At 69.6% G+C, this 57,671-nt stretch carries 52 protein-coding genes and 1 pseudogene (1 of these 53 running past the window's edge); 35 read left to right on the forward strand and 18 right to left on the reverse strand.

Features of this window, described 5'->3' with window-relative positions; genetic code table 11:
- Positions 1–573 carry the 5' portion of an alpha/beta fold hydrolase gene (locus ACNJ7K_RS15130; protein ID WP_159418223.1) on the reverse strand. Its footprint begins 228 nt before the window's first position, so 573 of the gene's 801 nt are visible here — the first part of the coding sequence; the start codon lies at positions 571–573; the stop codon falls past the left edge of the window.
- A 79-nt stretch (positions 574–652) separates the two neighbouring features.
- Here ACNJ7K_RS15130 and ACNJ7K_RS15135 point away from each other — a divergent pair, with 79 nt between their 5' ends.
- The 3 genes and pseudogenes from ACNJ7K_RS15135 (at position 653) to ACNJ7K_RS15145 (ending at position 2,615) form a co-directional block, all read left to right on the forward strand.
- Entirely contained in the window at positions 653–1,249 is a 597-nt protein-coding gene (locus ACNJ7K_RS15135) for a hypothetical protein (RefSeq protein WP_159418222.1), read from the forward strand.
- 120 nt (positions 1,250–1,369) lie between these two features.
- Positions 1,370–1,810, forward strand: a complete 441-nt coding sequence (locus ACNJ7K_RS15140; protein WP_159418221.1) for a VOC family protein — start codon at positions 1,370–1,372, stop codon at positions 1,808–1,810.
- 72 nt (positions 1,811–1,882) lie between these two features.
- Positions 1,883–2,615: pseudogene (locus tag ACNJ7K_RS15145) on the forward strand (DJ-1/PfpI family protein).
- Positions 2,616–2,628: 13 nt separating this feature from the next.
- On the opposite strand, the gene ACNJ7K_RS15150 reads toward ACNJ7K_RS15145, so the two are convergent.
- Complete coding sequence (locus tag ACNJ7K_RS15150) at positions 2,629–3,696, reverse strand: coiled-coil domain-containing protein (protein WP_192378462.1); 1,068 nt, start codon at positions 3,694–3,696, stop codon at positions 2,629–2,631.
- Positions 3,697–4,314: 618 nt separating this feature from the next.
- On the opposite strand from ACNJ7K_RS15150, the gene ACNJ7K_RS15155 reads away from it, so the two are divergent.
- The 3 genes from ACNJ7K_RS15155 to ACNJ7K_RS15165 all read left to right on the forward strand — a co-directional run bounded on the left by ACNJ7K_RS15155 (position 4,315) and on the right by ACNJ7K_RS15165 (position 6,556).
- Positions 4,315–5,040, forward strand: a complete 726-nt coding sequence (locus ACNJ7K_RS15155; protein ID WP_268653701.1) for an aspartate/glutamate racemase family protein — start codon at positions 4,315–4,317, stop codon at positions 5,038–5,040.
- Between the two features lie 290 nt (positions 5,041–5,330).
- Positions 5,331–5,786: a nitroreductase family deazaflavin-dependent oxidoreductase gene (locus tag ACNJ7K_RS15160; RefSeq protein ID WP_487041859.1), complete on the forward strand. Its 456-nt coding sequence runs from the start codon at positions 5,331–5,333 to the stop codon at positions 5,784–5,786.
- 125 nt (positions 5,787–5,911) lie between these two features.
- A complete protein-coding gene (locus ACNJ7K_RS15165) occupies positions 5,912–6,556 on the forward strand; it encodes a LysM peptidoglycan-binding domain-containing protein (RefSeq protein WP_487041860.1) in 645 nt (214 codons plus the stop codon).
- A 28-nt stretch (positions 6,557–6,584) separates the two neighbouring features.
- Here the strand turns inward: ACNJ7K_RS15165 and ACNJ7K_RS15170 are convergent, their stop codons facing one another.
- On the reverse strand, positions 6,585–7,022 hold the full coding sequence (locus ACNJ7K_RS15170) for a carboxymuconolactone decarboxylase family protein (protein WP_258261163.1): 438 nt from the start codon (positions 7,020–7,022) through the stop codon (positions 6,585–6,587).
- A 98-nt stretch (positions 7,023–7,120) separates the two neighbouring features.
- Positions 7,121–7,495 (reverse strand): winged helix-turn-helix transcriptional regulator, encoded by a 375-nt coding sequence (locus ACNJ7K_RS15175; RefSeq protein WP_258261162.1) that lies wholly within the window; start codon positions 7,493–7,495, stop codon positions 7,121–7,123.
- A 121-nt stretch (positions 7,496–7,616) separates the two neighbouring features.
- Here ACNJ7K_RS15175 and ACNJ7K_RS15180 point away from each other — a divergent pair, with 121 nt between their 5' ends.
- The 5 genes from ACNJ7K_RS15180 (at position 7,617) to ACNJ7K_RS15200 (ending at position 15,416) form a co-directional block, all read left to right on the forward strand.
- Positions 7,617–8,462 (forward strand): NmrA family NAD(P)-binding protein, encoded by an 846-nt coding sequence (locus tag ACNJ7K_RS15180; RefSeq protein WP_268653706.1) that lies wholly within the window; start codon positions 7,617–7,619, stop codon positions 8,460–8,462.
- A gap of 50 nt (positions 8,463–8,512) precedes the next feature.
- The gene (gene pepN / locus ACNJ7K_RS15185; RefSeq protein WP_192378463.1) at positions 8,513–11,005 is read left to right on the forward strand and encodes an aminopeptidase N; all 2,493 of its coding nucleotides are present in this window, start codon (positions 8,513–8,515) and stop codon (positions 11,003–11,005) included.
- Positions 11,002–12,132, forward strand: coding sequence for a tyrosine-type recombinase/integrase (locus ACNJ7K_RS15190; RefSeq protein ID WP_258261160.1), 1,131 nt, complete (start codon positions 11,002–11,004; stop codon positions 12,130–12,132). The genes pepN and ACNJ7K_RS15190 overlap by 4 nt, the downstream gene beginning before the upstream one ends.
- Positions 12,133–12,262: 130 nt before the next feature.
- Entirely contained in the window at positions 12,263–12,946 is a 684-nt protein-coding gene (locus tag ACNJ7K_RS15195; RefSeq protein ID WP_268653709.1) for a DNA alkylation repair protein, read from the forward strand.
- A gap of 61 nt (positions 12,947–13,007) precedes the next feature.
- On the forward strand, positions 13,008–15,416 hold the full coding sequence (locus ACNJ7K_RS15200) for a phosphoketolase family protein (protein WP_487041861.1): 2,409 nt from the start codon (positions 13,008–13,010) through the stop codon (positions 15,414–15,416).
- A 3-nt stretch (positions 15,417–15,419) separates the two neighbouring features.
- Here the strand turns inward: ACNJ7K_RS15200 and ACNJ7K_RS15205 are convergent, their stop codons facing one another.
- The 4 genes from ACNJ7K_RS15205 to ACNJ7K_RS15220 form a co-directional block, all read right to left on the reverse strand.
- Positions 15,420–16,184: an HAD family hydrolase gene (locus tag ACNJ7K_RS15205; RefSeq protein ID WP_192378465.1), complete on the reverse strand. Its 765-nt coding sequence runs from the start codon at positions 16,182–16,184 to the stop codon at positions 15,420–15,422.
- A gap of 16 nt (positions 16,185–16,200) precedes the next feature.
- Positions 16,201–18,618: a glycoside hydrolase family 65 protein gene (locus ACNJ7K_RS15210; RefSeq protein ID WP_192378880.1), complete on the reverse strand. Its 2,418-nt coding sequence runs from the start codon at positions 18,616–18,618 to the stop codon at positions 16,201–16,203.
- Between the two features lie 65 nt (positions 18,619–18,683).
- Positions 18,684–19,535 (reverse strand): trehalose-phosphatase, encoded by an 852-nt coding sequence (gene otsB, locus ACNJ7K_RS15215; RefSeq protein ID WP_225623565.1) that lies wholly within the window; start codon positions 19,533–19,535, stop codon positions 18,684–18,686.
- A gap of 72 nt (positions 19,536–19,607) precedes the next feature.
- Positions 19,608–20,696, reverse strand: a complete 1,089-nt coding sequence (locus ACNJ7K_RS15220; protein ID WP_192378466.1) for a helix-turn-helix domain-containing protein — start codon at positions 20,694–20,696, stop codon at positions 19,608–19,610.
- Between the two features lie 93 nt (positions 20,697–20,789).
- Here ACNJ7K_RS15220 and ACNJ7K_RS15225 point away from each other — a divergent pair, with 93 nt between their 5' ends.
- Positions 20,790–21,251 (forward strand): 6,7-dimethyl-8-ribityllumazine synthase, encoded by a 462-nt coding sequence (locus tag ACNJ7K_RS15225; protein ID WP_059384465.1) that lies wholly within the window; start codon positions 20,790–20,792, stop codon positions 21,249–21,251.
- Positions 21,252–21,275: 24 nt separating this feature from the next.
- On the opposite strand, the gene ACNJ7K_RS15230 is transcribed toward ACNJ7K_RS15225, so the two are convergent.
- Positions 21,276–22,184 (reverse strand): SDR family NAD(P)-dependent oxidoreductase, encoded by a 909-nt coding sequence (locus tag ACNJ7K_RS15230; protein ID WP_268653713.1) that lies wholly within the window; start codon positions 22,182–22,184, stop codon positions 21,276–21,278.
- Between the two features lie 122 nt (positions 22,185–22,306).
- On the opposite strand from ACNJ7K_RS15230, the gene ACNJ7K_RS15235 reads away from it, so the two are divergent.
- Entirely contained in the window at positions 22,307–23,323 is a 1,017-nt protein-coding gene (locus ACNJ7K_RS15235) for an AraC family transcriptional regulator (RefSeq protein ID WP_192378468.1), read from the forward strand.
- Positions 23,324–23,478: 155 nt separating this feature from the next.
- On the opposite strand, the gene ACNJ7K_RS15240 is transcribed toward ACNJ7K_RS15235, so the two are convergent.
- Both ACNJ7K_RS15240 and ACNJ7K_RS15245 read right to left on the reverse strand, forming a co-directional pair.
- Positions 23,479–24,624: an MFS transporter gene (locus ACNJ7K_RS15240; RefSeq protein ID WP_192378469.1), complete on the reverse strand. Its 1,146-nt coding sequence runs from the start codon at positions 24,622–24,624 to the stop codon at positions 23,479–23,481.
- On the reverse strand, positions 24,621–25,520 hold the full coding sequence (locus tag ACNJ7K_RS15245) for a PAC2 family protein (protein ID WP_016690813.1): 900 nt from the start codon (positions 25,518–25,520) through the stop codon (positions 24,621–24,623). Before ACNJ7K_RS15245 ends, ACNJ7K_RS15240 begins: the two co-directional genes overlap by 4 nt.
- A 51-nt stretch (positions 25,521–25,571) precedes the next feature.
- Here ACNJ7K_RS15245 and metH point away from each other — a divergent pair, with 51 nt between their 5' ends.
- The 6 genes from metH (at position 25,572) to hisG (ending at position 32,872) form a co-directional block, all read left to right on the forward strand.
- Positions 25,572–29,141, forward strand: a complete 3,570-nt coding sequence (gene metH / locus ACNJ7K_RS15250; RefSeq protein WP_120282813.1) for a methionine synthase — start codon at positions 25,572–25,574, stop codon at positions 29,139–29,141.
- The gene (locus ACNJ7K_RS15255; protein ID WP_174247032.1) at positions 29,134–29,841 is read left to right on the forward strand and encodes an HAD family hydrolase; all 708 of its coding nucleotides are present in this window, start codon (positions 29,134–29,136) and stop codon (positions 29,839–29,841) included. Before metH ends, ACNJ7K_RS15255 begins: the two co-directional genes overlap by 8 nt.
- 1 nt (position 29,842) lies before the next feature.
- Complete coding sequence (gene trhO / locus ACNJ7K_RS15260) at positions 29,843–30,703, forward strand: oxygen-dependent tRNA uridine(34) hydroxylase TrhO (RefSeq protein WP_159418201.1); 861 nt, start codon at positions 29,843–29,845, stop codon at positions 30,701–30,703.
- Between the two features lie 4 nt (positions 30,704–30,707).
- Complete coding sequence (locus ACNJ7K_RS15265) at positions 30,708–31,595, forward strand: pseudouridine synthase (RefSeq protein WP_159418200.1); 888 nt, start codon at positions 30,708–30,710, stop codon at positions 31,593–31,595.
- 40 nt (positions 31,596–31,635) lie between these two features.
- A complete protein-coding gene (locus tag ACNJ7K_RS15270; protein WP_170318512.1) occupies positions 31,636–31,917 on the forward strand; it encodes a phosphoribosyl-ATP diphosphatase in 282 nt (93 codons plus the stop codon).
- A gap of 91 nt (positions 31,918–32,008) precedes the next feature.
- Positions 32,009–32,872, forward strand: coding sequence for an ATP phosphoribosyltransferase (gene hisG / locus ACNJ7K_RS15275; protein ID WP_159418199.1), 864 nt, complete (start codon positions 32,009–32,011; stop codon positions 32,870–32,872).
- Positions 32,873–32,913: 41 nt separating this feature from the next.
- Here hisG and ACNJ7K_RS15280 read toward each other — a convergent pair whose 3' ends face one another.
- Entirely contained in the window at positions 32,914–33,753 is an 840-nt protein-coding gene (locus tag ACNJ7K_RS15280) for a thioesterase family protein (protein WP_120282823.1), read from the reverse strand.
- A complete protein-coding gene (locus tag ACNJ7K_RS15285) occupies positions 33,750–34,625 on the reverse strand; it encodes a RecB family exonuclease (RefSeq protein ID WP_487041862.1) in 876 nt (291 codons plus the stop codon). The genes ACNJ7K_RS15280 and ACNJ7K_RS15285 overlap by 4 nt, the downstream gene beginning before the upstream one ends.
- A gap of 126 nt (positions 34,626–34,751) precedes the next feature.
- On the opposite strand from ACNJ7K_RS15285, the gene ACNJ7K_RS15290 reads away from it, so the two are divergent.
- Positions 34,752–35,603, forward strand: coding sequence for a tRNA (adenine-N1)-methyltransferase (locus tag ACNJ7K_RS15290; protein ID WP_159418197.1), 852 nt, complete (start codon positions 34,752–34,754; stop codon positions 35,601–35,603).
- Positions 35,604–35,624: 21 nt separating this feature from the next.
- Here ACNJ7K_RS15290 and ACNJ7K_RS15295 read toward each other — a convergent pair whose 3' ends face one another.
- Positions 35,625–36,104, reverse strand: coding sequence for an MTB12 C-terminal domain-containing protein (locus ACNJ7K_RS15295; protein ID WP_159418196.1), 480 nt, complete (start codon positions 36,102–36,104; stop codon positions 35,625–35,627).
- Positions 36,105–36,291: 187 nt separating this feature from the next.
- Between ACNJ7K_RS15295 and arc the strand changes: the two genes are divergently transcribed.
- From arc to prcA, 6 genes are all read left to right on the forward strand, one after another.
- Positions 36,292–38,061 (forward strand): proteasome ATPase, encoded by a 1,770-nt coding sequence (arc, locus tag ACNJ7K_RS15300; protein WP_120282828.1) that lies wholly within the window; start codon positions 36,292–36,294, stop codon positions 38,059–38,061.
- Between the two features lie 91 nt (positions 38,062–38,152).
- On the forward strand, positions 38,153–38,539 hold the full coding sequence (locus ACNJ7K_RS15305) for a nitroreductase family deazaflavin-dependent oxidoreductase (protein WP_159418195.1): 387 nt from the start codon (positions 38,153–38,155) through the stop codon (positions 38,537–38,539).
- 55 nt (positions 38,540–38,594) lie between these two features.
- The gene (dop, locus tag ACNJ7K_RS15310) at positions 38,595–40,088 is read left to right on the forward strand and encodes a depupylase/deamidase Dop (RefSeq protein WP_006552172.1); all 1,494 of its coding nucleotides are present in this window, start codon (positions 38,595–38,597) and stop codon (positions 40,086–40,088) included.
- A 164-nt stretch (positions 40,089–40,252) separates the two neighbouring features.
- Positions 40,253–40,444 carry a ubiquitin-like protein Pup gene (locus ACNJ7K_RS15315; RefSeq protein ID WP_006552173.1) on the forward strand — a complete coding sequence of 64 codons (192 nt, stop codon included), beginning with the start codon at positions 40,253–40,255 and terminating at the stop codon, positions 40,442–40,444.
- Positions 40,445–40,533: 89 nt separating this feature from the next.
- Complete coding sequence (prcB, locus tag ACNJ7K_RS15320; protein WP_225623829.1) at positions 40,534–41,295, forward strand: proteasome subunit beta; 762 nt, start codon at positions 40,534–40,536, stop codon at positions 41,293–41,295.
- Positions 41,292–42,104, forward strand: a complete 813-nt coding sequence (gene prcA / locus ACNJ7K_RS15325; protein WP_159418194.1) for a proteasome subunit alpha — start codon at positions 41,292–41,294, stop codon at positions 42,102–42,104. The genes prcB and prcA overlap by 4 nt, the downstream gene beginning before the upstream one ends.
- Here the strand turns inward: prcA and ACNJ7K_RS15330 are convergent.
- Positions 42,005–43,603: a bifunctional phosphatase PAP2/diacylglycerol kinase family protein gene (locus tag ACNJ7K_RS15330; protein WP_230791794.1), complete on the reverse strand. Its 1,599-nt coding sequence runs from the start codon at positions 43,601–43,603 to the stop codon at positions 42,005–42,007. The genes prcA and ACNJ7K_RS15330 overlap by 100 nt on opposite strands.
- Before the next feature lie 31 nt (positions 43,604–43,634).
- Here ACNJ7K_RS15330 and pafA point away from each other — a divergent pair, with 31 nt between their 5' ends.
- The 7 genes from pafA (at position 43,635) to ACNJ7K_RS15365 (ending at position 52,314) form a co-directional block, all read left to right on the forward strand.
- Positions 43,635–44,993: a Pup--protein ligase gene (gene pafA / locus ACNJ7K_RS15335; protein ID WP_026061779.1), complete on the forward strand. Its 1,359-nt coding sequence runs from the start codon at positions 43,635–43,637 to the stop codon at positions 44,991–44,993.
- Between the two features lie 88 nt (positions 44,994–45,081).
- Complete coding sequence (locus tag ACNJ7K_RS15340; protein WP_120282837.1) at positions 45,082–46,077, forward strand: helix-turn-helix transcriptional regulator; 996 nt, start codon at positions 45,082–45,084, stop codon at positions 46,075–46,077.
- Positions 46,074–47,123 carry a helix-turn-helix transcriptional regulator gene (locus ACNJ7K_RS15345; RefSeq protein ID WP_230791791.1) on the forward strand — a complete coding sequence of 350 codons (1,050 nt, stop codon included), beginning with the start codon at positions 46,074–46,076 and terminating at the stop codon, positions 47,121–47,123. The genes ACNJ7K_RS15340 and ACNJ7K_RS15345 overlap by 4 nt, the downstream gene beginning before the upstream one ends.
- Positions 47,124–47,250: 127 nt before the next feature.
- Positions 47,251–47,508: a Sec-independent protein translocase subunit TatA gene (tatA, locus tag ACNJ7K_RS15350; RefSeq protein WP_120282841.1), complete on the forward strand. Its 258-nt coding sequence runs from the start codon at positions 47,251–47,253 to the stop codon at positions 47,506–47,508.
- A gap of 104 nt (positions 47,509–47,612) precedes the next feature.
- Entirely contained in the window at positions 47,613–48,575 is a 963-nt protein-coding gene (tatC, locus tag ACNJ7K_RS15355; RefSeq protein WP_033098353.1) for a twin-arginine translocase subunit TatC, read from the forward strand.
- The gene (locus tag ACNJ7K_RS15360) at positions 48,572–51,325 is read left to right on the forward strand and encodes a DEAD/DEAH box helicase (RefSeq protein WP_487041863.1); all 2,754 of its coding nucleotides are present in this window, start codon (positions 48,572–48,574) and stop codon (positions 51,323–51,325) included. Before tatC ends, ACNJ7K_RS15360 begins: the two co-directional genes overlap by 4 nt.
- 107 nt (positions 51,326–51,432) lie before the next feature.
- Complete coding sequence (locus ACNJ7K_RS15365) at positions 51,433–52,314, forward strand: DUF4333 domain-containing protein (protein WP_487041864.1); 882 nt, start codon at positions 51,433–51,435, stop codon at positions 52,312–52,314.
- A 10-nt stretch (positions 52,315–52,324) separates the two neighbouring features.
- Here ACNJ7K_RS15365 and ACNJ7K_RS15370 read toward each other — a convergent pair whose 3' ends face one another.
- Positions 52,325–53,302, reverse strand: a complete 978-nt coding sequence (locus tag ACNJ7K_RS15370) for a 5'-3' exonuclease (RefSeq protein WP_487041865.1) — start codon at positions 53,300–53,302, stop codon at positions 52,325–52,327.
- A gap of 35 nt (positions 53,303–53,337) precedes the next feature.
- Between ACNJ7K_RS15370 and ACNJ7K_RS15375 the strand changes: the two genes are divergently transcribed.
- A complete protein-coding gene (locus ACNJ7K_RS15375; protein ID WP_159418188.1) occupies positions 53,338–54,468 on the forward strand; it encodes a M24 family metallopeptidase in 1,131 nt (376 codons plus the stop codon).
- A gap of 45 nt (positions 54,469–54,513) precedes the next feature.
- Positions 54,514–55,260 (forward strand): decaprenylphospho-beta-D-erythro-pentofuranosid-2-ulose 2-reductase, encoded by a 747-nt coding sequence (gene dprE2, locus ACNJ7K_RS15380; RefSeq protein ID WP_268653727.1) that lies wholly within the window; start codon positions 54,514–54,516, stop codon positions 55,258–55,260.
- 69 nt (positions 55,261–55,329) lie between these two features.
- Here the strand turns inward: dprE2 and ACNJ7K_RS15385 are convergent, their stop codons facing one another.
- Both ACNJ7K_RS15385 and ACNJ7K_RS15390 read right to left on the reverse strand, forming a co-directional pair.
- Positions 55,330–56,793, reverse strand: coding sequence for a dihydrolipoyl dehydrogenase family protein (locus tag ACNJ7K_RS15385; RefSeq protein WP_487041866.1), 1,464 nt, complete (start codon positions 56,791–56,793; stop codon positions 55,330–55,332).
- A gap of 96 nt (positions 56,794–56,889) precedes the next feature.
- Positions 56,890–57,654, reverse strand: coding sequence for a precorrin-3B synthase (locus tag ACNJ7K_RS15390; RefSeq protein ID WP_120282848.1), 765 nt, complete (start codon positions 57,652–57,654; stop codon positions 56,890–56,892).
- Positions 57,655–57,671 lie beyond the last annotated feature (17 nt).

Genomic DNA, 57,671 nt, shown 5'->3' on the forward strand with positions numbered 1-57,671 from the left:
GGCGTAGCTGGCGCGCGCCATCGCCCGGAAGCCGTCGGGATGGAACGCGCGGACGCTGTCGAGGAACGGCGCCACGAGTCGACTGTCTGCGGAGTCGGAGAACATCGACGGCGCCATCGTGGCAACGAACTCGTCGGGATGCAACCGTGATGCCTCCAGCGATCGGGTCAGCCTCTGCTCCGAGTCCTCGACGCCGAGCGATCCGAGCCATCCGGCATATCCGCTCACCAGGGTGAGCGACGAGATGAGCCTGCGGTGCCGGTGGAACACCGCGAGCGCCAGAGCCGCACCGAACGAGAGCCCGACGAGGTGTGCTCGCTCGATCCGCAATGCCCGGAGGAGTTCTGCCAGGCAATCGGCGTAGGCGTTCATGTCGAAGCCGGCCGGAGGTTCGGATGACCCACCTGCTCCGGGTGCGTCCCAGGCGATCACGGTGTACTCGCTCGAGAGGGCTTCGATCTGGTGACCCCACGTCGAGCGGGCATCACCGACGAAGCCGTGCGCCAGGACGACGGCAGGCCCGGTCCCGGTGCGTTCGAAAGCGATGTCGAGCCCACACACGTCGACGTGCACGGTCCGATCGTAGGCCTGGCACCGTAGGCCGATCACGACCGTGCGTCGGACTTTCTCTCCACTCACATACTGTCTGCCTATGGCCACCGGTTTCGATTTCTCCTGGGCTCAATTCCTGTGGATCGTGCTCATCCTCGTGGGCGTGCCGACCCTGATCGGCGTGAGCATGGTGTGGGTTGCCTGGCAGCGGGAGCGTGCCGGTGGCCGGAGTCCGTCGAGCGACTACGAGCAGACCGGTGATCGACCCGTGGGTCTCGGCCGGCGCGGCCTGTGGGCGACCGGTGCAACCGCATTCACACTCGGATTCTTGTCCTGCGCGGGATGGTTGAGTTGGTCGGCCGAGTACGACGGCGAGTTCCGAGGCCCCGGCCTGCCCGCACCGAACGAGTTCCCCACCTGGCAGGTGATCGCCTGCGGAGTGACCGTCGTGCTGGCATGCTTCCTTTCCGCTCGTCGATCCCGCTGGGTGGTGAGCGGCGGACTGGCCGCCGCAATCGGCACGGCGGCAGGGTTCACCACCGCATTCAGCGTGGTTGCCAGTACCGACGAAACCGGTCAGGCGGGAGTGGGTGTGATGCTGTCGGAGATCGGATGGGGCACCGGGCTGTGCCTGCTGATGCTTGTCAGGGCTGCTCGGATCAGAGGGGTGCGTCGCAGAGCGGTGGGCGCGTCGTAGCTCATCGATGCGGTGGTGGGGAACGATCCGGTGTCCCGGCGAGTCCGCGGAATGTCGAGATCCGAGCACCGGCTCCGTCCCAGAGGTAAACGGACGAGACGATATCGAAGGATGGATCCCATGGCACACGTACGGCGTTTCGATCATGTCGGCCTGACCGTCTCCGACCTCGACGTCGCGACGGCGTTCTTCGTCGGCCTCGGCTTCGAGGTCGAAGGCACCGGCTCTGTGCAGGGCGACTTTCCCGCGACCGTCTGCGGCCTTCCCGGCACGCACTGCGACATCGTGATGCTCCGCCCCCCGGACGGAGGAGCCCGGCTCGAACTCTCGAGGTTCATCACACCCGACCACTTTCCCGGCTCGCCGACGGCGATGCCCAACGAGCTCGGGATCCGCAATGTGTCCTTCGAGGTCGGCGACCTCCACGCTGCCGTCGATGCTGTCGCCGAGCAGGGATACGGCCTCGTCGGGGGCATCGGTGAGTACGAGAACAGTGTGCGAATGGCCTACGTACGGGGACCCGACGGGATTATCGTGTCGCTGTTCGAACAGCTCGGTTGACGCTGGTCCCCACCGCGGAGATCGGCACCGAAAGTCTGAGTACATGCGTGCGCAGACTGCTAGGGTGCCGGGGTGCAGATCGCCATCGTCGTCTTCCCGGGTCTGACCGCACTGGATGTCGTCGGACCGTACGAAGTGCTCCGATATCTCCCCGACGCGGACGTGCGCTTCGTCTGGCACGAGACCGGACCGGTCGTCACCGACAGCGGAATGCTCGCCCTCGGCGCGACACACACTTTGGACGAGACACCGTCCCCGGACATCGTGCTCGTACCCGGATCGGGGACAGCCATCGCCGTCGCCGCCGAGGACAAGCGTCTCCGCGAATGGCTGCGCAGCGCACACCGGACATCGACGTGGACCGTCTCCGTCTGCGGCGGGGCGCTGGTTCTCGCCGCGGCAGGACTTCTCGAGGGCCGGCGCGCGGCGTCGCACTGGCAGGCGCTGACGCCGCTGCGTGCGTTCGGTGCCGTGCCGTGCGGTGACGAACGGGTGGTCTTCGACGGCAAACTCGCCACCTGCGCCGGCGTCTCCGCCGGTATCGACCTGGCACTGTCGCTCGCGGCCCGGATCGCGGGGGGAGGAACGCGCGAAGGCGATCCAGCTGATGATCGAGTACGACCCCGACCCGCCGTTCGACAGCGGTCACACCAGTTCCGCGTCGCGGCATACGAAAGTGCTGGCCAACGCACTTATCACCCGCGACGCCGTTGGCGTTTCCCATATGACTGCGGCAAGTCGCTTGGCGTGGTCGACGGTGATCGACAGAGTGCGCGCTCGCCGATCGCGGACACGCGCTCGATGATCGGCCGACCTGTTCAGCTCGTCCCGGCCGTTCTCGCTGCATCCAGTTCGGCACGGAGAGAAGTCGCTTCGGCCTTCAGCGTCAGATTCTCCGTCTGAAATGTCTTCGTCTCGTCGCGCAGGGCAGTGATCTCGTCGCGCAGTGCCGACAGTTCGGTCCGCAGTTCGTCGCCACGCGCCCGTGCTGCGGTCTCGGCCGCCTGGGCCGTCGCGGCGGTGATGCGCGATTCCTCGAGTCGGCTCCGTAGCTCGGAGGTGCGGTCGCGCTCGGTGGTGAGCTCGGTATCGAGGCGCTCGCGGGTCGCGACTTCCCGGTCGAGCGCGGCCTGCACGCGCGCGATCTCGGCTCGCAGATCGGTGATCTCGACGGTCGCGCGCTCACGCTGCGCTGCCGCGTCGTCGAGTTCGCGTCGCTGTGAGGTGAGGGACTCGTCCTGCTGGACAATCGTCGCGCGCAGGTCGCCGACGGTCCGTGTGTGCTCGGCGGTTGCAGCCTCGAACTCGTCCTTCCATCGCTGCAGCGTTGCGGCGTGCTCGTCCTTCAGCCGAGTCAGCTCGGCGTGATGTGCCTCTTCGAGTCGGCGCACCTGTTCGGTGTGTGCGGTACGAGCGTCGGCGAGTTCGGCGTCGACGGCGGCCACTGCGGCGTCGGCGTTGTCGCGGTCCTCGAGTGCCTGGGCGAGTTGTTCGCGTAGCCGCACGATCTTCGCGTCGGCGTCGGCTTTGACTTTCGCGAGTTCCGCGGCGGACCGCGTCATCTGCGCCTCGAGAGCCTCGGCGTCGGTGAGCTTGTCGACCGCGGTGGTGATCCGCTCGGCGATCGCGGAGTACTGCTCGACGGTGTTGGTGGCCAGGGCGCGTAGTGCGGTGGTGGCGGCCGTGAGCGCGGAGACCGCATCGTCCGGGCTCTCGACGACCGATGGGGCCATGCCGGCTGCTTCCTTCTTGGCGCGCTCGCGTTCGCGATAGGCGCGCACACGGTCGGCTGCGGTGGCGTACTTCCGGGGGCGTCCCACCCGAGGCTTGCTCGAGTCGTCCTCGTCGGTGGTCGCTTCGGGGGTGGGGGAGTGTGCGTCGGTCATGGATGTCCTCGTCGTGGCGCGTCGAAACCGTAGGTGGGAGGTATCGTATCGCATTTAGTTACGTAATTAGAGAATGGGTATATAATGAAACGAAACGATATGAAACGCCTTGAACTGGGAAATCACCGTAGGGTTGTTGGTTTCGTAACGAAGAACGCGGTCGAAACCACTAGATTGTGTCCGCGATCGAGTGTGAGCACTGATCGTCATAATCCCCACTTATGACGATCAGGTACGCGCGCGGATCGAAAACTGTGCACCCCTCGGATCGGCAGACCGGAAAGGTTGCCGAGGAAGGAGGGCCCCTGGACTGTGGCGCCGGTCACCGAGTGTGCGGAGCGGGAGTTGTCTACTGTCTGCCTCAGCCGGCGGATGCGATGAAACACAGTGCAGCGCTGGGCAGTCTGCGCTCGGCCGAGCGCGCGTACCCGCACACCGAAGAGAAGAGGTAATCGAATGGGCTCTGCAGTAACGTTCCTCGCGGATGTTCTCGTCGCAGTCATCACGCAGCTGATCGAGACCGGATCGTCGTCCGGATCCTGATCCGTCACCGTCGTGGTCGCTCTCCCGCTCGTCACACGGAGAGCGACCCAGGCGCAGGACAGAGGGGGTGCAGGGGTGGAACACGTCGGAATCCTGGGCCACAGCTGGGAAGGTGCCTCGCTGTGCTGGCGCGAGGTGTGTCAGCACAGCAACCGTCTCGGGCATCCGGCACATCCGGATGTCACCATGGACTGCATCTCCTTCGAGCACTGCATGCCCGCATGGGAGCGCGGGGACTACGAAGCGGTGCGCGCAGTGCTTGCCACCAGCGTCGATCGTCTGGCCCGGGCCGGCTGCGACTTCTTCGTGTGCCCGGACAATACGGCCCACCTCGCGCTCGAAGCACCCGGTGATCCACTCGCGATTCCCGGGCTGCACCTGATCGACATCGTGGCCGACGCAGCGCAGCGTGCCGGGCACCGACGCGTCGGCATCCTGGGAACGCGGTTCACCATGCAGGGCCCTCTGTATCCCCGCGAACTGGCGGCACGGGGAATCGAGGCCGTCATCCCGACAGGCGGCGACCAGAACCTGGTACACGCGGCGATCTTCGACGAACTGGTGCACGGCATCTTCCGGGACGAGACGCGGACGTCCTTCGTGGACCTCATCGGCAGACTCGCGGACTCCGGATGCGACGCGGTCGCGCTGGTGTGCACCGAGATCCCACTTCTGGTCTCCCCGGACGACTCGCCGTTACCGGTACTGGACTCGACACGACTGTCCGGACAGGCGGCCCTCGAAGTGGCACTCGGAACGCGCGACCTGCCGACCTGGCGCGGCGGACAGTTCCGGCGATAACAGGCAGGTAGCCACGGCGGGTCGTAGCATCGAGCACATGGTTCTCTTCTACGAGATCGCGCTCGTGATCGCGTCGGTGCTCATCGCGTGGTTCGCGATGTACGTGCTGTACCGCCTCGTCACCGACGAATCCACCAGCCGGCACTGACAGGTCGCCGCCCGACCGGCCACATGCGGACATGTCGGCCGCACTGCCCCGGCTCAGGGAGCCCGGGGTACGTCGGACGTCGGTGCCTCAACCTTGTCGAACACTTTCCGAGTGCCGTACGCGACGAGCATGAGGGCAGACCATGACCGGCAGTTCCTTCCGTCCCGAGCGCACCTACCGACCGAGCCGGTGGCGACACATCGAGAACGTCGCGATGAGCACGTTTACTCGTGCGGGATTGGTGCCGCACTCCTATCTGCTGACCACACGCGGTAGGCGCACCGGGAAGATCCGCCGCAACCCCGTGCTGATCGTCGATCTGCACGGAAAGCGCTGGCTCGTGGCCCCCTACGGATCGGTGGGGTGGGTGCACAACGCGCGTGCTGCCGGCGAGGTCGAGCTCAGCAGGCGTCGCGACACCCACCGCTACTCGATCCGTGAGGTATCCGCGGACGAGGCCGGACCGGTGTTGCAGCGGTACATCGAGGTGGCGTCCGCCACCCGGCGGTATTTCGAGGCACGCAGGAACGACCCGGTGGAACGGTTCGTCGCAGAAGCCGGTCACCATCCGGTCTTCGAACTGCTGCCACCGACGTAGTCGACGGAACTTTCATACGAGATTCGGGTAGCGCGCTACGCGTGTGCCTGCCGCCGATAGTGACCACCATGATCTTCGTCGATTCGATTCGAATCGCGGACGCTCCACACCACCGAGGCACGATCATGGTTACGAAATACGAAGTCGTCGCAGGCGACACCCTCTCGAAGCTGGCGCAGAGGTTCTACGGTGACGCGACGCTGTTCCCCGTCATCGCTGTTCCGAACGGCATCACCGATCCGAACGAGATCACTGTCGGTCAGGAGCTGCTCATCCCGTACATCACCAGACGGCATACCGTCGCGTCCGGCGAGACACTGTCGGGATTGGCGCAACACTTCTACGGCGACGGGACCCTGTTCCCGGTGCTCGCGGCGGCCAACCACATCGCCGACCCGAATGTCGTTCAGGTCGGTCGCTCGCTGCTGATTCCCGAACTCGGGGACGCGGGACACCACACCGTGGTCGCGGGAGAGACCCTCTCGGAGCTCGCACGCCGCTGGTACGGCGAGGCGCAACTGTATCCGGTGATCACCTTCCCGAATCACATCACCGACCCCGACCACGTCGAGGTCGGCCGCGTGCTGATTCGTCCGGGGCTCAACTACCGGCACACCGTCGTCCCCGGCGATACCCTGCGGGCTCTGGCGGAGGACCACTACGGGAACGCGGAGATGTTCGCGATGATCGCGGCTGCCAATCACATCGACGATCCGAACAGGATCACCGTCGGGCAGGTGCTGTTCTTCCCGAACCTCACCAACTTCTGACCAGAGGGGGCCGTCCGACCGGTGCGGGTCACGGGGCGACGGGGTAGTGGCTCCGAACGGCGATGCGGTTCCACGCGTTCATGACGATCGCAAGCCACGTGACCGCGGAGACCTGCTCGTCGCTGAGTGCACCGTTGTCCCACTCGTGACGACCGGGTTCCATGGGGTGCGTGACTTCTTCCGCCAGCGCGAGCGCGGCGCGCTCCTGGTCGGTGAAATACTGCGACTCCCACCAGGCCGCGAGGACGGCGAGGCGATCGGTGGTCTCGCCCTTCTCCAGAGCGTCTCGTGTGTGCATGCGTAGGCAGAACGCACACCCGTTGAGCTGCGACGTTCGGATCTTCACCAGTTCGGCCAGTTTCGGATCGAGACCGGCCTGCGCGGCGGCCTCCTCGACCTCCTTGTTCAACGCCAGCACGTTCTTGTAGGCGGCCGGGTGCTGCTTACCGAGATTGACGTGCGCCATCGTGGATGTCCTTCCGGCGGGCGACACCGGCCGGAGCGACCGGCCGCTTCATTCTGTCAGTCGCATCCGTGCCGGTGGGGGCGGTTCGCGCCGCCGGATCAATGGCTGCGGTCGTACTCGTCCTGCGCGACGACGATCTCGGGCATCGACTCCTCCACGACGTCGATGAGCGTCAGCAGGGGCGCGGTGATGCGGCGTCCGAGGGCGGTGAGCGAGTACTCGACGTGCGGAGGGATCGTCCCCAGGACGGCGCGGTGGATCAGGCCGTCGCGTTCGAGGGTCTGCAGTGTCTGCGACAGCATGCGTTCGCTCACGCCGTCGACCCGGCGGCGCAGTTCCGAGAACCGGTGCGTGTCGTCGACGAGCGCGGCCAGCACCAGCACACCCCAGCGTCCGGTGATGCTCTGCAGCACCGGACGTGACGGGCACTCGCGCGCGAAGACGTCGGCTTCGGGGAGGCGATCGGTGCTCATGAATGCCGAGTATACGGCGGCTATGAGAACGACCGGTACTGACTCAATCGGTTGCACTTACTAAAAGTAAGTGCTGGAATGGTGTCGTTCCCGATCCCGCTCGACCACTTCGAGGAGTCCCATGACCATCGCTGTCACCGGAGCCGCCGGCCACCTCGGCCGCCTGACCATCACCGCGCTCCGCACCCGCGGTATCGCCACCGGCGACATCGTCGCCGTCGTGCGCGACGCGGCGAAGGCCGCAGATCTCGCTGCCGACGGGGTGCAGGTCCGTGTTGCGGACTACGCCGATGCGGCGGCCCTGCGCGACGCGCTGGCCGGTGTCGACAAGCTGCTCCTCGTCTCCGGCAGCGAAGTGGGGCAGCGACTGCCCCAGCACACCAACATCATCGACGCCGCCAAGGCCACCGGCGTCGCGTTCATCGCCTACACCTCGATCCTGCACGCGGCGACGAGCCCGCTGATCCTCGCCGGGGAACACAAGGCCACCGAGGAACTGCTCGCCGCCTCCGGCATCGACCACGCTCTGCTGCGCAACGGCTGGTACTGGGAGAACTACGACAGTTCGGTCGCCGCGGTCGCTGCCTCCGGTGCGCTGTTCGGTTCGGCCGGCGCCGGCCGCGTCGCCGGGGCGGCCCGCAAGGACTTCGCCGAAGCCGCCGCCGCGGTCCTCACGACCGAGGGACACGCCGGTGCCGTCTACGAACTCGGTGGCGAGCGACTGACCTACACCGAACTGGCGGAGGTCCTCTCCGACATCGTCGGCGTGCCCGTCACCTACAAGGATCTGCCGAAGGAGGAGTACGCGACGATCCTCGAGAACGCCGGTGTGCCCGCACAGTTCGCCGCCGTGCTCGCCGACTCCGACGCGGGAATCGCCGTCGGCGCGCTCGACACCGACAGCGGCGATCTCGAACGCCTCATCGGACGCCCCGCGACGCCGGCAGCCGAAGCGATCGGTGCCTGACACCCGCTAATCCCGTCGAGTCCGGGCGCGTGATGGCAGGATCGGGACTCGTGAGCTCCGCGAATCTGACCCGTGCCGAAACCGCCGCGCGCGCCCGCGCACTCGACGTGCACTCCTACCGCGTCGAACTCGACCTGCGGGGTGCCGTCGATGCCCGCCGCACCGGATTCCCCACGGTGACGACGCTCGAATTCACCGCCTCCACCGACGAGGCCTGGCTCGACTTCATCGGCGACTCCGTCGAGTCGGTGACGATCAACGGCGAGCTCGTGCCCGTCGTCTACGACGGCGCGCGGATCACGATCGGCGGTCTGAAGGAAATCAACGTCGTCACCGTCGTCGCGACCGGCCGGTACAGCCGGTCGGGGGAGGGGCTGCACCGCTTCGTCGATCCCGTCGACGGCGAAACCTATCTCTACACCCAGTACGAACCGGCCGACGCGCGTCGCGTGTTCGCGTGCTTCGAACAGCCGGATCTCAAGGCGCCGTTCACCTTCGTGGTCACCGCGCCGCGCCGCTGGCAGGTGCTGTCGAACGAGGCCGCCGAGCGCACGGTGCAGCGCGACGACACCCAGACCGTGACGTTCGCGCCGACCCAGCCGATCTCCACCTACATCACCGCGATCGTCGCCGGCCCGTACCACCGGGTGGACGCGTCGTGGAGCCGCGACGAGCTGACGGTGCCGCTGGGGGTGCTGTGCCGCGCCTCGCTCGCCGAGCACCTCGACGCCGACGAGATCGTCGAGGTCACCCGGCAGGGCATGGACTTCTACGCCGAGCACTTCGACTATCCGTATCCGTTCGGCAAGTACGACCAGGTGTTCGTGCCCGAATACAACCTCGGCGCGATGGAGAACCCCGGCTGCGTCACCTTCACCGAGGCCTACGTCTTCCGTGGTGCCGCCACCGCCGCCCAGCACCAGGGTCGAGCCAACACGATCCTCCACGAGATGGCCCACATGTGGTTCGGCGATCTCGTGACCATGAAGTGGTGGGACGACCTGTGGCTGAAGGAGTCGTTCGCCGACTTCATGGGCGCCTTCACCAGCGCCGAGGCCACCAAGTTCACCGACGCGTGGGTGGCCTTCGCGAACCGCCGCAAGGCCTGGGCGTATCTGCAGGACCAGCTGCCGACGACACATCCGATCGTCGCCGACATCGTCGACCTCGAGGCCGCGAAGCTGAACTTCGACGGCATCACCTACGCAAAGGGCGCGAGCGTGCTCAAGCAGCTCGTCGCCTATGTCGGCCGCGACGCCTTCTTCGAGGGGGCCCGCCGGTACTTCCGCAAGCACGCCTTCGGCAACACCACCCTCGACGATCTGCTCGTCGAACTGTCGAGCACCTCCGGCCGCGACCTGTCGTCCTGGGCGCAGGCGTGGTTGCAGACCACCGGGGTGTCGACCCTGCACCTCGAGGAGACCGGGACCGGGTACGAGATCGTCCAGAGCGATCCGCGCCCGCACCGCCTCGCCGTCGGTTGCTACGACTCCGACGACTCCGGCGACCTCGTCCGCACCCACCGCGTCGAGGTCGACCTCGCCGACGAACGCACCCCCGTCGACCTGCCCGAGGCGGCGCTGGTGCTGCTCAACGACGACGACCTCACCTACGCGAAGATCCGTCTCGACGCCCGGTCGCTCGACACCGTCGAGGCCACCCTGGACCGCGTCCGGGAACCGCTCGCGCGCGGCCTGCTGTGGTCGGCGCTGTGGAACGCGACCCGCGACGGGGAACTCGCCGTCGACCGCTATCTGTCCATGGCCGCGCGATTCGCCCCGCACGAGGCCGACATCGCGCTGCTCACCGCCGTGCTCGCCAACGCGGCCCAGGCCGTCGAACACTATGTGCCCGACTCGGTGCGCACCGACGCGCGGCGTGGCTGGCTCGACGCGGTCTGGGACGGGATGCACGGTGCCGCACCCGGCAGCGACGCCCAGCTGGCGTTCGCTCGCGCCGTCGGTGTCGCGGCGAGCGTCGACGACCGGCACGCCGCCGACCTGCGAGCGATCCTGTGCGGCAACGTCGCACCGCCGGAGGGCCTACGTCTCGACCCCGACCTGCGGTGGAGCTGGTGGGCGGCGCTGACCACCACCGGCGACGCCGACGAGGCCGACCTCGACGAGGAACTGCGCAACGACGACACCGCCTCGGGACGCACCGCGCACCTGCGCGCACTCGCCTCCCGCCCCCGCGCCGAGGTCAAGGCGCACGCGTGGGCGACGATCCTCGCCGACCACACCCTCACCAACGACCACCTCGACGCGACCATCGCCGGGTTCCGCGCCGGGGCGCGCCGCGACCTGATCTCCGCCTACGACACCGACTACTTCGCGGTGCTCCGCGAGACCTGGACGAGCCGCAGCATCGAGATCGCCCGCCGGATCGTCGTCGGGTTGTTTCCCGCGGCCGACAGTCTCGAACCCGTCGACACCTGGCTCGAGGCCCACACCGACGCTCCGGCCGCGCTGCGGCGCCTGGTGATCGAACAACGCGACCATCTCGCCCGCGACCTGCGTGTCCAGAGGATCAACACGCCGTGACCAGCCCGGATCTGCCCCGTCCCGAGGTGCCCGCGGTACCGGACACGGTCGCCACCGCGATGCGGCGACTGCGGGAGAAGGCGACCTCGGAGAACACCCGCGCCGCCCAGATCGGCGACTGGACGATCTTCACCCGCTGGTGCGAACGCACCGGGCACAGTCCGATGCCGGCCACCGCCGAGCAACTGAGCTGGTTCCTCACCGAGAAGGCCGCCGAAGTGCGCCCCGACGGACGCTGGGCGTACGCGCCGTCGACGCTGTCGCGGTGGGTGTCGACCATCAACAAGATGCACGCCCTGGCAGACCTGCCGAAACCCGGTGGGCACGAATCGGTTCGGGATCTGCTGCGTGGCATCCGACGCGACCGGGCCACCCCGCCGGCGCGGCGCACCCCGCTGCTCACCGACGACATCCGCACCATCCTCACCGCGATGCGCGCCGAGGCCGCCGACGGCGGGTGGGCCGAACGCGTCGCCGAACGTCGCGACGCCGCGCTGCTGCTCATGGGACTGGCCGGGGCGCTGCGCCGTTCCGAGCTCACCGGGCTCGTCGTCACCGACGTCGTCCCGCACCGCGCCGACGGGCTCTACGTGAGGGTCCGCCGGTCCAAGACCGACCGCAGCGCCCGCGGCCGCACCGTCACCCTGCCGTACGGGTCCGATCCGCACACCTGCCCGGTGTGCGCCTATCGACGCTGGCGGGAGGTGCTCGACGCCTGGGACGAGTCCGGACGCGAGGCCGTCGTCGACCTGCTCGGCAACGCCACCGCCGACCCGGCCGAGCACTGCTGCCGTGGTCTGGCAGCCGGGCGCACGCAGGACGGCGATCGGCCCCTGTTCCGGCCGGTGCACCACAGCGGCACGGTGGGGACGAGCGCGCTGTCGGGGCAGTCCGTGCACTCGATGATCCAGCGCCGCGCCCGCCGCGCCGGGTTCAGCGACGACCTCGTCGCCACCCTCGGCGGGCACAGCCTGCGGGCCGGGTTCGTCACCCAGGCGGTGCGCGGCGGCGCGACCACGCAGACGATCATGACGCAGACCGGGCACGCGGACGAACGGATGGTCGCGCTGTACAGCCGCCACCACGCCGGTCTCGTCGGCAACGCGGTCACCCAGCTCGGCCTGTGAACGGATTCGGGTGGATCCGACCCCGCTCAGCGGGGCCGAACCCACCCGAATCGACGACGGAACCGGCCCAGGCTGTCGCCCGGCGCTCGTAGGCTGAGGCGCGACCGACACGCACGGACAGGAGATCGCGGTGGCACAGACGAAAACGGACGCTCCGACCGTCGACGAGCTGCTCACCGAACTCGCCGCGCTCAACGACCCGAAGATCCGCGCGGTGAACGAGAAACACGGCGACGACCACGGCGTGAACCTCAGCGCCCTGCGCGCCGTCGCCAAGCGGGTGAAGACCCAGCACGAGCTCGCGCAGCAACTCTGGGCCACCGGCGACACCGCCGCCCGGCTGCTCGCGCTGCTGATCTGCCGCCCCAAGGCGTTCACCGTCGACGAGCTCGATGCGATGGTCCGCGAGACCGGCACCGCGAAGGTGCACGACTGGTTCGTCAACTATGTCGTGAAGAAGAACCCGCACGCCGAGGAACTGCGTGGCCGGTGGATGACCGAGCCCGATCCGGTCGTCGCGAGCGCGGGCTGGGCGCTCACCGCCGAACGCGTCGTCAAGAACGCAGACGGGCTCGACCTGTCCGGCCTGCTCGACACCATCGACGCGCAGATGCGCGACGCCCCCGAACGTCTGCAGTGGGCGATGAACACGTGCCTGGCGCAGATCGGCATCGAACACCCCGACCACCGGGCCCGCGCGCTCGACATCGGCGAACGCCTCGAGGTGCTGAAGGACTATCCGACGTCCCCGGGCTGCACCTCGCCGTACGCGCCGACCTGGATCGGTGAGATGGTGCGCCGCCGGGGCGAGTGAGCCCCTCACCCGATGGGTACCGCTGCAACGAGCACCCCGGTCGCCGACGACGAGGAAACCGATGTCACTCCGCACACCGCAGACCAGTTCCGACGCCACCTCCGAGCCGGGGCCCGCGATCGATCCGGACTTCGCAGACCTCGACGCGTGGTGGCGGGCCGCGAACTATCTGTCCGTCGGGCAGATCTACCTCATGGACAACCCGCTGCTGCGCGAACCGCTGCGGCCCGAACACATCAAACCGCGGCTGCTCGGACACTGGGGCACCACACCGGGATTGAACTTCGTCTACGCACACCTCAACCGCGCCATCACCACCCGCGACCTGGACATGATGTACGTCATGGGTCCCGGTCACGGCGGTCCCGGACCGGTCGCCGCAGCGTGGCTCGAAGGCACCTACAGCGAGGTCTATCCGGCCGTCTCCCGCGACGAGGACGGCATGCGGCGCCTGTTCCGCCAGTTCTCGTTCCCCGGCGGCATTCCCAGCCACGTCGCCCCCGAGACCCCCGGGTCGATCCACGAGGGCGGTGAACTGGGCTATTCCCTCGCACACGCCTACGGTGCTGCCTTCGACAATCCCGACCTGATCGTCGCCGCGGTCGTCGGTGACGGCGAAGCCGAAACGGGGCCGCTGGCCGCGAGCTGGCACTCGACGAAATTCGTCGACCCGCGCCGCGACGGCGCAGTGCTGCCGATCCTGCACCTCAACGGCTTCAAGATCGCCAACCCGACGGTGCTCGCCCGCATCGGCGAGGACGAACTGATCTCGCTGCTGCGCGGCTACGGGCACGAACCGATCGTCGTCGCCGGCGACGATCCCGCCGACATGCATCGGCGCTTCGCCGGCGCCCTCGACGCGGCGCTCGACCGGATCTCCGAGATCCAGCAGGCCGCCCGCACCTCGGGAAACGCGACCCGCCCGGCCTGGCCGATGATCGTGCTGCGCTCCCCGAAGGGGTGGACCGGCCCGGTCGAGGTCGACGGCGCGCCGGTCGAGGGCACCTGGCGCGCGCACCAGGTGCCGATCGGCGATCCGCGCGGGAACGACGAGCACCTCCGCGCTCTCGAGGAGTGGCTGCAGAGCTATCGGCCGAAGGAGTTGTTCGACGACGACGGTGCCCCTGCTGCGGCACTGCGCGACCTCGCGCCACGTGGCACCCGGCGGATGAGCGCGAACCCCCACGCCAACGGGGGAGCGGTACTGCGCGATCTGATCCTGCCCGACTTCCGCGACTATGCCGTCGACGTTCCCGAACCGGCCACCGCCACCGGCGAAGCCACCCGCATCCTCGGCACCTTCCTGCGCGATGTCATGCGGAGCAACGCCACGAACTTCCGGGTGTTCGCGCCCGACGAGAACAACTCCAACCGCCTCGACGCGGTCCTCGACGCCACCGACCGCACCTGGAACGCGCGCATCGACCCGGGTGACGACCGGGTCGCCCCCGACGGACGAGTCATGGAGATCCTGTCCGAACACACCTGCCAGGGCTGGCTCGAGGGCTACCTGCTCACCGGCCGGCACGGATTGTTCTCCAGCTACGAGGCTTTCGCACACCTGGTCGACTCGATGGTCAACCAGCACGCCAAATGGCTGCTCACCACGAACCGGATCCGCTGGCGCCGCCCCGTCCCGTCGCTGAACTACCTGCTCACCTCACACGTGTGGCGGCAGGACCACAACGGGTTCTCGCACCAGGACCCCGGATTCATCGACCACGTCGTCAACAAGAAACCCGAGGTCGTGCGCGTCTACCTGCCGCCGGACGCCAACACCCTGCTCTCGGTGGCCGATCACTGCCTGCGCACCCGCCAGTACATCAACGTGATCGTCGCCGGGAAGCAACCCGCCGTGCAATTCCTCGACATCGACGACGCGATGACCCACTGCCGCAAGGGCATCGGCATCTGGCAGTGGGCCTCGACCGACCGCGACGCCGAACCGGATGTGGTGCTCGCCTGCGCCGGCGACATCCCCACGATGGAAACCCTCGCGGCCGTCGACATCCTGCACCGCCGCTTCCCCGACCTGCGGATCCGGGTGGTCAACGTTGTCGACCTCATGCGGCTGCAGGACGACCGGGCGCACCCGCACGGGTTGCCTGATGCGCACTTCGACGCGTTGTTCACCACCGACAAGCCGGTGGTCTTCGCCTACCACGGTTATCCGTGGCTGATCCACCGTCTCGTCTACCGGCGCACCAACCACGAGAACTTCCACGTGCACGGCTACATCGAGGAGGGCACGACCACCACACCCTTCGACATGTGCGTGCTCAACCGTATCGACCGCTACCACCTCGCGCTCGACGTCCTCGACCGCGTCGAGCGGATCCGGCCCATCGCCGGGCACGCCCGCGAGGAACTCGAGAACATCCTCGCCGAGCACACCCGCTACGTGCGCACCCACGGCGAGGACATGCCGGTGATCACCGACTGGCACTGGCAGGGCGTCGGAACCGACTGAGGATCATACCGATCCGCGGCGGACCAGTCGTCCGGCGGTGAAGGCGTCGACGTCGACCTCGTCGAGAGAGGTCACCACCAGATCGGCGCCCGCGTCCTCGAGATCGGCGGAGTCGTCGAAACGGGCGACACCGAGCGCCCGCATGCCGCCGGCCTTCGCCGCCCGGATCCCGCTGATCGCGTCCTCGACCACCACGCACGCCTGCGCGGGCACCCCGAGTTCGTCGGCGGCGGTGAGGAACAGTTCCGGGTCGGGTTTGCCGTGGGCGACCGGGCGCCCGGACAGATCGGCGTCGAAGCGGTCGAGCAGCGTCTCGCCGGGATGGTCGTGGGCGGGGATCGCCCGCAGGAACAGTCCGGCGTTCTTCGACGAAGACGCCGCGGCCACCGCGATCCCCGCCGCCTGCACGGCCGCGACGAAGCGCACTCCGTCGTCGTAGGCGCGGAACCTGCGCTCGTCGATCAACCGCAGCAACCGGGCCTGCTTGCGCTCGGCGTAGTCGACCGCGCGACGCTCGGCGTCGGGCACCGCGAAGTACTCGAGGGCGGCGCGGGCACCGTCCATCCGCGGCCGGCCCGACAGCACCTGCCGGTACACCTCCGCGGTGAACGCGTCCTCCTGCCAGGAGGTCTCGGGCTGCAGGTCGCACCAGTCGCCGGCCATCAACTCCGCCAGCGCTTCCCGCCACGCCGTCTCGTGCGGTGAATCGACGAGCACCCCGTCGACGTCGAAGATCACCGCGCGGAACCGCGACTGCGCCTCGGCCACGATATCCTCCTTGCGGTCAGGCCGGGACGGCGGCGAGCCGGAACTCGTGCGACTCGCCGGCGCCGAGCTCGACGAGTTCGCCGTCCACCGCGACCCGCACCGGCACCCGGAAACCCTCGGTCTCGGCGCGCACCGACAGCTTGTCGCCGTCGATCCGCACCCGTAGGGGAGTGCCGCGGTACCGCATGGAGAACGACACCCCGTCGAGGTGCGAGACCAGCTTGGGCCGGAAGACGAGCACGTCGCCGTACGCACGGGCACCGACGTAGTAGCGCTGCACCAGATCGAGGGTGCCGCCCATGACCCCCATGTGGATGCCCTCCTTGGTGGTGCCGCCCTGCAGGTCGCTGACGTCGCTCTCGAGCGCGAGCTTGAACCGCAACCACGACGACTGCGGATCGAAGGTGGCGAGCACACCGGCGAACGTCACGTGACTGAGCGTCGACCCGTGCGACGTGCGCTGGTCGTAGTAGTCGACGGTGCGGCGCACGAGGTCGCGACCGAACGGATAACCGAGCTGCTCGAACACCTGCCGCAACTCGGCATCGTCGAACAGGAAGAACAACATCACCGTGTCGGCCTGCTTGGCGACCTTGTAGGCATCCGGATCGCGGCCCTCGGCGCGCAGGATGCGGTCCATCCTGCCGATGTTGCCGTACTCCGTGCGGTAGTGCTCCCAGTCGAGCTCCTCGAGATCCTCGTAGCCTTCGAACTGGCTGATCACCCCGTCGTGGTAGGGCACGAACATCTTCCGGCTCATCTCCGACCAGGTGCGCAGTTCCTCGTCGGTGACCCGCAACCGGGCCCGCAGGGCCGTGCGCCGGCTCTTCGACAGCACCTCGAAGACATCGAGGGCGCGCGCCGCGATCCACGCGACCATCACGTTGGTGTACGCGTTGTTGCGCACACCGCCCTCGGTGGCTCCCGGATACCGTTCGTGGAACTCGTCCGGGCCCATCACCCCGTGGATCTCGTAGCGGTCCCGATCCGGGCTGTAGTGCGCGATCGACGCCCAGAACCGCGCGATCTCGAGCATCATCTCGGCGCCGTAGTCGGCGAGGAAGTCGACGTCGTCGGTGGCCTGGTAGTAGTGCCACACGTTGTAGAAGATCGCGGCGCTGACGTGCCGCTGGTTCCGGCTCAGGTCCGGATCCCATTGACCCGACATCGGGTTCAGATGCACCGTCTGGGTCTCCTCGGTGCCGTCGCTGCCGCTCTGCCAGGGGAACATCGCGCCGCGGTAACCGGCCTCGCTCGCCGCGGCCTGCGCCTCACCCAACCGGCGGTAGCGGTAGAGGATCAGGCCTTTGGTGATCTCCGGGACCCGCAGGTTCAGGAAGGGATAGACGAACATCTCGTCCCAGAACACGTGCCCGCGATAGGCCTCGCCGTTGAGTCCGCGCGCCGGCACTCCCGCGTCGAGGCGCGCGGTGTGCCGTGAGCAGACCTGCAGTACGTGCGAGACGTGCAGGCGCAGCAGCAACTGCGCGCGCGACTCCCGCGGCAACCGGATGTCGCAGATGTCCCACAGCTCGTCCCACGCCGCGACGTGCTCGTCGTACGCCTCGGCGAAATCCGGATAACGCAGCACGTGCCGGCCCGCCGACGCGAGGGGCTCGGTGATCGCGTCGTCGCGGGAAGTGAACATCGCCACCATCTTCTCGATCCGCACCGTCGAACCCTCGGCGATGTCGAAGGAGAGGACCTGCTGGATGTAGTCCTCCATCTGGTACAGATCCCGGTCGACGAGCATCGCTCCTCCCGAACCCTCCCGGAACACCCGGGTGCGTGCGGCCTGGGCGATGTAGGTGTCGGACTGGCGGATCTGCACCTTCAGCGCGATCGTCTCGGGACCGTAGGTGCGCGGCGAGACCGGATCGAGGTGCCGCGCCTCGAGATCGCGGTAGCGGGCGACCGCGCGATTGGAAACCCGGCCGTCGAGGGCGGTGACGATCTCGACCCGCCCCGACCAGTTCTCCGGGGTCAGCGACCATTCGAGCGCCCCCTGGTTCGGATGCTCCATGCTCACGAACCGTCTGCTGCGCAGCGACGTCTCGCGGCCGTGCCGATCCCGGAACCGCAGTTCGCGGACCACGGTGGCGGTGCGGATGTCGTAGACGTGCCGGTAGGCGAGGATCTCCACCTGCGCCAGGCGAATCGCTTCGCCGCCGTCGATGCGCAGCTTCAGCACGAGCCAGTTCGGGAGGTTGACCAGATCCTCGTTCAGGACCGGGCTGCCACCCATGATGGTGGTCTCGCGGTTGTAGCAACGATGCGCGTAGGTCCCCGGATAATGGACCTCGCCCATGTCCTCCCACTCGGCGGTGCCGCGTGAACAGAAGTAGCCGTTGCCCGTCGAGGTCAGGGCTTCGCGCAGGGGTTCGTCGTCTGGATCGAAACCGTCGTAGTCGAGGGTGAACTCCGGGTCGTACACGCGAACCTCCTGGCGGGTCGTAGTCGACACGAACTGTCCGGCGGTGCTGTCACCCGGCGGCGCTGTCATCTACCCAGGGCCGACAGGAAACGTTCGACGTCGTCGACCGACGCGAGGACGAACTCGGCGTCGGTGCGGCGTCCGGCCATCTCCGGGTCGTCGGGGCTGCCGACGAGGATCCCGATGCCGCGACCCCGCAACGCCCGGAAGGCGTCCTCGTCGGTGATGTCGTCGCCGAGATAGAGCGGCACGACCTCGTCGGAGGCGAGACCGAGGACCTCGATCAGGTGCAGGACCGCTTTGCCCTTGTTCCAGTCCACGGCCGGTTTGAGTTCGTAGACCATCTTTCCCGGCACCACGGCGAGCCGTTCGGGGTTCTCCTGTAACAGCGTCTCGACGATCGCACCCACCCGGTCGTGCACCTCGGGGGAGGCCTGCCGGTAGTGCACGGCCACCGAGGCGCGCTTCGGTTCGATGCCGACGCCGTCGATACCGTCCAGGCGGGTGCGCAGGGTCTCGGTGGTCTCGGTGATCAGATCGGTGAAGTCGTCGAGGACGTCGTGGGCGATCTGCCCGTCGGTGGGGCTCCAGATATCGAAGCCGTGGCTTCCGGCGACGACGAGATCGTCGACCCCCATGAGCTGCTGGACGACGTCGCGGTCACGGCCGGTGACGATGCACACCGACACGCGGTCGGCGAGCTCGCGGACGGTGCGGCGCATGGCATCCGACCACACCGCGTCCTCGGGACGGGCGACGATCGGCGTGAGCACGCCGTCGTAGTCGAGGAAGACCGCGGGCCGGCGGCCCGCGAGACGATCGGACAGGGCGGCGCCGTCGAGTGCCGACGGCAGGTCCTCCACGGTGCGCGGCGCGGTCATCTGATCGGTACTCCTGTCGTCGCGGCGACCCGTCATGGTTCGCACCGTACACAAAGATCGAAATGCTCGGCCGGGGATCCGGGGAGGCGGATCGGCCGGATACAGCGGTCAGCGCACCGGACGCCGCCAGTGCTCGTCCGCGGTGAGCCGGGAGCGGACGTGTTCGGCGGCATCGTCGTTGCGGAACGGGCCCGCCAGCAGGTCGGCGTACACATGCGAGATCGCGGCGTGGCGCAGTCCGCCGCGACGGTCCATCCGTTCGAAGACCACCGGCGACCAGGGAATCGCCACCACCACGTCGCCACCGTGCTCGACCGCGCGCAGACCGAGACTGTCGGCGAAGTCGTCCGGGTCGTCGGCGTAGACCTCGAGCAACGCCGGGGCCGCATAATCGGTGGCGCCGACGCCCGTGAGCGCGTAGGGGATGTCGATGCGTTCGGCCAGTCGCGCGCGGGTCGCGGTGACGCCCTCGGGGGCGGTGAACCGCCGGACCGCGCACACCTTCCGTTCGGCGGCCCAGGCCCGCAGCATCGGTTCCCAGCGCACCTCCACGATCGGGCCGCGCGGGACCCGGCGCACGAGCTCGCGTTCGACGAGCACCTCGACGACGCGGTAGGTCGCGCCGGTGGACGCGCCGGACAGCTTGATCAGTTCCGGGACGGAGATCTCCCCGACGTGATCGGCGAGCGCGCGCACCACGCGGTCGGACGGCTCGCCGGTGAGCACCCCGGACGGGCGGCCCGGGCCGCGCCACGGGTCGGCGTCGGCTCCGCGGTCGCGGACCCACACCGCCGGACGGTTGGCGACGAGCGAGAGGTTGCCGGTCGCGTCGGCGTAGGAGATGCCGTGCCGGTCGAGCTGGCGGCGCACCGGATCGGACAGATAGTGGGCGCACACGAAGCCGCGGTCGGACTCGGACAGGTCGGCGGCGATGCGGGCGACGTCGCCGGAGAGCACACCGCGGGAGGCGACCACGGAGAAGGACACGGTGTCGCCGTCGGGGGCGGAGACGAGCATCCGGGTGGGTGCCTCGGGGGAGCGGGGACGGTCGCTCGACAGCGACCAGCCGAGCGGCAGGCACGCCTCGAGTCGGGCGGTGGCGCGGCGGTAGATGTCGATGTACCGCTCGGGGCGGGGACCGACGGTGTTCTCGGGAGCCGACTGTGTCACATCCACCACTGTAGTCACTCTGTGCATGACGGAAAAGAGAAATAAACGAAATCTCATAAGACGGAACAGCGCCCCTCCCGCACAACAAACTATGACGCGACATGCGCTAGTTTCGTGACCATGACCGACATCACCGGGCGCATCGCGTTCGTTCAGGCGACCTGGCACCGCAACATCGTCGACCAGGCACGCACAGGCTTCACCGACGAGATCACCCGCCTCGGCGTCTCACAGGACGCCCTGGACTTCTTCGAGGTCCCCGGCGCCTTCGAGATCCCGCTACACGCCAAGCGACTCGCGAAGACCGGGCGCTACGACGCGATCGTCGCGGCCGGGCTGGTCGTCGACGGCGGCATCTACCGGCACGACTTCGTCGCCACCGCGGTGATCGACGGCCTGATGCGGGTCCAGCTCGACACCGATGTGCCGGTCTTCTCCGTGGTGCTCACCCCGCACAACTTCCACGAGCACGACGAGCACGTCGAGTACTTCACGCGGCACTTCGTCAAGAAGGGCGCCGAGGCGGCTCGCGCCGTCGACGCCACGGTGCGCTCGCTGCGCGCGCTGCCGACCGGAGACTGAGCCCGACCGGCAGCGCGCGTCGGATCAGCGCGCGCTGCCGGAGGAATCCTTCGCCACCGAGCCCTCGCCGGCCCCCGCCGGATTCGGAGCCTCGGTGCGCCGACGGTAGGCCGCCCGCGCGGTCTCGTCGGTGTTCAATGCCAGCGACTGCAGACCGAACGCCGCGGAGATGCGGTGACGGGTCGCCTCCGGCACCGCCTTCAGCGCTCCGAGGATCGCGCCCGCCGTGCGGGGCACGTACCGCAGGCCGGGGCGAGCCGCCGCGATCACCTGCACGATCGCGGCGGCGACCTCGTCCGGGCCGACCATGGCGAGCTTCTCGATGAGCGCGTTGGGCTTCATGCCCGCGATCAGCTCGGTGCGCACGAAGCCCGGCGCGATCGTGGAAACCACGATGTTCGAGCCGGCAAGTTCCTGGCGCAGCACCGACCCGAGGCCGATCACCGCGTGCTTGGTCGCGGAGTACACCGCGAGTCCGGGGGCGCCTTCGATGCCGACGACGGAGCCGAGATTGACGATGTGTCCATAGCCCTGTTCGGTGAACCGGGCGGCGGCCAGCTTCGAACCGAGGATCACACCGCGGACGTTGACGTCGATCTGCCGGTCGGTGACGGTGTCGGTCTCCTCGAGGAACGCGCCGGTGGGCATGATGCCGGCGTTGTTGACAAGCACGTCGATCCCGCCGAACTCCATGTGGGCCAGGCTGAGGAATTCGTCGAAGGATTCTCGGTCGGTGACGTCGAGGGGCAACCCGAGCACCGTGGTGCCGAAGCGCGCACCGATCCGGGCGGCGGTGTCCTGCACGAGATCCTTGTCGATGTCGCCGATGGCCACTCGCGCGCCGGCCGCGACGAGGGCTTCGGCCGTCGCCTGTCCGATGCCGCGCGCTCCGCCGGTGATGACAACCCTCTTGCCGTGCACGTTCGGGCTCATGCCGTGTCGTCCTTTCCTCGCTGTGCTGGTGAAGTCGACGCTACGAATCGAGCCCTCCGTGATCCATGCCACTATCGGCAAGTTCTTGTGAATTTCGGCCACGCTGCCGAGGATGGAGCCTCGTGAACCCCTGGACCTCCCGCCGCGCGGCGACGAGCGCGGCCCTGATGGTGTCGTTCGGACGCGAGCGCGGTCTCGATGCCGGCACGTTGCTGGCAGGTACCGGGTTGGGGGAGGAGGAGATCACCGATCCGGGTGGGGAGATCACCGACGACCAGGAGTTGGCCGTGATCGGGAATCTCGTGACCGCGCTGGACGATCGGCCCGGGGAAGGGTTCGCTCTCGGTCTGCGCTACCAGGCGGCGGTGCACGGGATCTTCGGTTACGCCCTGATGAGCTGTGCGACGGTGCGCGACGGCATCGAGGTGGGCACCCGCTTCTTCGATCTCACCTTCGCCTTCTCGCGCGCCGCCCTGGAGTATGCGGGCGACGAGGTCCGCTTCTGCCTCGACGACCGGCACGTGCCGGCGCAGCTGCGGGGCTTCCTGCTGGAGCGCGACGTCTCGGGGATCCTCGCCCATTGGGGTGCGCTGTGGGGGCAACCGTCGGAGGTGCGTCGCATCGAGGTGGCCGAATCGCTCGGTGAGCGGGTCGCGCCGGTCCTCCGCGACCGGGGTTTCCGGGTGGAGACGACGGCGTCGCCGCATGCGGTGGTGGTGGACGCGCGGGCGTTGGACCGGCCCATGCCGACCGCGAGCCCGGAGGTCGCCGCCGTACTGCTACGGGAATGCGCGGAACTGCTGCAGCGCAGACAGAATCACGGCGAGCTCGGTGCCCGCGTGCGGGAAGTGCTGCTGCGTCGCGCTGCCGAGAGCCCCACCCAGGACCAGGTGGCTGCGGAGCTGGGGTCGAGCGTGCGTACCCTTCGGCGGCAGCTGGGGGAGGAGGGGACCTCGTACCGGGCGATCGTGGCCGAGACACTGAGGACGATGGCGGGGGAGCTGCTGGATGCGGGCCTGCCGGTGGAGAGGGTGGCGCACCGTCTGGGCTACGCCGATGCGTCGAGCTTCTCGGTGGCGTTCAAGCAGTGGACCGGCCGGACGCCGGGTGGGCGACGACGGGAGAGACGCTCGGTCTGAGGCCACTGAAGAACCGGTTAGAGAGCCCTGGAGATATTCTGAACAATACGGAAACCATAAAAAACCAGAATCCATCTTCCTTTACAAGCTACTCACCACACACCGCAGCACCAACTACCAACCACCAACCACCAACCACCAAGAGGACCGGGGTGTCAGCGGCTCGACGCCTCCGGGCGTCGAGTCATTGCCAGGGGGACCAGCACACCGAGCAGCGCGGCGGGCAGCAGGAACGCGACGACGGGATCCGCGCCGTACACCGGTGTCAGCAGGAGAGGGGAGAAGGCCGCACCGCCGAAGCGGAAGGCCTGCACGACGGACACCGCACCACCGCGGTTGCCGCCCGGCCCACCGAGTACCGCGGCGTTGACTCCGACGAGGATGAACTGCGAAGCGACGCCCGCCAGGAACCACGCGACGCCGAGAACGACGAGCCACGGGACGGTACCGACGACCACGACCAGCGCTGCGCCGCTCACCGCGCCGATGAGCACGATCGCGCGAGCACCGACGCGGTCGATGAGCATCCCGACCGGCCTGGAACTGAGGATGCCGGCGAGTCCGAACACGGTGAGTACCACGCCGCGTTCGGACGGGGACAACCCGAAGTCGTCCTCGACCCGGAAGGCGAGGAGGAACCCGAGCCCGCCGAGGGCACCCCAGCCGAGCAACGCGACCAGCCCGATACGCAGGACGCGCGGGGTGAGCGCGTCACGCAGACGGACCCGGGTGGTACCGGACGGGTCGTCGCGCACCGATTCGGGCAGGCCGGCGAGCGCCAGAACCAGCGCGGCGCCGGCGAGCACGACGAACGCCCATCGCCAGCTCACCTCGGCGGCGAGACCGCCGATCATCGGGGCGACGGTCTGGCCGGCGGCCTGCATCGCCCCGAACAAGCCGAGCGCACGGCCGAGCCTGTCCTTCGGGGTGATGACGGCCAGCGCCGCGAGCAGCAGTGGAGTGGTGAACGCGTTGGCCGCGCCCTGCAGCATGCGGGTGCCGATGAGCACCGAGAAGGTCGGCGCCAGAGCCGCGGCGATGGAGACCGCCGCGTAGACGAGATAGGCGGTGCGGACGGTGCGGACGCGTCCCCACCGTGCGCCGAGCGTGCCGGAGAACAGCATCGCGGCGGCGAACACACCGAGATAGGCGGTGACGGTTGTCGCGGCCGTCCCTGTGGACACACCGGTGTCGGCGCCGATCTCCGGCAGCATCGATACGACGACACTGCCGCCGAAGGGACCGAGGAAGCCCCCCGCGTACAGCGCCGTGCGCTGCAGCGGTTCGCGCAGATCCCTCACCTGTTGAAGCCGCCGGGACCCCGTCGCCGCAGATAGCGTTCGAACTCGGCGGCGAGGGCGTCGCCGTCGATCTTGGCGATGACCTCGGAGATGTCCTCCTCCGCTTCGGCGTCGCCGCGCTCCTCGAGGGTGCGCACGTACTCGGCGATCTCCTCGTCGTCCTCGATCATGTCGGTGACGGTCTGTTCCCATTCCTCGGCGAGGAGGGGGAGTTCGCCGAGTGGCACTTCGAGGTCGAGGACGTCCTCGACGCGGCGCAGCAGCGCGACGGTGGCCTTGGGGTTCGGCGGGTTGGACACGTAGTGGGGGATCGCCGCCCAGAACGACACGGCGGGGATGCCCGCGCGCACGAAGGCGTCCTGCAGCACGCCGGTGATGCCGGTGGGTCCTTCGTAGCGGGAGGTCTGCAGCTTGAAGCGTTCGGCGGCCTCGGAGCTGTAGGCGGTGCCGGTCACCGGGACCGGGCGGGTGTGCGGGGTGTCGGCGAGCAGTGCGCCGAGCAGGACGACGGTGTGGACCTCGAACTCGTCGACGAGTTCGATGATGGCGTCGCAGAAGCTGCGCCAGCGCATGCTCGGCTCGATGCCGTGCAGCAGGACGACGTCGCGGTCGCTGCCGGGCGGGGAGCACAGCGATAGTCGGGTGGTGGGCCAGTCGATCTCGCGGGTGACGCCGTCGACGAGACGGACCTGTGGCCGGTTGACCTGGTAGTCGTAGTACTCCTCGGAGTCCAGCTCGGCGAAGGGCTCGGCGTCCCAGATCAGCTCGAGGTGTTCGACGGCGCCGCTGGCGGCGTCGCCGGCGTCGTTCCACCCCTCGAAGGCGGCGACGAGCACCGGATCGCGCAGGACGGGGACGTCCTGGTCCGGGGTCTCGGGATACTCGGGTGTACTCACTCGTCCAGCCTACGACCCGGCCCGATCCGGGCGCCCACTAGTCTGAAGGGCATGTCCACCCCACTTCATTCTGTCCTGCTCGATGCGCTGACCCAGCGCGTTGTCATCGGAGACGGGGCGATGGGCACCATGTTGCAGGCCGCGGATCTCTCGCTCGACGACTTCCGCGGTTTGGAGGGGTGCAACGAGATCCTCAACGAATCTCGTCCCGATGTGATCCGGGGGATCCACCGGGCGTACTTCGAGGCCGGCGCCGACGTCGTCTCGACGAACACCTTCGGCTGCAACCTGCCCAACCTCGCCGACTACGACATCGCCGACCGCATCCGTGAGCTGTCCGAGCTCGGTACCCGCCTCGCCCGCGAGGTCGCCGACGAGATGGGCCCCGGTGCCGACGGCGTGGCCCGCATGGTGATCGGGTCGATGGGTCCGGGTACGAAGCTGCCCACCCTCGGCCACGCACCGTTCGCTGTGCTGCGCGACGCCTACGGTGAGGCGGCACTGGGCATGCTCGACGGTGGTGCCGACGCGATCCTCGTGGAGACCTGCCAGGACCTGTTGCAGGCGAAGGCCGCGATCATCGGCAGCAAGCGGGCGATGGAGCAGGCCGGTCGCCGGATCCCGATCGTCACCCACGTGACGGTGGAGACCACCGGCACGATGCTGCTCGGTTCCGAGATCGGTGCCGCGCTGACCGCCCTCGAGCCGCTCGGCATCGACCTGATCGGGTTGAACTGCGCGACCGGTCCGGCGGAGATGAGCGAGCACCTGCGGTATCTGTCGCAGCACGCGACGATCCCGGTGTCGGTGATGCCGAATGCGGGTCTGCCGGTGCTGGGCGCGAACGGCGCCGAGTACCCGCTGCAGCCAGAGGAGCTCGCCGAGGCCCTGGCCGGTTTCGTCTCCGAGTACGGGCTGACCTTCGTCGGTGGCTGCTGCGGCACGACCCCCGAGCACATCCGGCAGGTCGCCGAGGCGGTGCGCGGGGTGCAGCCGGCGCCGCGCGCACCGCAGCCGGAGCCGGGTGTGTCGTCGCTGTACACCTCGGTGCCGTTCGAGCAGGACGCGTCGATCCTGATGATCGGTGAGCGCACCAACACGAACGGGTCGAAGGCGTTCCGTGAGGCGATGCTCGCCGCGGATTGGCAGAAGTGCCTGGACATCGCGAAGGACCAGATCCGCGACGGTGCGCACATGCTGGATCTGAACGTCGACTACGTCGGGCGCGACGGGGCGGCGGACATGGCGGTGCTGGCGTCGCGGTTCGCGACGTCGTCGACGTTACCGATCATGATCGACTCGACGGAGCCGGACGTGATCAAGGCGGGCCTCGAGCATCTCGGGGGCCGCTGCGCGGTGAACTCGGTGAACTACGAGGACGGTGACGGTCCGGGTTCGCGGTTCGAGCGGATCATGGAGCATGTCGTCGAGCACGGCGCGGCGGTGGTCGCGTTGACGATCGACGAGGAGGGCCAGGCCCGTACCGCCGAGCACAAGGTGCGCATCGCCGAGCGGCTGATCGCGGATCTGACCGGTAAGTGGGGGTTGTCGCCGCAGGACATCATCGTCGATGCGTTGACCTTCCCGATCTCGACGGGCCAGGAGGAGGTGCGGCGCGATGCGATCGAGACGATCGAGGCGATCCGCCGCATCCACGAGGCGCATCCGGAGGTGCACTTCACCCTCGGTATCTCGAATGTGTCGTTCGGTCTGAATCCGGCGGCGCGGCAGGTGCTGAACTCGGTGTTCCTGAACGAGTGCACCGAGGCGGGGCTGGACACGGCGATCGTGCACGCGTCGAAGATTCTGCCGATGGCGCGGATCCCGGAGGAGCAGCGGCAGGTCGCGCTGGATCTGGTGTACGACCGGCGCAGGGAGGGTTACGACCCGCTGCAGAAGCTGATGGAGCTGTTCGAGGGGGTGTCGGCGGCGTCGGCACGCGAGTCGCGGGCGCAGGAGCTGGCGGCGTTGCCGTTGTTCGAGCGGCTCGAGCGGCGCATCGTCGACGGGGAGCGCAACGGTCTCGAGGACGATCTGACCGAGGCGATGAAGACCACTCCGCCGCTGGCGATCATCAACGACACGCTGCTGTCGGGCATGAAGACCGTCGGTGACCTGTTCGGGTCGGGTCAGATGCAGTTGCCGTTCGTGCTGCAGTCCGCCGAGGTGATGAAGACCGCGGTGGCTTTCTTGGAGCCGCACATGGAGTCGACCGGCGACGAGGGCAAGGGCCGGATCGTGCTGGCGACGGTCAAGGGCGATGTGCACGACATCGGCAAGAATCTCGTGGACATCATCCTGTCGAACAACGGCTACGAGGTGGTCAACCTCGGCATCAAGCAGCCGATCGCGACGATCCTCGACGCGGCGGTGGACAAGCGCGCCGATGTGATCGGCATGTCGGGTCTGCTCGTGAAGTCGACGGTGGTGATGAAGGAGAATCTCGAGGAGCTCAACGCTCGTGGGGTCGCCGAGCAGTTCCCGGTGTTGCTCGGTGGTGCGGCGCTGACCCGCAGCTACGTCGAGAACGATCTGGCGGAGGTCTACGAGGGCAAGGTGTCGTACGCTCGCGATGCGTTCGAGGGTCTGTCGTTGATGGACCGGGTCATGGCCGAGAAGCGTGGTGAGGGTCCGGCGCCGGACAGCCCGGAGGCGATCGAGGCCGCGCGTAAGGCCGCCGAGCGCAAGGAGCGTCACGAGCGCAGCAAGCGGATCGCGGAGAAGCGCAAGGCCGCGGAGACGCCGGCGGAGATCCCCGAGCGCAGTGATGTCGCGAAGGATCTGCCGGTGCCGACGCCGCCGTTCTGGGGCACCCGGGTGATCAAGGGCATCCCGCTGGCGGATTATGCGGCGCTGGTCGACGAGCGTGCGCTGTTCCTGGGGCAGTGGGGGCTGCGCGGGCAGCGCGGTGGCGACGGCCCGAGCTACGAGGAGCTCGTGGAGACCGAGGGCCGGCCGCGGTTGCGGTACTGGCTGGACCGGTTGGCGACCGAGGGCATCCTGCAGCACGCGGCGGTGGTGTACGGCTACTTCCCGGCGGTGTCCGAGGGTGACGACGTGGTGGTGCTGACCGAGCCGCGTCCGGATGCTCCCGAGCGTTACCGGTTCACCTTCCCGCGGCAGCAGCGTTCGCGGTTCCTGTGCATCGCCGATTTCGTGCGGTCGCGGGAGGATGCGCTCGCGTCGGGTCAGGTGGATGTGTGGCCGTTCCAGTTGGTGACGATGGGGCAGCCGATCGCGGACTTCGCGAACGAGCTGTTCGCGTCGAATTCGTACCGCGACTATCTCGAGGTGCACGGTATCGGTGTGCAGCTGACCGAGGCGCTGGCCGAGTACTGGCATCGGCGGGTGCGGCAGGAGCTGGCGTTCGCCGAGGGCGGCACGGCGGCGGACGAGGATCCGGAGGAGGTCGCGGAGTACTTCAAGCTCGCCTACCGCGGCGCCCGGTTCGCGTTCGGTTACGGCGCGTGCCCGAATCTCGAGGACCGCATCAAGCTGGTCGAGCTGCTCGAACCCGAGCGGATCGGGGTGGAGTTGTCGGAGGAGTTGCAGTTGCATCCCGAGCAGTCCACCGATGCGTTCGTGCTGCACCACCCGGAGGCGAAGTACTTCAATGTCTGATCGGGTGGAGGCGCCGCTCGCGGTGCAGACCGGTGCGCTGCGGGCGGTGCTGTGGGACATGGACGGCACCCTGCTCGAATCGGAACGCTTGTGGGACATCGGGATGCACGAGTTGTCGTTGCATCTCGGTGGGCCGATGAGCGACGAGACCCGCATCTCCACGATCGGTGGGCCGATGGATCTGGCGGTGCTGCGCACCTTCGCCGGGTTGGGTCTGGAACCGACCCCGGACGAGGCGGCGGCTGCGGCGGCGTGGCTGACGGACTACATGGGCCGGTTGTTCGCCGATGGGTTGTCGTGGCGGCCCGGCGCGCAGGCGGCGCTGCGCACCGTCCGTGAGGCCGGGTTGGGGTCGGTGCTGGTGACCAACACCGAGCGGGCGTTGTGCGAGGTGGCTCTCGAAACGTTGGGCCGTGAGCATTTCGATCATTCGGTGTGCGGTGACGAGGTGCCGGCCGGCAAACCCGATCCGGCGCCCTACCTGCGGGCTGCGGAGCTGCTCGGTCTGGATCCGGCGCAGTGCCTGGCGGTGGAGGATTCCCCGACCGGGGCGGCCGCGGCGGATGCGGCCGGGTGCACGGTGCTGGTGGTGCCGTCGCTGGTGGATGTGCCCGGCTCGGAGCGGCGGGTGTTCCGGTCCACGCTCGAGGGGTTGAGCGCCGAGGACCTGCACGAGCTGCACGGTGCGGGGGTGCCCTGAGGTGGCGGTCCCGAAGATCGTGCTGTTCTACAAGTTCACCCCGCTGCCCGACCCGGAGGCGATCCGGTTGTGGCAGCACACCCTCGCGTCGTCGCTGGGGTTGGCCGGGCGGATCCTCATCTCGGAGCACGGCATCAACGGCACCGTCGGCGGTGACATCGCCGATGTGAAGAAGTACGTCCGTGGGTTGCGCGGCTATGCGGCGTTCAAGGACATCGACATCAAGTGGTCCGACGGCACCGGCGCCGACTTTCCGCGCCTGTCGGTGAAGGTGCGCCCGGAGATCGTGACCTTCGGGGTGCCCGACGAGGTGAAGGTCGACGAGAACGGCATCGTCGACGGCGGCACCCATCTGTCGCCGCACGGCGTGCACGAGCTGGTCGCCGAGCGCGGCGACGAGGTGGTGTTCTTCGACGGCCGCAACCGCTTCGAGGCGCAGATCGGCCGGTTCCGGGACGCGATCGTGCCGGACGTCGCCACGACCCGCGATTTCGTCGCCGAGCTCGACAGCGGACGCTACGACCATCTCAAGGGCCGCCCGGTGGTGACCTACTGCACCGGTGGGGTGCGCTGTGAGGTGCTGTCGGCGTTGATGCGCAACCGCGGGTTCGAGGAGGTCTACCAGCTCGACGGCGGCATCGTCCGTTACGGCGAGACCTTCGGCGACGAGGGCCTGTGGGAGGGTTCGCTGTACGTCTTCGACGGGCGGATGAACGTCGAGTTCAGCGCCGAGGCGACGGTGATCGGCCGCTGCGCCCTGTGCGGGACGCCGACCTCGCGGTACCGGAATCATCCGGACCTCCGTGGCCGGGAGTTGACCCTGGTGTGCGAGGGCTGCGTCCCGGGCCCCGTGGAGGCGTAGACCGGTGCGTGCTGCACCGCTGCCGGTGCGTGACGGGCTCGGCCCCGACCGCATCCGGATGCCCGCCGACGTCGACGCGGCCACGATCGTCGAGTTCCTGCAGGCCGGCCATCCCGAGGAGGACTGGGCGGCGCACATGGCGGCGGGGGAGCTGGTCGACGAGCACGGCCGCCGCATCGATGCGCGCACGCCGTATCAGCCGACGCGGTTCGTGTACTTCTACCGTGATCCGGCGCCGGAGGTGCCGGTGCCGTTCCCGGTGCACGTGCTGCATCGGGAGGACGGTCTCGTCGTCGTCGACAAGCCGCATTTTCTGGCGACGATCCCGCGCGGCGCGCACATTCGCGAGTCGGTGGTGGTGCGGTTGCGGCGCGAGCTGGAGTTGCCGCATCTGGTGCCGGTGCACCGGCTCGACCGGATGACCGCCGGGGTGCTGCTGTGCACGACGGACCCGGCGTGGCGGCGGCCCTATCAGGAGCTGTTCGAACGGCAGCGGGTGCGCAAGGTATATGAGGCGGTCGCCGGTTATCGGCCCGACCTGTCGTTCCCGCAGGTGGTGCGCACCCGGATCGTCAAGCGGCACGGGGAGTTGACGGCCGAGCAGTTCGCCGACGAGCCGAATTCGGAGACGCGCATCGAGCTGGTCGAGCGGCGGGGGGAGCTGGCCCGTTACCGGTTGTTCCCGCGCACCGGTCGCACCCACCAGTTGCGGCTGCATCTGGCGTCGTTGGGGGTGCCGATCGTGGGGGACAACTTCTATCCGCGGTTCCGGCGGCGCCGCGCGGACGATTTCACCGATCCGCTGCGGTTGCTGGCGCGGTCGCTGGAGTTCACCGATCCGATCAGCGGGGTGGCGCGGCGGTTCGTCAGCGGGCGCGAACTCGAGTTCTGAGCGGGTGTCGGTGTCCTGGCTGCGGGGCCGGTGGCGGGGCATGAAACAATCGACCCCTGTGAAGACCTTCGATTCCCTGTTCGCCGAGCTGTCCGAACGCGCCGCGACCCGCCCCGAGGGCTCCGGCACCGTCGCCGCCCTGGACGCCGGCGTGCATTTCCAGGGCAAGAAGGTACTCGAAGAGGCCGGTGAGGTGTGGATCGCCGCCGAGTACCAGTCCGACGAGGAACTGTCCGAGGAGATTTCGCAGCTGCTGTACTGGGTGCAGGTGCTGATGGTGGGGCGGGGTCTGAAGCTCGAGGACGTCTACAAGCATCTGTGACGGCCGGTGGCCCGCTGTGTCGGTGCCGCCGTCCGTGCCCTGTAGATCCCTTCCTCGCTTCTGCTCGTCGTTCGAAAGGACCCCATCCGTCATGCTGCGCGTCGCAGTCCCCAACAAAGGTTCGCTGTCCGAGTCCGCCGCCGAGATCCTGCAGGAGGCCGGCTACCGTCGGCGCACCGATTCGCGGGATCTGACGGTCATCGACCCGGTCAACGACGTCGAGTTCTTCTTCCTGCGGCCGAAGGACATCGCGATCTACGTCGGTTCCGGCGAGCTGGATCTGGGGATCACCGGCCGCGATCTGTCGATGGATTCGGGGGCTCCGGTCACCGAGCGGCTGTCGCTGGGCTTCGGGTCCTCGCGTTTCCGGTACGCCGCGCCGAAGGGCCGCGACTGGTCGGTCGAGGATCTGCAGGGTCTGCGCATCGCCACCTCGTACGCGAATCTGGTGCGTCGTGATCTCGCCGCCCGCGGCATCGAGGCCGAGGTGATCCGGCTCGACGGTGCGGTGGAGATCTCCATCCAGCTCGGCGTCGCCGACGCGATCGCCGATGTGGTCGGCTCGGGCCGGACGTTGCGGCAGCACGATCTCGTCGCCTTCGGCGAGTCGCTGTGTGATTCGGAGGGTGTGCTGATCGAGCGGGAGGGTTCGGATCGCTCGGATCGGGCCCGCAACCAGTTGATCGCCCGCCTCGAGGGTGTGGTCTTCGCGCAGCAGTACGTGATGATCGACTACGACTGCCCCAAGCACCTGCTCGACCAGGCCGTGCAGGTCACGCCCGGTCTCGAGTCGCCGACGATCTCGCCGCTGGCGAACGAGAACTCGGTGGCGGTGCGGGCGATGGTGCCGCGCAAGGGCCACAACGCGGTGATGGACCAGCTCGCCGAGATCGGTGCCCGCGCGATCCTCGCGTCGAACATCCGCTCGTGCCGGGCGATGCGCGCCCCCGAATAGACGCGCACCGTTCCCGACATCTTCCGGTGCGGCCCCGCTGATCAGCGGGGCCGCACCTGCACGTTCTGGGTGATGCGGCCGAGCGCGCCGGTCTCGTCGTAGAGCAGACCGGCGGTCATGCCGATCCCGTCGGGTCCGACGGACATCTCCGCGGCGATCCCCACCCAGTCCTGTTCGCGGAACTCGGGGGCGCGGAACAGGTGCACGGTCAGTTCGGTGTTGAGGAAGGTGTACTCGCGGGCGTCGAGTTTGGAGCCGACACCGTTGGCGACGTCGGCGACGCTCATCAACCGGTCGAGTCCGCTGGGGGTTTCGCCTTCGACGAGGGCGATCTCGCTGCGCATCCACGCCGACGACAGGCCGGGAGCGCCGAAGGGGACGATGATGCGCCAGTCGACGGTGCCGATGTAGCCGCCCTTCCAGGCAGGGTGCGGGGCACTGGCTTCGAGGTGACCGGGGGCGGGCAGCGGGGTCTCCGAGGTATGCGCGACCTGCGGCAGGTCGACGGTTTCGAGGCGCCAGCCGGTGCCGCGCGCGACCGCGCGGTCGGTGCCGTCGGGGGTGGTGGCCCACAATTCGGCGACGACCAGTTCGATGCGGCGACCGGGTCGTTCGATGTGGGTGCGCACCTCGAGGTCGGTGAGCGGGACGGGGCCGAGCAGTTCGACGGTGAGCCGGCTCAGGCGGGTGTCGGGGCGGGGCCGGTGCCGTTCGATGGCGCGGGCGAGCAGCGCCGAGGGTGGGGCGCCGTGCTGCAGGTGTGGTCCCCAGGTGCTGACGGTGTGTTCGGTGGGGCGGAACACCGCGATCTCGACGTCGTCGACCGGACCGGTGGGGGTGGTCGGCCGGGGGACCGGCACGTAGTAGGCGGCGTCGCTCACTCGGGATTCTCCTGCTGCTCGATGCGGTGGGGCGCGCCCGGTGTCGACTGGAGCGATGGTGTCGATCGGGTCGACTGGATCGACTGCGTCGCAACGCCGTCGACGGGATACGGCGGTGGGGTACCGCCGAACGCCGGGCACACTGCCCGATGATCGCACCACCGGCAGCCGGGACCGGGGTCGGGGCGGAAGTCGCCGCTGGCGCGCAACTGCCGGATCGTCACCCACATCGCGCGCACGATCCGTTCGAAGCGGCACAGTTCCTCGGGGTCGGGCCGGTAGTTCAGCACTTGACCGTCGCCGAGGTACAGCAGCCGCAGCGAGGCCGGGACGACGCCGCGCTGCCGCCACAGGATCAGCGCGTAGAACTTCAACTGGAACAGCGCCGCCCGCTCGCCGCGCGGGGACGGGGCGCGGCCGGTCTTGTAGTCGACGACGTGCACCGCCCCGGTGGCGTCGACGTCGAGGCGGTCGATGATGCCGCGCAGTGGAACGTCGCCGTCGAGGGTCGTCTCCACTCGCAGTTCGCAGCCGCCGGTGGTGACGGTGGTGGGGTCCTCGACGGTGAAGTAGGTGCTCAGCAGCGCGGCGGCCTCGGCGAGGAAACCCGCGTCGTCGGGGTCCACGCCGAGATCGGGGGTGGCGGCGAGGACCCGGGCCAGGGCGTCGGGCAGCAGGGTCTGCGCGGCAGCGGGGGTGCGGGCCGGGCCGTCGAGGCCGAACAGCGCTTCGAGGGCGGCGTGGACGACGGTGCCGCGCGCCTGGGCGCGGGTCGGGGGTGTGGTGAGCCGGTCGACGGCCTTGAAGCGGTAGAGCAGCGGGCAGCGGGTGAAGTCGGCGGCCCGGGAGGGGGACAGGGCGACCGGCCGCACTGTGTCGGTGGGGGGGTGTGGGCGCAGCTGTGGTCACACCTGGCAGGCTAGGACGCGGGTCCGACACGGTGCCGGACCCGCGTGCCCGATCCCGGGTGCGGGGCTGGAACGAAGGTGGACACGGCGATGGCAGTAGGCGGACTCGGGCGCAGCGGACCCTTCCAGGTGGGGGACCGGGTGCAGTTGACCGACGCCAAGGGCCGCAAGTACACCGTGGTGCTCGAACCGGGCAAGGAGTTCCACACCCATCGCGGCGGGATCCTGCACGACGACCTGATCGGCACCGACGAGGGGGTGGTGGTCACCTCCACCAACGGCACCCCCTATCTGGCGTTGCGTCCGCTGCTCGTCGACTATGTGATGTCGATGCCGCGCGGTGCGCAGGTGATCTACCCGAAGGACGCCGCGCAGATCGTGCAGGAGGGCGATATCTTCCCCGGTGCGACGGTGCTCGAGGCCGGCGCCGGCTCCGGTGCGCTGACGTGTTCGTTGCTGCGCGCGGTCGGGGAGAGCGGCCGGGTGATCTCCTACGAGGTGCGTGAGGACCATCTCGAATACGCCGAGCGCAATGTCGACACCTTCTTCGGGGAGCGCCCGGCGAACTGGACGACGGTGCTCGGGGATCTGGCGGACTACGACGTCGAGAAGTACGGCCGTGTGGACCGGGTGGTGCTGGACATGCTCGCCCCCTGGGATGTGCTCGAGACGGTGAAGAAGGCGCTGGTACCCGGCGGGGTGCTCATCGTCTACGTGGCGACGACGACGCAGCTGTCGCGGGTGGTCGAGGCGATGCGGGAGCAGACCTGCTGGACCGAGCCGCGCTCGTGGGAGTCGATGGTGCGCGGGTGGCACGTGGTGGGGCTGGCGGTACGTCCCGAGCATCGGATGCAGGGGCACACGGCGTTCCTGGTCAGTGCCCGGCGTCTGCAGGACGGGGTGGAGACCCCGAGGCCGCAGCGTCGGCCCAGCAAGGGCTGAGCCGACGCCGACCGGCGGGGGTTATTCGCAGCTGAGCGTGCCCATGGCCAGGATCGAGCAGGCGCTCTCGTCGGCGATGACCCAGGTGCCGTCGATCTGCTCGAAGGTCAGCGGCATCGGGGCGCCGCCGTGCGGGCCGGCGACCTCGGTGGTCGCGGTGACGGTGTCGGCGTCGACCGTGGTGATCTCGCCGACGGTGCCGGTGAGCGGGTAGCCGGCGAGCACTCCGGTGAACTGGTCGAGCACGGCGGTGCGCGCGGTGCCGTTCTCCACGACCGCGGCGCGGTCCTCGGTGGTGGCGGCCGGGTCAAAGAACACGTCGATCTGTTCCTGCAGCTGCTCGACGGTGACCGCGGCGGTCACGGTGGTGCTGGTGGTCGTCGTCGCGCTGGTCGCGGTGGCGGTGTCGTCGCCGGCGTCGTCGGAGCTGCAGCCGGTCAGGGCGGTGAGGGCGGCGATCGCGGTGGCGGCGCAGAGTGTGCGAACTGGACGTGGGGTCACGGAGGAGTACCTTTCGAGAGAAACGGTCGACGCACGATATTTAGGGCAGCCTAACAGCGTGTCGGGTGTGCGGTGCCATGGCGCGTCCCACACGCGACACATGTTCGGAACACGACTGTTTCGTGTCCTCCCCCATGTGGGGCGATGTCCCGGTAGCGTGGAATGACCGACAGTGGAGGGAGTCGCTATGAGCTCGTCAGAGAAGCCGGATGCGGTTGCGGCGGCACGCGAAATCGAAGAGTTGCGCGCAGAGGTGGCGACCTTGCGTCGTCGGCTCGGCGAACCGTCCGATCAGGTACGCGACCTCGAAGCCCGGCTCGAGTCCCTCACGGTCCGCAACGGCAAACTGCTCGAGACCCTCAAGGATGCGCGCCAGCAGCTGATCACGCTGCGCGAGGAGGTCGACCGGCTGGCCCAGCCGCCGAGCGGCTACGGGGTGCTGCTCGAGACGTTCGACGATCAGACCGTCGACGTGTTCACCTCGGGCCGCAAGATGCGGGTCGCGGTGTCCCCGAATCTCGAACTCGACACCTTCCGGCCCGGTCAGACGGTGCGGCTGAACGAGGCGTTGACCGTCGTGGAGGTCGGTGGGTTCGAGCGCGTCGGCGAGATCACCACCCTTCGGGAGGTGCTCGACGACGGCACCCGCGCGCTGGTGGTCGGGCACGCCGACGAGGAACGCATCGTGTGGCTGGCGGCCCCGCTCGCCGCGGCCGCCGCCGACGACAGGACCGATGTGCTCGTCGACGACGAGAACTCGTTCACGCTGCGCCCGGGTGATTCGCTGCTGGTCGACAGCAAGGCCGGCTACGCCTTCGAACGGATCCCCAAGGCCGAGGTCGAGGATCTCGTGCTCGAGGAGGTCCCGGACGTCGGCTACAGCGACATCGGTGGCCTGGGCCGGCAGATCGAGCAGATCCGCGACGCGGTGGAGCTGCCGTTCCTGCACAAGGATCTGTTCCGCGAGTACTCGCTGCGCCCGCCGAAGGGTGTGCTGCTGTACGGCCCGCCCGGTTGCGGTAAGACCCTGATCGCGAAGGCGGTCGCGAACTCGCTGGCGAAGAAGATCGCCGAGGCCCGCGGCGACGATTCGAAGGAAGCGAAGTCGTTCTTCCTCAACATCAAGGGCCCGGAGCTGCTGAACAAGTTCGTCGGTGAGACCGAGCGGCACATCCGGTTGATCTTCCAGCGGGCCCGGGAGAAGGCGTCCGAGGGCACCCCGGTGATCGTGTTCTTCGACGAGATGGACTCGATCTTCCGCACCCGCGGTTCCGGTGTGTCCTCCGATGTGGAGACCACGGTGGTGCCGCAGCTGCTCGCCGAGATCGACGGTGTCGAAGGGCTCGAGAACGTCATCGTCATCGGTGCCTCGAACCGTGAGGACATGATCGACCCGGCGATCCTGCGGCCCGGCCGCCTCGACGTGAAGATCAAGATCGAGCGTCCGGACGCGGAGGCCGCGCAGGACATCTTCTCGAAGTACCTGACCGAGAGCCTGCCGGTGCACGCCGACGATCTCGCCGAGTTCGGCGGCGATCGGGTCGCGTGCGTGCGGGCGATGATCGAGCGGGTCGTCGAGCGGATGTACGCCGAGTCCGAGGACAATCGGTTCCTCGAGGTCACCTACGCCAACGGCGACAAGGAGGTCCTGTACTTCAAGGACTTCAACTCCGGCGCGATGATCCAGAACATCGTCGACCGGGCGAAGAAGTACGCGATCAAGTCGGTGCTCGAGACCGGGGCGCCCGGTCTGCGGGTGCAGCACCTGCTCGACTCGATCGTCGACGAGTTCGCCGAGAACGAGGACCTGCCCAACACCACGAATCCGGACGACTGGGCCCGGATCTCGGGGAAGAAGGGCGAGCGGATCGTGTACATCCGCACCCTGGTCACCGGCAAGAACGCCAGCGCGAGCCGTGCGATCGACACCGAGTCGAACACCGGCCAGTACCTGTAGGAATCGACCCACGACAATCGATCCGCGACGGCCGGGCCTTCCCTCCTCCGGAAGGTCCGGCCGTCGCGGCCTCTCGGGGGGAGGACCGTCCATGCCGTTGCCGCACACCATGGCCCGGTTCAACAAGATCGTCACCAACCGGGTCACCACCCCGTTCGCTCAGCTGTTGCCGGGCACCGCGGTGGTCGAACATCGCGGGCGCCGCTCGGGCCGGGTGTTCCGCACCCCGGTTCTGCTGTTCACCGTCGGTGACGACCTGCGGATCGCGTTGACCTACGGCGCCGACACCGACTGGGTGCGCAACGTGTGTGCCGCCGGCGAGGCGGTGGTGCACACCCGGGGCAGGGCGATCCCGGTGCGCGACCCGCGGCTCGGAACCGACCCGCAGGCGAGGTGGGCGCCGCCGCCGGTGCGGGTGGCGCTGCAGGCGATCGGGGCGCACGGCTATCTGGACTGCACCCCGCAGCCGCACCGCTGACCGGTGGCGGGGCTGTTCACGACCGTGAGCGTCCGGATCGCCTAGGCTCGAGGGCATGCAGCGGATCATCGGTATCGAGGTCGAGTACGGGATCTCCTCACCCAACGAGCCATCGGCGAACCCGATCCTGACCTCCACGCAGGCGGTGCTGGCCTACGCGGCCGCCGAAGGGGTGCCGCGCGCGAGGCGCACCCGCTGGGACTACGAGGTCGAATCGCCCCTGCGCGACGCGCGGGGCTTCGATCTGGGCCGGTTCAACGGCCCGGCCCCGGTCATCGACGCCGACGAGGTCGGTGCCGCGAACATGATCCTCACCAACGGTGCGCGCCTGTACGTCGACCACGCCCACCCCGAATACTCCGCCCCGGAGGTCGCCGACCCTCTCGACGCGGTGATCTGGGACAAGGCCGGGGAACGGGTGATGGAGGCCGCCGCCCGGCACGCGTCGAGTGTGCCCGGCGCACCGCGACTGCAGCTGTACAAGAACAACGTCGACGGCAAGGGCGCCTCCTACGGCACCCACGAGAACTACCTGATGGACCGCGAGACGCCGTTCTCGGCGGTGGTCGCGGGCCTGACCCCGTTCTTCGTCTCCCGGCAGGTCATCACCGGCTCCGGCCGGGTCGGGATCGGCCAGTCCGGTGACGAGCCCGGTTTCCAGCTCTCGCAGCGCGCCGACTACATCGAGGTCGAGGTGGGTCTCGAGACCACCCTCAAGCGCGGCATCATCAACACCCGCGACGAACCGCACGCCGACGCCGACAAGTACCGGCGGCTGCACGTGATCATCGGCGACGCGAATCTGGCGGAGATGTCCACCTACCTCAAGGTCGGCACCACCGCGCTGGTGCTCGACCTGATCGAGGCCGGCATCGACCTGTCGGATCTGCAGCTCGCCCGCCCGGTCACCGCGGTGCACCACATCAGCCACGACCCGTCGCTGCGCAAGACCGTCGCGCTCGCCGACGGCCGGGAGCTGACCGGTCTGGCTCTGCAGCGGATCTATCACGAGCGGGTCGCGAAGTTCCACGACGGCACCGAGGACAAGCGGATCCTCGACATCCTCGACAAGTGGGCGATGGTGCTCGACCTGCTCGAACGCGACCCGATGGAATGCGCCGACCTGCTGGACTGGCCCGCGAAGCTGCGGCTGCTCGAGGGCTTCCGCAACCGCGAGGGACTGTCCTGGTCGGCGCCGCGCCTGCACATGGTCGACCTGCAGTACTCGGATGTGCGCCTGGACAAGGGCCTGTACAACCGGCTCGTCGCCCGCGGGTCGATGCAGCGGCTGGTCTCCGAGCAGCAGGTCCTCGATGCGGTGCACACCCCGCCGTCGGACACCCGCGCCTACTTCCGCGGTGAGTGCCTGCGCCGCTTCGGTGCCGATATCGCGGCGGCGAGCTGGGATTCGGTGATCTTCGATCTCGGTCGCGAGTCGCTGGTGCGCATCCCGACCCTCGAGCCGCTACGCGGCAGCCGCGCGCATGTCGGGGAGCTGCTCGAGACGGCGCAGTCGGCGGCGGAGTTGGTCGATCAGCTCACCCACTGACCACCCCATTGCAGTGGGCGGTGGCCGGATCACGGGTCGCGAGTACGCGTGTCGCCACCGGTGGACCGTTTCGCTGGGTAGGGTAGGAGTTCGAAGCAGCGGTGACCACACCGATCGTCGACCGGTGACGGTTCCGCGCCGAGTACAGGAGGAGGTCGGCGGCTATGGCACAGGAGCAGACCACACGCGGTGGCGGCGGAGACGACGACGAGGTCGTCGGTGACGGCGGTGCCGGTCAGGAGCGTCGCGAGAAGCTCGCCTCGGACACCGACGATCTTCTCGACGAGATCGACGACGTGCTCGAGGAGAACGCAGAGGACTTCGTGCGGGCATATGTGCAGAAAGGTGGCCAGTGACAGCCGAACGATCCTCTCTTCCCTACCGCGAGGTGCAGCCGAAGCTGCACCTCGCGTCGCCCTTGTCGTCGTTCTCCGACCACCTGCGGATGCACGCCCCGGAGATGCTGCCGGAGAACCGGTTCCGGTTCGAACGAGGTGACCACGTGGACCTCGCCCCGCACGGCACCACCATCGTGGCGCTGACCTTCGACGGGGGTGTGCTCATCGCCGGCGACCGGCGCGCGACCATGGGCAACCTGATCGCCTCCCGCGACGTCGACAAGGTGTTCGTCACCGACAACTATTCGGCGGCCGGCATCGCCGGCACCGCGGGCCTGGCGATCGAGCTCGTGCGACTGTTCGCGGTCGAACTCGAGCACTACGAGAAGATCGAAGGGGTGCCGCTGACCTTCGACGGCAAGGCCAATCGGCTCTCGTCGATGGTGCGCGGCAATCTCGGTGCGGCCATGCAGGGCCTGGCCGTGGTGCCGTTGCTGGTCGGTTTCGACCTCGACGCCGCCGACGCGCACCGCGCCGGGCGGATCGTGTCCTACGACGTGGTCGGGGGCCGCTACGAGGAACGCGCCGGTTACCATGCGGTCGGCTCCGGATCGTTGTTCGCCCGTTCGTCGCTCAAGAAGCTCTACCGCACCGACGCCGACGAGCAGAGCGCGCTGCGCACCGCCGTCGAGGCGCTGTACGACGCGGCCGACGACGACACCGCCACCGGTGGTCCCGACACCACCCGCGGGATCTACCCGACCGCGGTGGTGATCACCGCGGCCGGCGCCGTGGCCGTCGCGGAGGAAACCCTGTCCGAGCTGGCCCGCACCATCGTGGCCGACCGCACCGCAGGAGATGCCCGGTGACACTTCCGTACTATGCGTCCGCCGAGCAGATCATGCGCGATCGCTCGGAGCTGGCCCGTAAGGGCATCGCCCGGGGCCGGTCTGTGATCGCGTTGACCTACGCCGGTGGTGTGCTGCTGGTGGCGGAGAATCCGTCGAAGGCACTGCACAAGATCAGCGAACTGTACGACCGGGTCGGTTTCGCCGCCGTCGGCAAGTACAACGAGTTCGAGAATCTGCGGCGCGCCGGGATCATGCACGCCGACATGCGTGGCTACTCCTACGACCGGCGGGACGTGACCGGGCGGGCGCTGGCGAACGCCTACGCGCAGACCCTCGGCACCATCTTCACCGAGCAGCCCAAGCCGTACGAGGTGGAGATCTGTGTCGCCGAGGTCGGGCGCGCCGACACCGACGACGGCCCGCAGCTGTACCGCATCACCTACGACGGGTCGATCGTCGACGAGTCGCAGTTCGTGGTGATGGGCGGCAACACCGAACCGATCGTCACCGCGCTGCGCTCGTCGTACAAGCCGGGTCTGCCGCTCGACGAGGCGGTCGCCGTGGCGGTGACCGCGCTGCAGCAGCCCGCCACCGCCGATGCGGCGCCGCGGGTGCTCGGTCGCGGCGAACTCGAGGTCGCGGTGCTCGAGAAGCAGCGGCCGCGCCGCGCCTTCCGCCGTATCTCGGGGGCGGCGCTCGACGCGCTGCTGCCCAGCACCGGGTCCGCTCAGGCGGCGCCGTCGGCCGCGCCCGCCGATCCGGCCCCCGAATCGGGGTCCGACACCACGACCGGCTCGGAGACCGGGTCCGGTCCCGACGCGGGCTGATCCACCGCGAGCCGATAGACCGTCAACGCCGACGGCACCACCTCGAAGTCGAAACCGGTGCCGTCGGCGAGGACTTCCCCGTCGGTGGCCAACGCCACCGGATCCCCGATGACCTCCACCGACAGGCCCGGGCTGTGCCGTTGCCGGTACATCGGTGAGGCGCCGAGGGTTCCGGTCGCCGCAGCGACGAGCAGCCGGAACCGCGAGAACCGGCTCTCGGCCGGCAGATACCGCACGTCGAGGGTGCCCGGATCCAGATGCGCGCGGGACATCGGCACCTGATCTGCCGGGGTGTAGCGGCCGTTGCCGACGAACAGCAACCACACCGCCCGTCCCGCCCCGTCGATCCGTACGGGCATCGGGCTCGCCGTGCGCAGCACCGCGAGCATCGCCAGCCCCGCCGCCGGCCACTTGCCGATCCGCGGTTCCCAGTGCTCCCGCAACCGCACCGCATCCGGATAGCCGCCCAGGCTGGCGGTGTTGACGAACCGCCGCACCGTGCGTCCCTCCGGCCCGGTCACCGTCACCTGTCCGAGCCCGACGGCCACCGCCTGCCCGGCGGTGACCGCCCGCACCGTCTCCTCCAGATCCACCACGCCGAGGTCGAGCGCGAAATGGTTGAGGGTGCCCCCGGGGAACACCGCCACCGGCAGCTGCGCGTCGACGGCGACGTCGAGCACCGCCGCGACCGTGCCGTCCCCGCCGCACACCCCCACCGCCTGCGGCCGATACGCGGTCAGCAAATGTTCCAGTTGCTCCGCCGGATCGCGCTCGGGGTCCAGGTCGACGCGCCGCAGCCCCGGGAGCGCGGCGGTGACCACCGCGGCGATCTCCTCGGCGGTCCCGGCGTCTCGGTTGACGACCAGCAGCATCCCCTCACCGCCGGGCAGGGCGGGCGCAGCCGCCACGACCTGCACGGTCGCCGGTTCGCGGCTGCGCACCGCCCACCAGCGGCGCGTCGACCACGCCACCGTCGCCCCGACCGCCCCGCCGACGAGCACGTCACCGGGCCAGTGCACGCCGGTGTGCACCCGCGAATAGGCCACCGCCGCGGCCAGCGGCGCCAGAACGACCCCGGTCGCAGGGGATTCGAGCGCCACCCCGGTCACGAACGCCGCCGCCGACGCGGCGTGCCCGGACGGGAACGACGACGAGCGGGGGATCGGCACACTGCGGCGCCGGAACTTCGGGTCGGTGCGCGCCGGGGGTCGGCGGCGCGGCAACAGCGGCTTGAGCAGCCCGTTGGTCAGGGCACTGGCCCCGGCCACCGACAGCAGGCCCCGCACCGCCCCGCGGCGGGCGTGACCGCCGGCGGCGGCGCACACCGCGGCGCACGCGACCCACAGCACACTGTGATTGGCGGCCCGCCCGAGATCGCGCAGCAACGGGTCGGCGGGGGACGGGCGCAGCGCCCCGGTGCGCTCGAACAGGGCCCGGTCGGCGGTGCGGTAACGCTCGCGAACGATCACACCACGACCGTAGATGTCGTTGCGACCCATGGGGGTCGGGTTCGCGCGGTACTGTCGAGGTGTGCAGCGACGAATCATGGGTATCGAGACGGAGTTCGGCGTCACGTGTACCTTCCACGGGCATCGTCGGTTGAGCCCCGACGAGGTGGCCCGCTATCTGTTCCGCCGGGTGGTGTCCTGGGGGCGCAGCTCGAACGTCTTCCTGCGGAACGGGGCGCGACTGTATCTCGATGTCGGCTCGCACCCCGAGTACGCCACCGCCGAGTGCGACGACCTGCTCCAGCTCGTCGAGCACGACCATGCCGGCGAGCGGGTCCTCGAGGAACTGCTCATCGATGCCGAGCAGCGTCTCGCCGAGGAAGGCATCGGCGGCGATATCTTCCTGTTCAAGAACAACACCGACTCGGCGGGCAACTCCTACGGCTGCCACGAGAACTATCTCGTCGCCCGCGTCGGCGAGTTCTCCCGCATCTCCGATGTGCTGCTGCCCTTCCTGGTGACCCGGCAGCTGATCTGCGGCGCCGGGAAGGTGCTGCAGACCCCCAAGGCCGCCACCTTCTGCCTGTCGCAACGCGCCGAGCACATCTGGGAGGGCGTCTCGTCGGCGACCACCCGGTCGCGGCCGATCATCAACACCCGCGACGAACCGCACGCCGACGCCGAGAAATATCGGCGCCTGCACGTGATCGTCGGGGACTCGAACATGTCCGAGACCACCACCATGCTCAAGGTGGGATCGGCGGCGTTGGTGCTCGAGATGATCGAGGCCGGGGTGCCGTTCCGGGACTTCGCGCTCGACAACCCGATTCGCGCCATCCGCGAGGTCTCCCACGACCTGACGGGCCGGCGCCCGGTGCGCCTGGCCGGCGGCCGGCAGGCCAGTGCCCTGGACATCCAGCGCGAATACCACGCGCGGGCCGTGGAGTATCTGCACCAGCGCGAACCCGACCCGCACGTCGCGCAGGTGGTGGACCTGTGGGGCCGCGTCCTCGACGCCGTCGAATCGCAGGACTTTGCGAAGGTCGACACCGAGATCGACTGGGTGATCAAGCGCAAGCTGTTCCAGCGCTACCAGGACCGCTACAACATGGAGCTGTCGGATCCGAAGATCGCCCAGCTCGACCTGGCCTATCACGACATCAAGCGCGGCCGCGGCGTGTTCGACCTGCTGCAACGCAAGGGGCTGGCGGCGCGGGCCACCGACGACGAGTCCGTCGACGCCGCGGTGAACACCCCGCCGCAGACCACCCGGGCGAAGCTGCGCGGTGATTTCATCGCCGCCGCACAGGCCGCAGGCCGTGATTTCACCGTCGACTGGGTGCATCTGAAGCTCAACGATCAGGCGCAGCGCACGGTGTTGTGCAAGGACCCGTTCCGGTCGGTGGACGAACGCGTCGAACGGCTCATCGCCTCCATGTGAGCACCGCCGCCCGTCGGAGCGGACCATCCGGTCCGATCCGATGGACGGTGATGCGGTGCCGGCGGCGCGCGGGCACTAGGGTTGGCGCGTGGCGATCTCGAAAGTCGAACGGCTGGTGAACCTGGTCATCGCGCTGCTGTCCACCCGACAGTTCGTGACCGCGGAGAAGATCCGTGCCTCGGTGGCCGGTTACTCCGAATGCGCGAGCGACGAGGCGTTCAGCCGCATGTTCGAGCGGGACAAGAACGAACTGCGCGATCTCGGGGTGCCCCTGGAGACGGGCCGGCCGTCGCGGTCGTCGACGGTGGAGGGCTACCGCATCAACCGCGACGCCTACGAACTGCCCGAGATCGACCTCACCCGCGAGGAGACCGCCGCCGTGGCCGTCGCCGCCGCACTGTGGGAATCGCCGGAGCTGACCGCCGCCGCGCAGGGCGCGGTGCTCAAGCTGCGTGCCGCCGGGATCCGCGTCGACACCGACGGCGGGGAGGTGGTCGCGCCGCTGCCGCCGCGCGCCCGTGGCTCCGAACCCGCGTTGACGGCATTGCTCGCCGCGATCGACGCGCGCCGCGCGGTGCGGTTCACCCACCGCAGTTCCCCCACCGAGCCGTGGTCGACGCGCACCGTCGAACCGTGGGGTGTGGTCACCGTGCACGGCCGCTGGTATCTCGTCGGCCACGACCGCGACCGCACTGCGGTGCGCACCTTCCGGCTCTCGCGCATCGGCGACGAGATCACCGCGATCGGCCCCGAAGGGGCGGTGCAGATCCCGGAGGGCGTGGATCTGCGGGGGCGGGTGCTCGCCGCGACCTCCCCCGCGGAGGTGAGCGGATCGGCGCGGCTGTGGGTGGCGGACGGGCGCGCCTGGGAGCTGCGCCGGCTCGGACAGGCCGGCGCGGCCCGGCGGATCGGCGACCGCGACGGGGTGGAACTCGAGGTGCCGGTGCGCTCGTGGGAGTGGATCGCCCGGATCGTCGCCGGGCAGGGCGCGGACGCGTTGGTGCTCGACCCACCGGAATTGCGGGCCGAGGTGCAGCGCATCCTCGAACAGGCAACCACGACTGCGGGGGAAGAGGGTCGATGAGCACACGACTGTCGGCGCGACTGGGACGACTGCTCAATCTCGTGCCCTATTTCCTGGCGCACCCGGGGATCAGCGCGGCCGAAGCCGCCCGCGACCTGGGGGTCACCCCAAAGCAGGTGATGGACGATCTGAACCAGCTGTGGGTGTGCGGGCTGCCCGGCTACGGGCCCGGCGATCTGATCGACCTGTCGTTCTCCGAGGACAGCATCGTGGTGACCTTCACCGCCGGCATCGAACGCCCTCTGCGGTTGACCTCCACCGAGGCCACCGCGCTGCTCGTGGCGCTGCGGTCGTTGCAGGAGATGCCCGGTGTCGTCGACCCGTCGGCGGCGCAGTCGGCGATCGCGAAGATCGAAGCGGCGGCCGGGACCGCCGCGCTGCCCGCCGACACCGCCACCACCACTGACACCGCCACCACCACTGACACCGCCACCGCCGTCGCCGAACCCGATCCGGACACCGCCGGGGACTCCGACGCCGCCGGACAGGTGCGGGCCGCGGTGCGCGACGGGCGCGCCGTGCACCTGACCTACTATTCGGCCTCCCGCGACACCGTCTCCGAACGCGACGTCGACCCGATCCGCATCGTCATCATCGACGAGCACGCCTATCTGCAGGCCTGGTGCCGCAGCGCCGAAGGGGTGCGGCTGTTCCGCTTCGACCGCATCGACGCCGCCACCGTGCTCGACGAGCCGGCGCGCCCGCCGCATCGGGCGATCACCGACGACGAGCACCTCGAACTGTTCGAGGGCGACCCGTCGCTGCCCGCCGCGCGGTTGCGCATCGCCCCGTCGTACACCTGGCTGCTCGACTACTACCCGCTCACCGACGTGCAGGTGCTCTCCGATGGCAGCTGCGAGGCGTCGATGCGGTACGCCTCGCCGGGGTGGATGGCGCGGCTGCTCGTCGGGCTCGGCGCCGGGGTGCAGGTGCTCGACCCACCGGAGTTGCAGGCGGCGGTGCGGGCGCGGGCCGAGGCGGCGCTGGCCGCCTATGCCGAGCTCGACGGGGAGAACCCGGCCCGCGGCGCGGGGCCGACACCCTGAGGGCGGCGATGTGAAACATCGGTATGAACCCTCCGCAAATTGTGGGTGGATACACCGGCGCGAAGCCTCGGGCTGTGCTCGAGGTCCGGTAGCATCGATCGGAGCCGATCAGTGGAGGTTGTTGTAAATGGGTGCAATGAGCCCCTGGCACTGGGCCATCGTGGCGCTGGTGGTCGTGATTCTCTTCGGTTCGAAGAAGCTGCCCGACGCCGCGCGCGGTCTCGGTCGTTCGCTCCGGATCTTCAAGAGCGAGGTCAAGGAGATGCAGAACGACGACGCCCGGGCGTCCGCGCCGCAGCAGCCGGCGCCGAATCCGTTGCCGGCCGCGCAGCCGACAGCCGATCCCGCCGCGCCGAACACGCACACCGAACCGCGGTCTGCCTGACCGACGTTCATCCTGCCGGGGCGCCCACCACGGGTGTCCCGGCGTTCCGCTGACCCCGGCACGCCCGCACGCCGGTGGTCTCGACAGGAGCTGAGAACCGCACCGTGCGCATCCCGTTCGATCCGCGCCGAAGCCGGCGCAAGACCAATCCCGACGGCACCATGTCGCTGGTCGAGCACCTCTACGAATTGCGCACGCGTCTGCTGATCGCTCTCGCTGCGATCGTGCTCACCACCATCCTCGGATTCGTCTGGTACAGCCGCAGCCTGTTCGGCCTCGACAGCCTCGGGGAGATCCTGCGCGGCCCCTACTGCGACCTGCCCGCCTCGGCCCGCGCCGACCTGAGCAACGACGGGGCGTGCCGACTGCTCGCCACCGGACCGTTCGAGCAGTTCATGCTGCGCCTGAAGGTCGCCGCGACCGCCGGCATCGTCATGGCGTGCCCGATCTGGCTGTACCAGTTGTGGGCGTTCGTCACCCCCGGCCTGTACCGCAAGGAACGCCGCTACGCGATCGGCTTCGTCACCTGCGGGGCGGCGCTGTTCGTCACCGGCGCGGTGCTGGCCTATCTGGTGATCTCCCACGCCTTGTCGTTCCTGTTGTCCGTCGGCAACGACGTGCAGGTCACCGCCCTCTCGGGCGCCGAATACTTCGGGTTCCTCATCAACCTGCTGGTGATCTTCGGGGTGTCCTTCGAGATCCCGCTGGTGATCGTCGCGCTCAACGGCGTCGGGGTGCTGCCCTACGCCAAGCTCAAGGCGTGGCGGCGCGGGCTGATCATGGCGGTGTTCGTCTTCGCCGCCATCGCCACCCCCGGCCAGGATCCGTTCTCCATGCTCGCCCTGGCGTTGGCGCTCACGCTGCTCGTGGAGTTCGCCATCCAGATCGCCCGGCTGACCGACCGGCGCCGCGCCCGCAAGGCCCGCGCCGAAGGCTGGGCCGATCTCGACGACGACGAGGGTTCGACGATTCCGGCCCCGAGCCCGGTGGAGCCGGCAGCGCCGACGGCGCCCACCGACACCGTCCGGACCGATCCGGCCCGCACCGACTACTCCGACACCCTGTGACCGGCGACCCCGCTCCCGGCCCCGGTGACGACGAGACCGGCACCGCGCCGCTCGTCCCCACCCCGCAGCTCGCGGAGTTCGCCACCGGCCTCGGGTTCCCGCTCGATCCGTTCCAGATCGAGGCGTGCCGCGCCCTCGAGGGTGGGCATTCGGTGCTGGTGTGCGCCCCCACCGGCGCCGGCAAGACCGTCGTCGGCGAGTTCGCGGTGTATCTGGCGCTGCAGGGCGGTTCCAAGTGCTTCTACACCACCCCGATCAAGGCGCTGAGCAACCAGAAGTACGCCGATCTGTGTGCCCGGCACGGCCGGGACTCGGTGGGTCTGCTCACCGGCGACCAGTCCATCAACTCCGATGCGCCGGTGGTGGTGATGACCACCGAGGTGCTGCGCAACATGATCTACGCGTCGTCCACCGCCCTGATCGGGCTCACCCACGTGGTGATGGACGAGGTGCACTTCCTCGCCGACCGGTTCCGCGGTGCGGTGTGGGAAGAGGTCATCCTGCACCTGCCGGAGGACGTGCGGCTGGCGTCGCTGTCGGCGACGGTGTCGAACGCCGAGGAGTTCGGTGACTGGATGACCACGGTGCGCGGCGACACCACCGTCGTCGTCGACGAGGTGCGGCCCATCCCGCTGCACCAGCACATGATGCTCGGCTCCCGCATCTACGACCTGTTCGACCGCCGCGCCGACACCGACACCGCCCCGGCCCGGCGGCGCCGGGACATCGTCGTCAACCCGGAGCTGGCGTCGGCGGTGCGGCAACGGCAGAGCCTGTCCGGGATGGACCGCTGGGGTGAACGCGGACCCCGTTTCCGGCCGCCGCCGCGCCCGGAGGTCATCGTCCGCCTCGACCGCGACGGTCTGCTGCCGGCCATCACCTTCGTGTTCAGCCGCGCCGGCTGCGACGCCGCGGTGCAGCAGTGCCTGCGCTCGGGTCTGCACCTGACCGACGACACCGAAGCCGCGGAGATCCGCCGGATCGTCGACGAGCACACCCGGGATCTGCCGCGCGGCGACCTCGAGGTCCTCGGTTACGCGTCGTGGCGCACCGCCCTCGAACGCGGCATCGCCGCTCACCACGCCGGGATGTTGCCGGCCTTCCGGCACACCGTCGAAGAACTCTTCGTGCGGGGGTTGGTGCGGGCGGTGTTCGCCACCGAGACCCTCGCGCTGGGCATCAACATGCCGGCTCGCACGGTGGTGCTCGAAAAGCTCGTCAAGTTCAACGGCGACACCCACGCCGAGCTGACCCCCGGCGAGTACACGCAGCTGACCGGCCGGGCCGGGCGGCGCGGTATCGACGTCGAGGGCCACGCGGTGGTGCTGTGGCAGCCGGGCATCGAACCGGCCTCGGTCGCCGGGCTCGCCTCCACCCGCACCTTCCCGCTGCGCAGCTCGTTCCGCCCGTCCTACAACATGGCGGTCAACCTCATCGACGCCGTCGGGGTGGAGCGGTCGCGGGCGCTGCTGGAGATGTCCTTCGCCCAGTTCCAGGCCGACAAGTCGGTGGTCGGTCTCAAACGCGGCATCGACCGCAACGAGGCCACCCTCGAGCAGCTGCGCGATCAGCTCGGCGGTGAGGACAGCGAGATCCTCGACTATCTGCGGTTGCGCGCCGAGCTGACCGACGCCGAACGCGCCCACGAGCGGCGCGGCAAGCAGGATCGCCGGGCCGCGGCGGTGGCGTCGCTGGTGACCCTGCGGCGCGGCGACATCATCGCCGTGCCCGCCGGCAAACACACCGGCCTGGCGGTGGTGGTGCTACCGGACACCGACGCCGGTGATCCGCGGCCGCAGGTCGTCACCGCCGACGCCTGGTCCGGTCGCCTCTCCGCCGGGGATTTCCCGACCCCGGCGACGGTGCTGGGCACGCTGCGGCTGCCGCGGCACGTCGATCACCGCACCGGCCGCGGGCGCCGCGACATCGCGTCGGCGTTGCGGTCGAAGGGCCTCGTGCCGCCGCGCCGCCCCAAGCGCAGCAAGTCCAAGGGCGACACCCGCGAGATCGACGCGTTGCGCCGGCAACTCAAGCATCATCCGGCCCGCAAGCATCCCGATCTGGATTCGCTGGCGCGGGTCGGGGAGCGCTACCACCGGTTGCTGCGCGACACCCGACAGCAGCGCCGCAAGGCCGCCGCGGCGACGGATTCGCTGGCGCGCACCTTCGAGCGGATCGTCGCGCTGCTCACCGAACGCGGCTATCTCACCGAGGGCGACGATCCGGCGACCACCGAGGCGGGGGAGCGGCTCGCCCGCATCTACACCGAATCGGATCTGCTGGTCGCCGAATGCGTGCGGCGCCGTGCCTGGGCGGGACTGTCCGCCGCCGAACTCGCGGCGGTCGCCTCCGCGGTGATCTACGAATCGCGCACCGACGAGCCGGTCACCGTCGTCGGACCGACCGGCCCGATCCGGCACGCGCTGGCCGAGACCACCCGGATCTGCGACGGCTTGCGGGCCGACGAGATCCGGCACCGGCTGCCCCCGACCCGCGAACCGGATCTCGGTTTCGTCACCGCCGCCTACACCTGGGCGTCCACCGCGTCGCTGACCGAGGCGCTCGTCGCCGCGGAGGCCGCCGGCAAGGAACTCTCGCCCGGAGATTTCGTGCGGTGGTGCCGGCAGCTGATCGATCTGCTCGACCAGATCCGCACCTGCGCGGACGATCCGGAGCTCGCCCGCACCGCCGGCAAGGCGGTCGGGGCGGTGCGCCGCGGGGTCGTCGCCGTCGATCCCACCGCCGAATGACCCGGCCCCCGCGGGGGTGTCCGGGACGCCCGGTAGGCGTGGATGCCCGCGCGGCGAGTGGACGCTACCGTATGGGCACACAACGGGAAGGGTGAGTGGAGACGACGATGACCGGGCCGAACGAACCGCAGGACTCGCCGGGGCAGAGGCCGCCGGAATCGACGGATCCATGGGCACCGAACCCGACCTCCGGGGGAGGTGAGCAGCCCGGATCGCCGTGGGCGCCGCCCGCCGGCCAGCAGCAGTGGGGGCAGGGCAGCGGCACCGGCTGGGGGCAGTCGCCCGCCGGGCAGTCGCCGTGGCAACCCGACACCGGTGCGGGTGGGAACGCTCCGCAGCCCGGGTGGGCGCCGCCGGCCGGGCAACAGACTCCCGCACAGCCCGGTCCCGGGCACCAGAATCCGTGGGGTGCGCCGACCGGTGCACCGCAACAGGGCTGGGGTCCGGCCCCGCAACACCCCGCCCCCGGCTGGGGACAGCAGGCACCCGGTCGACAGGCACCCGGACAGGCACCGGGCTGGGCCCAGCAGCCGGGCGCACAGCCGTGGGGCGCGCCCGGTCAGCAACCGACACAGCCCGGGTGGGGTGGTCAGCAGCCCGCCGGGGCGCAACCCTGGGCAGCGCCCGCGAACACCTGGCAGCAGCCCGGCACACCGCCGCAGAACGGCCCGCAGACAGGGAAGTCGACGCTGCCGTGGATCCTCGGTGGCGTCGGACTCGTCGTGGTGCTCGCCATCATCGGGATCCTCGCCGCGACGATGTTCGGCGGGAAGGTCCTCGACACCGAATCCACCCAGGCCGGCATCGCGAAGGTGCTCACCGAGTCGTATGGGGCCGGGCAGGTCGGCGACGTGCAGTGCCCCAGTGACCAGAAGGTCGAGGCCGGACACAGCTTCACGTGCGCGGTCACCGTGGACGGCCAGTTCCGGGAGGTGACCGTCACCGTCACCGACGACAACGGCACCTACGAGGTGGGCCGCCCCAACTGACCGGGGGCGGTCAGCGGTCGGCCAGGGCCGCGATCAGCGCGGACACCGGCCGTTCCAGACCCCACCGCTGCGCCAGCGCGGTGAGCTGCTCCGGATCGGCCGGTGCCGCCGGCAACACATCCGAGCGGGACAGATCCACGTCCGCGTCGGTGGCGACCCGCACCACCGGCAGCGCCGCATCCAGATAGTCCGCCGCAGCGGCGAGTTTGACCCGCATGCCCTTCGCCAGCGACGTCGACTCGTCGAGCGCCGCCGCGCGCACCGCGTCGAGGGAGCCGTACTGCTGCAGCAACGACGCGGCGGTCTTCTCCCCGACGCCCTTGACGCCCGGGAGTCCGTCCGACGGGTCGCCGCGCAGCGCCGCGAGTTCGGCGTAGGCGGCGCCGGCCCGCTCGGCGGGCACCCCGTAGCGTTCGGCGACCAGCGCCGGATCGAACAACTCGGCCTTGGCCAGGCCACGCCCGGCGTAGAGCACCCGCACCGGCACCGGACTGTCGGTGACGACCTGCAGCAGGTCGCGGTCGCCGCTGACCACGATCACCCGATCGGTGGTTTCGCGGGCGGCGAGGGTGCCGAGCACGTCGTCGGCCTCGAAACCCGCTGCGCCGCCGGTGGCGATGCCGGCGGCGGCGAGCACCTCGAGGATCACCGGCACCTGCGGCAGCAGCGCAGGCGGGACCTCCTCGACGGTGCCGTCGGACCCGGCGGCGACCCGGTGCGCCTTGTAACTCGGGATCGCCGCGACCCGGAAGGCCGGGCGCCAATCCAGATCCAGGCACACCACCAGCCGGGTGGGACGGTGGGTGCGGATCAGCGAGGCCACCATGTCCACGAAGCCGCGCACCGCGTTGACCGGGCTGCCGTCGGGGGCGGTGACCTTCTCCGGGATGGCGTGGAAGGCGCGGAACCACAGGCTCGCGCCGTCGAGCAGCATCAACGTGGGGTCCGGTGCGGGCGTGGGGTTCTCCGGTGCGGTCACGGACCACATCCTGCCATCCGGCCGCGGCCACTAGTCTCGAAGACATGACCACTGCCGCCACCCGATTCCCCGCCGACCGTTACGCGGCCCGCCTGGCCCGCGCCGCCGAACTCGGTGCCGCCGCCGGCGTCGATGCGCTGCTCATCACCCCCGGACCGGACCTGCGGTATCTCACCGGCTCCCGCGCCGAGTCGTTCGAGCGCCTGACCTGCCTTGTGATCCCCACCGACGGTTCCGGGGCCACCGTGGTGGTGCCGCGGCTGGAACTGGCGTCGCTGAACGACTCCGCCATCGGTGAACTCGGTCTGCCGGTGCGGGATTGGGTGGACGGGCAGGACCCGTACGCGCTCGTGCGTGAACTCGTGGCGACCGCAGGGGCGTTCGCGGTGGCCGAGGCGATGCCGGCGCTGCATCTGGTGCCGCTGACCGCCCGGTTCGGCAGCGCCCCGGCGCTGGCGACGTCGGTGATCCGGCAGCTGCGGATGGTCAAGGACGCCGACGAGGTCGAGGCCTTGCGCCGCGCCGGTGCCGCCATCGACCGGGTGCATGCCCGCATGGGTGAATGGTTGCGCGCCGGGCGCACCGAAGCCGAGGTGGCTGCGGACATCACCGCCGCGATCCTCGAAGAGGGGCACACCGCGGCGGCGTTCGTCATCGTCGGTTCCGGCCCGCACGGCGCCGACCCGCACCACGAGGTGTCCGAGCGGGTCATCGAATCCGGCGACATCGTCGTCATCGACATCGGTGGTCCCGTCGAGCCGGGCTACTACTCGGATTCGACCCGCACCTACAGCATCGGCGAACCGAACCCGGAGATCGCGACGAAGATCGCGGTGCTCGAGAAGGCACAACAGACCGCGGTCGACGCGGTGCGTCCCGGGGTGCGCGCCGAGGACGTCGACGCCGCCGCCCGTAACCTGCTCGCCGCCGCCGGTTACGGGGAGGCGTTCGTGCACCGCACCGGGCACGGCATCGGCCTGTCGGTGCACGAGGAGCCGTACATCGTCTCCGGCAACGACGACACCCTGCAGCCCGGCATGGCATTCAGCATCGAACCGGGCATCTACTTCCGCGGCGAGTGGGGGGCGCGGATCGAGGACATCGTCGTCGTCACCGAGGACGGCTGCGAGTCGATGAATCTGCGTCCGCACGGGCTGACGGTGCTGCCGGGCTGAGACCCGACACTGCCTCCCGGAAATCGACCCGGGACACTGGGCCGCATGAACCACAGCGCGCAGGGAACCGTCGTCATCTTCGGGGGACGCAGCGAGATCGGCGTCGAGGTCGCCACTCGCCTCGCGCCGGGCCGCACCGTGATCCTGGCCGCGCGTCGCGCCGACGACCTGGTCGACGAGTGCGCCGCCGTGCGGGCGGCAGGGGCGACGGCGGTGCATCCGGTCGAGTTCGACGCCGACGCCCTCGACACCCACACCGCGGTGCTCGACCGCATCGCCGCGTTCGGGCCGATCGATGTGGCGGTGCTGGCCTTCGGCATCCTCGGCGACCAGGCCCGTGCGGAAACCGATGCGGCGCACGCGGTGTCGATCGTGCACACCGACTATCTCGCGCAGGTCGCGCTGCTCACCGACCTGACGCAGCGGTTGCGCGCGCAGGGCTCGGGTCGGCTGGTGGTGTTCTCCTCCGTCGCCGGGTGGCGGGTGCGCCGCGCCAACTACGTCTACGGCTCCGCGAAGGCCGGCCTCGACGGTTTCGCGTCCGGCCTGGCGGATGCCCTGCACGGCAGCGGAATCTCGCTGCTGCTGGTGCGCCCCGGTTTCGTGATCGGCCGGATGACGGAAGGTATGAGCCCGGCACCGCTGTCGAGCACCCCACCGCAGGTCGCCGACGCGACGGTGCGGGCGTTGCACCGCGGGCGCGGGGAGGTGTGGGTGCCGGCGGTGCTGCGGCCGGTGTTCTTCGGGATGCGGCTGCTGCCGCGCGCGATCTGGCGGCGGCTGCCGCGCTGACCGCCGGCGTGCAGTTCCCGTCGTCGCGGTTCGGCGTGTCGCGACGACAACTGCACGTTCGAGAGGCGGTCAGCTGCGGCGGGATTCGAGCAGTCGCAACCAGATCTCGCTGATGGTGGGGTAGGACGGCACCGCATGCCACAGCGCATCCAGCGGCACCTTCCCGACCAGGGCGACGGTGGCGGCGTGGACGAGTTCGGCGACCTCCTGGCCGACGAAGGTCGCGCCGACGAGGGTGTCGGTGGCGCGGTCGACGACGAGCGCCGCGTGCCCGGCGTAGTCGTCGCGGGCCAACGAGGCACCGGCAACGTCGATGTCGGCCTCGAGGACCTCGACGTCGAGTCCGTCGGCGCGGGCCTGCTCGGCGGTGCGGCCGACCGCGGCGATCTCCGGGACGGTGAAGATCACCTGCGGGACCTGCCCGTGGTCGGCGCTCGCCCGGAACCGTGACCCGTCGGTGGGGCGGTTCTCGGCGCGAGCGGCGATGACGTCCCCGCACACCCGCGCCTGGTATTTGCCCATGTGGGTCAGGGCGGCGCGACCGGCGATATCCCCGACCGCATACAGCCATTGCCCGTCGACCCCGTCGACGGTGAGGTCGTCGGCGACCGTCACCTTCCCGTCGGTCAGGCCGACGCTGTCGAGACCGAGTCCGTCCACGGTGGGGTGGCGGCCGGCGGCGACGACGATCTCGTCGACCTCGACGATGCTGCCGTCGGACAGTTCGACGGTGGCGGGACCGCCGTGGATGCAGCCGACGCCGGTGTCCTTCACGTCGGGGCGCTGCACGGAGCGGATCTCGGTGCGGTACCGCACATCCAGGCCCTTGTCGGCCATGCGGGCGGCGACGCGTTCGGCGGCGAACGGCTCCACGCGCGGCAGCAGGCGGTCGCCGCGCACCGCGAGGGTGAGTTCCTCGACGCCGAGTTGCCGCAGCCAGGTGGCGGTTTCGCAGGCGACGACACCGCCGCCGACGACCAGCACCCGGCGGGGGATCTCGCGTAGGTTCGTCGCATCCCGGGAGGTCCAGGGCAGCGCGTCGCGCAGCCCGGGCAGGTCCGGGATCGACGGGACGGTGCCGGTGGCCAGCACGACCGCGTGCCGGGCCTGCAGGCGACGCTCCCCGTCGGCACCGGAGACGGTGACGGTGCGTTCGCCGTCGAGGCGACCGTGGCCGCGCACGACGGCGATGCCCGCGCCCTCGGCCCAGTCCACCTGGGAGCTGTCGTTGCGATTGTGGGTGAAACTGTCGCGGCGGGCGAGCACGGCCGGTACCTCGACTCCGTGGGCGCTGATCTTGTCGGCGACGCCGGGCATGTTGCGGGCGGTGGCGAGCACCTGTGTGGGACGCAGCAGAGCCTTGCTGGGCATGCACGCCCAGTAGGAACATTCGCCGCCGACGAGTTCGTGTTCGACGAGCACCGCGGTGCGGTCGCTGCCGGCGATGGCGTACTGGGCGGCGTTCTCCCCGGCCGGACCCGCGCCGAGGACGATCACGTCGTAGCTGTCGGATTCCGCTGTCGGACCGCTCATCCGTCCACGATAGGCGCGGCCGAACCGTCGGCGGGCCGGATCGGCGGCGACGGTCCGGTTCGCGAAGTCCGCCCGTTCGTGCAGGTCAGCGGTGGCTCAGTGCAGGTGCGGGGAGTCGGCGTCGAAGATCAACCCCATGGGGGCGAGCACCCGCACCACCTGCTCGGCGGTCCACTCGTCCAGATCGCACAGCAGCACCGACCGCCACGGGGTGACGATCACCGGACGGTCGACGGCGGCGAGGAATTCCGCCAGGCGCGCGGGGAGGATCCCGCCGGGCAGCCCGCCGGCGAGGGTGACGGCTCCGTCGGGCTGGTCGAGCCACCCGATCGGTGGCCGCGGCTGCTCCGGCACCGGTTCCGGGGCACCGGTGGGGTCGGTCGGTGGGGTGAGCAGCGCGTCGGCGGCGTCGTCCGGGGCGACGCGCACCCCGGTGTCGGCGCCGTCGCGGATCACCGCGAAGCGACCGTCGGGGCGGGCGAGGACCGCGACGGTGGGGGCCAGGGCGACGATGTCGCCGGTGCCGTCGTCGAGCCCGAGGACGGTGCCGGCTGCCACCGGCCGGTCGTCGAGGTGCGCGATCACCGCGGCGGTGAGGTCGCGCAGGTCGTGGTGTCCGCCGATACGGCCGCTGAGCGGCGAGACGAGAAGCCGTGCGCGGGTGGGCACGTCGACGGTGAGGCCGGCGGCGGTGACGGCCGCGGCGATCGCGGTGTGGTCGCCGCGCACCTGCAGCTGGGCGTGGGCGGTCAGATGCAGTTCGCCACCGCCGTGGGTGTGGGCGAGTTCGGCGAGCAGCTGCACCTGCGCGGAGGTCAGGTGCCCGGCGGGCAGGTGCACGTCGACAGCGGTATCGGCCATGACCGCCAGCGTAGAAC

The organism is Rhodococcus shunpengi (assembly GCF_048381395.1).
Lineage (GTDB): Bacteria > Actinomycetota > Actinomycetes > Mycobacteriales > Mycobacteriaceae > Rhodococcus.

Bases quoted from the DNA above. Each gene is read 5' to 3' on its own strand.
- ACNJ7K_RS15315 (WP_006552173.1), top strand. From the start codon at position 40,253: ATGGCACAGGAGCAGACCACACGCGGTGGCGGCGGAGACGACGACGAG.
- ACNJ7K_RS15180 (WP_268653706.1), top strand. From the start codon at position 7,617: ATGACCATCGCTGTCACCGGAGCCGCCGGCCACCTCGGCCGCCTGACC.
- ACNJ7K_RS15135 (WP_159418222.1), top strand. From the start codon at position 653: ATGGCCACCGGTTTCGATTTCTCCTGGGCTCAATTCCTGTGGATCGTG.
- hisG (WP_159418199.1), top strand. From the start codon at position 32,009: ATGCTGCGCGTCGCAGTCCCCAACAAAGGTTCGCTGTCCGAGTCCGCC.
- dop (WP_006552172.1), top strand. From the start codon at position 38,595: ATGCAGCGGATCATCGGTATCGAGGTCGAGTACGGGATCTCCTCACCC.
- ACNJ7K_RS15230 (WP_268653713.1), bottom strand. From the start codon at position 22,184: ATGAGCCCGAACGTGCACGGCAAGAGGGTTGTCATCACCGGCGGAGCG.
- ACNJ7K_RS15160 (WP_487041859.1), top strand. From the start codon at position 5,331: ATGACCGGCAGTTCCTTCCGTCCCGAGCGCACCTACCGACCGAGCCGG.
- ACNJ7K_RS15390 (WP_120282848.1), bottom strand. From the start codon at position 57,654: ATGGCCGATACCGCTGTCGACGTGCACCTGCCCGCCGGGCACCTGACC.
- ACNJ7K_RS15255 (WP_174247032.1), top strand. From the start codon at position 29,134: ATGTCTGATCGGGTGGAGGCGCCGCTCGCGGTGCAGACCGGTGCGCTG.
- ACNJ7K_RS15220 (WP_192378466.1), bottom strand. From the start codon at position 20,696: ATGCACAGAGTGACTACAGTGGTGGATGTGACACAGTCGGCTCCCGAG.
- ACNJ7K_RS15225 (WP_059384465.1), top strand. From the start codon at position 20,790: ATGACCGACATCACCGGGCGCATCGCGTTCGTTCAGGCGACCTGGCAC.
- ACNJ7K_RS15170 (WP_258261163.1), bottom strand. From the start codon at position 7,022: ATGGCGCACGTCAATCTCGGTAAGCAGCACCCGGCCGCCTACAAGAAC.
- ACNJ7K_RS15200 (WP_487041861.1), top strand. From the start codon at position 13,008: ATGTCACTCCGCACACCGCAGACCAGTTCCGACGCCACCTCCGAGCCG.
- ACNJ7K_RS15365 (WP_487041864.1), top strand. From the start codon at position 51,433: ATGACCGGGCCGAACGAACCGCAGGACTCGCCGGGGCAGAGGCCGCCG.
- ACNJ7K_RS15270 (WP_170318512.1), top strand. From the start codon at position 31,636: ATGAAACAATCGACCCCTGTGAAGACCTTCGATTCCCTGTTCGCCGAG.
- ACNJ7K_RS15330 (WP_230791794.1), bottom strand. From the start codon at position 43,603: ATGGGTCGCAACGACATCTACGGTCGTGGTGTGATCGTTCGCGAGCGT.
- ACNJ7K_RS15175 (WP_258261162.1), bottom strand. From the start codon at position 7,495: ATGAGCACCGATCGCCTCCCCGAAGCCGACGTCTTCGCGCGCGAGTGC.
- ACNJ7K_RS15140 (WP_159418221.1), top strand. From the start codon at position 1,370: ATGGCACACGTACGGCGTTTCGATCATGTCGGCCTGACCGTCTCCGAC.
- ACNJ7K_RS15150 (WP_192378462.1), bottom strand. From the start codon at position 3,696: ATGACCGACGCACACTCCCCCACCCCCGAAGCGACCACCGACGAGGAC.
- dprE2 (WP_268653727.1), top strand. From the start codon at position 54,514: ATGAACCACAGCGCGCAGGGAACCGTCGTCATCTTCGGGGGACGCAGC.
- otsB (WP_225623565.1), bottom strand. From the start codon at position 19,535: ATGACGGGTCGCCGCGACGACAGGAGTACCGATCAGATGACCGCGCCG.
- tatA (WP_120282841.1), top strand. From the start codon at position 47,251: ATGGGTGCAATGAGCCCCTGGCACTGGGCCATCGTGGCGCTGGTGGTC.
- metH (WP_120282813.1), top strand. From the start codon at position 25,572: ATGTCCACCCCACTTCATTCTGTCCTGCTCGATGCGCTGACCCAGCGC.
- ACNJ7K_RS15305 (WP_159418195.1), top strand. From the start codon at position 38,153: ATGCCGTTGCCGCACACCATGGCCCGGTTCAACAAGATCGTCACCAAC.
- ACNJ7K_RS15385 (WP_487041866.1), bottom strand. From the start codon at position 56,793: ATGAGCGGTCCGACAGCGGAATCCGACAGCTACGACGTGATCGTCCTC.
- prcB (WP_225623829.1), top strand. From the start codon at position 40,534: ATGCACGCCCCGGAGATGCTGCCGGAGAACCGGTTCCGGTTCGAACGA.
- ACNJ7K_RS15165 (WP_487041860.1), top strand. From the start codon at position 5,912: ATGGTTACGAAATACGAAGTCGTCGCAGGCGACACCCTCTCGAAGCTG.
- ACNJ7K_RS15345 (WP_230791791.1), top strand. From the start codon at position 46,074: ATGAGCACACGACTGTCGGCGCGACTGGGACGACTGCTCAATCTCGTG.
- ACNJ7K_RS15370 (WP_487041865.1), bottom strand. From the start codon at position 53,302: ATGTGGTCCGTGACCGCACCGGAGAACCCCACGCCCGCACCGGACCCC.
- ACNJ7K_RS15290 (WP_159418197.1), top strand. From the start codon at position 34,752: ATGGCAGTAGGCGGACTCGGGCGCAGCGGACCCTTCCAGGTGGGGGAC.
- arc (WP_120282828.1), top strand. From the start codon at position 36,292: ATGAGCTCGTCAGAGAAGCCGGATGCGGTTGCGGCGGCACGCGAAATC.
- ACNJ7K_RS15375 (WP_159418188.1), top strand. From the start codon at position 53,338: ATGACCACTGCCGCCACCCGATTCCCCGCCGACCGTTACGCGGCCCGC.